Consider the following 57,671-nt stretch of genomic DNA (forward strand, 5'->3'; position numbering starts at 1 on the left):
TGGAAATCATATCGTCTCACGACGTATAGGGAACGACGTGCTATCGCTATTCCTTAAACCGCCTGCTCACGCAGCGCGCGCTGCTTGCGCGAGCGGCTCACGAAGAACCAGATGATCGCGAGCGGCACCAGCAGCGGCAGCAGCAGCGGCGAGATGGCGGCGGCCAGCGCGAACGCGCCCAGGGCCAGGCCGCCGAGCAGCAGGACGCCGACGCCGGCGAACACCACCGCCAGCACAAGGCCCACCACCACCATCACGAAGCCGGCGAACAGCAGGCCGCCGCCCGCGAACAGGGCGCCGAGCAGGGCGCCGGCCGGACCGTCGATGCGGTCGCCGTCGAGGTCGATCACGGTGCCGCTCCAGTACATGAACACGGCGGAGACCAGCAGCACGGCCAGCAGCAGGATGACCCAGGGGGCGGATTTTTTCATGGCTTTCCTCGTTGTGTAAGTTGTTTGGTACGGTGCCACTGTATTCCCGCGCCCCGTCGCGGGCGAGCGGGATGCGACAGGATGCGTTTTTTGCGGGCCTGACGGCGATCCGCGCCGACGAACGTCTGTATTGGACCCGGACCGGGCCTTGAATTGCGCGGCTGGCTGTCTATACTGACAGTCCGCCTTTTGTTGGGGGAAACCATGCCAACAAGCACGCTACAGCTGCGCACGCATCCGCCTGCGCCGGCGTGTGCGTCCTGCGGCCCCAAAGGCCCGCCGTCCGCGCCACCGACCATCCCGCCCATCATCATCAACCCGTTCACGCGCGGCGAAGCGCCACGGCCCGTGGTCGATCCACCGGGACGCCCGCTGCGCCCGCCCCCAGTTCCGCCCCGCCGGCCCGGCGTCTTCGCCTGACGCCACAGTTTTCCATTTGGGCGCACGCAGCCGCGCCCTTAGCTGCTAATATTTCTCTGGCGCACTTTTTAGTTCAAGGGAAATAATGGAAAACCGTCTTCGCCGCCTCGAAGAGGTCCAGTCGATGCTGCTCGAAATCGGGCAGATGACGACCAGCTGCAACGACATCACGGAATTCATCCGTCTCGTGCACCGCGAACTGGGGCGGATCATGTACGCGGCCAACTTCTACGTGGCGCTGTGGGACCGCGAGGACCGCACGGTGCGCTTCGTGTATTTCGTCGACGAGCAGGACGCCTCGCCGGATCCGGAACTGCGCATGAAGCTGGCCTCGCCCGAGGACAGGCCGACCGCCTGGGTGATCCTGAACCGGCGCACGCTGGTGATCACGCGCGACCAGTTCGACGCGCTGGCCAAGGAGGGCAAGCGCTGGGGCGAGGGCTCGGCGGCCGAGCACTGGATCGGCTGCCCGCTGCTCGACCAGCAGCACGAGGCGCTGGGCGCGATCGTCATCCAGAGCTATTCGCCCGACCATACCTACAGCGACGAGGACCAGGCCCTGTTCGAGGCGATCGCCAATCACGTCTCGTTCGCGCTGCAGGGCCTGCAGAGCATGGACCGGCTGGAACGTGCCGTGCACGAGCGCACCGAGCGGCTCGAGCGGCAGAACGCGGCGCTGAACACGGCGCTGCACCAGCTGCAGGAAGCGCAGTCGGAACTGGTGCGGCAGGAGAAGCTGGCCTCGCTGGGACGGCTGGTGGCGGGCGTGGCGCACGAGATCAACACGCCGCTGGGCATCTGCGTGACCGCGACCAGCCACCTGGTGCAGGAGCTGAAGCTGGCGCGCCAGGAGATGGACGCGGGCGAGATGACCGAGGACAGCCTGGCCGGATTCTTCGACGTGGTCGACCAGTCGCTGCGCATCATGACCACCAACACCCAGCGCGCGGCGGCGCTGGTGCGCAGCTTCAAGCAGGTGGCGGTGGACCAGTCCTCGGACGGCCTGCGCGCCTTCAATCTGAACACCTACCTGAACGAGGTGCTGCTGTCGCTGCAGCCGAAGTTGAAAGGGCAGCAGGTGAAGGTGGACCTGCAATGTCCGACGGACCTGGTGCTGGACAGCTTCCCGGGCGCGGTGTCGCAGGTCGTGACCAATATGGTGGTGAACTCGCTGGTGCACGGCTATGAGCGCGACCAGAAAGGCACGATCACGATCCAGGTGGTGCCGGACGGGGAGATGGTGGTGTTCGACTACGCGGATGACGGGGCGGGGATGGATGAGGACACGCTGTCCAAGCTGTTCGATCCCTTCTTCACCACCAAACGGGGGAGCGGCGGCAGCGGGCTGGGGGCGCACATCCTGTACAACCTCGCGACCGGGCCGCTGGGCGGGACGGTGCATGTGGAGAGCGAGCTGGGGAAGGGCTTGCGGTATCAGCTTCGATTCCCGCGCAGCCGGCGCGAGGAGAGGGGGGAAGCCTGACAGCCTGCTCGCAAACGTCGTCCCGGCGCAGGCCGGGACCCATGGACCGCCTGCGCCGTCGAATCCTGAACCGCCGCAGGCCCGCTAACTCAGCATGGGTCCCGGCCTTCGCCGGGACGACGGCTTTCTTGCTGATGGCTGGGGCTTCAGCTTGCGACGCCCAGCGCCTTCAGTATCGGCAGATCACGCTCGCTGAACGTCTCGGCCAGCTCGCCCAGCTGGGCGATGTTTTCTTCGGCCGATTCAAGCGGCCGGCCGTCCTTGCTGAGCCTCTGCCCCTGCGCCGCCAGCACCGTCCACACGAAGCGCGCCCATTCCTGCGGGCTGTTCTGCCCCTGCTGCCGCGCCAGCAGGAACAGCTGCTCGAAGCGGCCGACCGGGATGCCGCCGCCGGTCACCGGGCTGGCCAGCGATCCCACCACGTTCGCGCCGCGCGCCTTGGCGATCAAAGCCTCGTTGAGCTTCTCGCAGCGCGGTTTCGCCGCCGCCGTCACCTGCTCGTCCTGCACCGTGACGAGGTCGCGTTTGCCCGCCAGGACCATCAGGGCCTGCACCAGCAGCGGAAACACCACCCCCGCATCCCTGACAGCCGCCTCGATCTGGCCGATGGAGCGCGGCTGGTGGCCGGCCAGGAAGTCGAGGATCGGCTGGTAGACCTGCGGCGCCAGCCCGGCCGCCTTGACGCTGCCGGTGGCCTGCAGGACGACCCGGTCGCGCGGCGTCACCAGCATCACCCTGTGCCGGCGTAGCGCCTCGGCCTGGTCGAACGCGGACAGGGTGCGCTTGCCCTTGACCCAGTAGTCGCGGCGGAAGGTCTGGCCGGTCATGAAGTCGCGCGTCGTCTCGCGCAGGGCCGTACTCGGGATCTCGTTCAGGAATTGCTGCTGCGCCGGCGTCAGGTCGATCGACTCGACGTGGTCGAGGTACTTGGCCGGGCAGGCATATTCCAGCTTGGCCGGCGCCAGCCATTTGGCCATGCGCGAGAACGACATCGGGTGCCAGTCGCGGTTGAAGTATTCGTGCGCCAGGTAGCTGCGCTCGTGGCTCTTCATATTGGCCAGGTTCTTCGCCACCTGCGGCATCTGGCGCGCATAGACCGGATCGGTCGCCATCAGGCGGTCGGCGAAGTCGAGCGCGTTGTCGATGCGCGCCGCGACGCCATGGCCGGGCGCGTCCATCACTTCGCTGTACTCGGACAGCAGGTCGCGCATCGGCACCATGGCGGCCCATCCGGGCTGGGTGTTGTAGCTGACGTAGAGGACGCCGCCGACCTTCAGCTTGCGGCGCACGAAATCGACGATGATGGTGCGGTTGGCGTCGGAGATCCAGCTCCAGATGCCGTGCATCGAGATGTAATCGAAGTCGGGCAGGTCGGGGCGCTTGCAGAATTCCTCGAAGGCTTCGTCGGACAGATCTGCTCCGGCGCCCGAAGCGGCGGCCAGCTCCTGCGCGAACGCGGCCTGTGACGGGTTGAAGTCATTGCCGTACCAGCGCGTGGTCGAAGCCGCCGCGTGCATATTGATGCTCACGCCCTGGCCGAAGCCCAGCTCGCAGGCGGTGCCGTTCTGCGGCAGCGCCAGTCCGGCGTTGAGGAAGGCCAGCTGGACGAACAGCGGGTTCAGTTCCGAGTAGTAGCCGTAGATGTAGGGGATGTCGGCCATGTAGCCAGCGGTCCAGTCGGTCATCGGGCATCCAGTCTGAAAATGGGATGCGCTATGTTACATGGACGGGCTGGGGATATTGAAAAAAAATGGGGTCAGGTCGTCCAAAGAATCAAGATTGCGAAACAGGACTTAGCGGGCGGGAATTTTGATTCTTTGGACGACCTGACCCCAATGTCTCAGTCCGGCCAGCTCTGGTTGATCGCCACCGCCTTGTCCATGTTCTTGATCAGCAGGTCGACGTAGTGCGGGTCGAGCTGGTGGCCGGCTTGTTCGCGCATGTATTCGGTGACCTGCTCGATCGGCCAGGCGGCCTTGTAGCAGCGCTTGTGCGACAGTGCGTCGAACACGTCGGCCACCGCCACCATGCGCGCGTACGGGTGGATCTGCTCGCCCTTCAGCCCCTGCGGGTAACCAGTACCGTCGTAGCGTTCGTGGTGCTGGTGCGCGATCACCGCGGCAGCCTTCAGGATCGGCCGCTGCGAGCCTGCCAGCAGCGAGCGCCCGACCTCCGGGTGCTGCTTCATGATCTCCCACTCTTCCGGTGTCAGCTTGCCCGGCTTGAGCAGCACCGCATCCGGCGTCGAGATCTTGCCGATGTCGTGCATCGGCGCCGCATGCATCACCACGCTGATCTCGTCGTCCGACATCCCGGCCGCTTCGCCCATCACCTGGCATACCTGCGCCATGCGGCGCACGTGGTTGCCCGCTTCGTGCGAGCGCGATTCGACCACGTCGCCCAGCCGCAGGATCATCTCGGCCTGGGTGTCGGTGATCTCCTTGTTGAGCAGGATGTTGTCGAAGGCGATCGCCACGCCCGAGCAGAACACTTCGAGCAGCTGGGCGTCGATCTCGGAGATCTCCTCGACGCCGCGCAGCACCAGCAGCGAGGCCTTGCCGCTGCTGTTGGGGAAGTAGCCGACGTAGGTGTCGCCGAACAGCTTGGAGATGCGGTTGGCGCGCGCTTCGTCCAGCTGCGCCAGCAGTTCCGGGCAGATGATGTCGCCGCCGATGTCGCCGATCCGGGCCAGCACTTCGTACTGGCTTTCGCCCGTGATCAGGCTGGCGCCGGCGACGCGCAGCAGCATGCTCTTTTCGAGCCGCAGCAGCGCCACCACCTGCTGCAGCAGGCCGCTGGCGAAGTCCTTCAGGTTGCGCTGCCTGAAGATGTGGCCCGACGCTTCGATCACCCGCTCCAGCCCTTCGCGGTAGCTGTGCTGGATGCGGCGCGCTTCCTCGACCTTCATGATGTCGCGGTAGGCGCGCAGCGCGGCGAAGGTGGTGGTGAACAGCTTGGTGCGGTCGAGCTCCGTCTTTTCCTTGTAGTCGTTGATGTCGTAATCGACGATGACCTTTTCTTCCGGCGCCTGGCCAGGCTGGCCGGTGCGCAGCACGATGCGGGTGAACTGGTTATCGAGGTCCTGGCGCATCCAGCGCGCCACTTCGAGGCCACTGTCCTCGCGCTCCATCACCACGTCCAGGAAGACCAGCGCGATGTCCTTTTCGCGCGCCAGCACCAGCTTCGCTTCCTCGCCGCTGTAGGCGTGCACGAAGGAGAGGGCGCGGCCGTCCAGCCGGAAGCGCGACAGCGTCAGCTTGGTGATGTCGTGGATGTCCGGCTCGTCATCGACAAGCAAAACTTTCCAGGGCGCCAGCTTCGGCGAGGCAGAAGACAGAAAGGGCATAACGCGTTCCGATTAGCGATGGTGGCAAATATTGGGACATGCGTAGCTGCAAGCGACTTCATGGCTTGTCACTTGATTGTAGTATGAGCAGGAAATATTAACAACGGGAAAGATTGTTGCTTTTTTGCAGTTTGTAACCGCGTGGTACGTGACAAGTTGACTTGCAGTTATCGGATCGTTTTTTCATTCATAGTGCTTTTGGCAACGTTCGCAGAAAAAGCTGCGCCGCTGGTGGCGGCCGAGCTTGGCTTTGCGGATTTCCGGCACGGTTGACCTCCCTTGAACCATTCTGGGCGGGGAGGGTATACACGACCTGAACGGGGACTAACATAGCGATACAAAGCAATGACAAAGGGCAGGGGCGTGAGCCGTGAAAGCGGCGTATATTGAAGAATGCAAGAAACCAACTGAAAGGACCGAACATGAAGACCCCGATTCGACAGATGGCCTTCGCAGGCCTGTGCCTGTTGAGTGCCACCAGCGCCTTCGCGGCGGAGGTGACGGTGCATTATGTTCAGCCGGATAAATTCGCCGACATGCCTTTCGAGCCCTGGGAGCGCGAGGATGTGATGAAGCAGCTGACCGAACATTTCGCCAAGCTCGGCCAGAGGTTGCCTTCCGACCAGACCCTCACCATCGACGTGCTCGATATCGACCTGGCGGGACGCGTCATCCCCAACACCCGCAGCGGGCGCGACCTGCGCATCATGAAAGGCGAGGCGGACTGGCCGCACATGCGCCTGCGGTATTCGCTGCAGCAGGGCGGCAATGTGGTTGCGAGCGGCGATGCCGATATCTCGGACATGGCCTACATGATGCACCTGAACCGCTACTCGGATGGCGATCCGCTGCGCTTTGAAAAGCAGATGCTCGACGAGTGGTTCGAGAAGACTTTCCTAGGCAAGCGGCGCTAATGTTCGCCCGTCGTTCCCTTGCACGAAAAAAAGCCCGGCATTCGCATGCCGGGCTGTGAAGGCGGGGACCAAGCCCGCTCGCTCCCTTAGGGGGTAACACGCAGGCGCCGCGCGGGATTCAGTTGGACTTCGGCGCGACCTTCGCCGCCACTTGCGGCGTGTTCGGTTCCTTGATCGTATAGTCGGACGGCACCGTGAACAGGGCGGCGGCCGGCTCTTCGCGTTTCAGGTTCTCCAGTCGATAGATATTGTCGCCGGTGCGCGGATCGCTGTGCTTGGAGTACAGCGTGATCTGCAGCTCGGGCGACCACCAGCTCTCGTCCGACACCGTGATCGGGTTGCGGTTGCCGATCTCGCCGGCCGGGATCTCGTAGCTGCGCAGCTTGCCCTGGGCCTTGACGCCGCCCATGTCGCGGGTGCCCAGGTCCTTGCTGGTGCTCTTGCCGGACCACTTGAAGTCACCGGCGACGTTGGCCAGCATCGGCTCCAGGCTGGACAGCGCGCGGATCCGGTCGTCGGTCATTTCCCTGGTGACGATGCGCACGTTTTCCTGCACGCGCTGCATCGCTTCGCCATTGTCGCGCTCGACGCGCTTGACGATGATTTCACGGCCGTCGCCGTCCTTGCGCATCTGCTCGGCTTGGGCACGGGCGGCCTCGGCGGCAGCGCGGCCGGCCCGCGCGGCGGCCCGTCCGGCTTCCGCGGCGGCCCGGCCGGCTTCGGCCCCGGCACGCGCGGCCTCGGCCGCAATGCGCGCCGGGTCGACACTCTTCAGCTTGAGCGCGGTCTTGTCTTGCGGGCGCAGCGACCAGGCCACGTTGGCCACCGGGTCGGTGATCATGATGCTGCTCACCTCGCCCTTGCGGTCGCGGCGCTCGACGCGCAGGCGGCCTTCGCTGTCGCGGTAGCTCATCGTGGTGGTGGTGTTGACGATCTGGTTGCCGTCGGGCAGAACCTGCTGGCGCTCGACCACTTCCTGCGCGCTGTACGGCGCGTTCTTGACCGCGCGGCCATGGATGCGCAGCATGCTGGTGGTGTTGACGGTCATCTTGCCGTCGGCCGTACGCAGCTGGGCCGGACCTTGCACGATCACCTCGCGTTGCGGCTTGGCCTGGTCGTCTTCGGCTGCGAGGGCCGGGCCCAGGGTGCACGCCAGCAAGGCGGCAAGCATCAGTTTGTTGGTGTTCATAGTGTCCTCGTGTTGCGGTTAATCGACTGAAGTCAGGCGGACGGCCAGCGGCGCGCCGTCGGAGCCGACCAGCATTTCGGCCTTGATCTGGTCGCCGGCGTTTTCCGGCGTGATGCTGACGCCCACGCCCATTCCGGCCAGCATGGTGCGCGGCACCTCGGCTTCGATCATGCGCGGCGCCGGTTCCGCTTCGATCCGTTCCGCCGTGTCGAGCGCGATGAAGACGCCGCCGCCATCGCGGCTGACCAGCGGCGCCGAAACGCTGCCACTGTGCAGCTGCGGGCCGTGTCCGGACAGCCCGAACACCAGCACCACCAGGGCGACGCTGGCGAAACTGCCGGCCAGGCTCCATTGCGGCGTGGCGAACCGCTCCCACCAGCGCGGCTTGCGCGGGAACTGCGCGGCGAAGGCTTGCAACAGGTCCTTTTCCACGTAGCGCGGCGTGTTCAGTTGCGCCATCTCCTGGCGCAGGCTGGCCAGCGGACCGGCCAGGATCGAATCGTTGGTTTGCTCATCCATTTGTTTCTCCTTCACGCGGCGCTCGCCGCCGGACGCCAGGCCGCCAGCCGCTTGGCCAGCGCGGCCCGTCCCCGCGACAGGCGCGAGCGCACGGTGCCGATGTCCACCTGGCAGACCGAAGCGATCTCCTGGTAGGACAGGTCTTGAATCTCGTACAAGATCACCACGTCGCGGTAATGCGGCGCCAGTTGCGACAGCGCGCGCCGCACCTCCTCGGCCGCTTCGTTGTCCAGCAGGCGGGCCAGCGGTTCCGGCTCGTCGCTGGCCAGCTCGGGGCCGCCCTCGTCCTCGTCGTCGCCGCCGTCCGCCAGCCGGCGCTCCCGGGCCGGCGCATGGCGCAGGGCCAGCATGCGCGCTACGCCGAACAGGAAGTGCTGCAGCTGGCCACGCAGCGGGTCGAACTGCAGCTTGCCGGTCAGCAGGCCCATGAAGGCTTCCTGCACGATGTCGGCGGCCGTGTCCGATGAGCCGCAGCGCAGCAGGGCGTAGCGGTACAGCGGGCCCTGGTGGCGCCGGTACAGGGCGTTGAACGCGGCGGCCAGGCCGGTTTTTGCCTGGCGCAGCAGTTCGCTGTCTGATGGGTCGGTGGCGGTCATGGTGGTGGTCTTTTCAAGTATTCCACCGGGGGAGGGGGAAAGTTCCCGGAATCTTGATGATGAAATCTTATTTCATATTTTAGTTATTTATGAAATAAAATTTTATCGACGGAGCGAGGGCTCCCATGGGGCCTCGCCTTCGCAAGGACGACGTTGCTGAGCGCTGGTGGGGGCCGGTCAGACCCAGTTGACGCGGTCGAACTTGGTGCGGAAGTCGTCGGGCATGGCGACGACTTCGCTGGTCTTGTAGTTGAAGAAGACGAAACCGGACTTGGCCATCGCGATGAGGGTGCGGTCCTGCGGGCGGGTGACGCGAAAGATGATGTCGCCGCCGTATTTGTTGAAGTCCATGACGCCGACTTCGAACAGCAGCTGGTCGCGCGCGTGCGCCTCGGCCCGGTAGGTGGTGGCGAGGTCGGTGACGATGATGCCGTTGCCGTCGCGCTCGGTCTCGGAAACGCCGAACTCGAACAGGAAGCGCGCCCGCGCCTCGGAGATCATGGAGATCATCGAGTCATTGCCGAGGTGGTTGCCGGCATTGACGTCGGTGACGCGGACCGTCAGCGGCGTCGAGTAGTACCACTGGTCTTCGGGGAAGTGCAGTTGTAAGCGTGCCATGGCAGGCATTCTAACCCGGCCGCCGGACCGGGACGCCGGAACCCGGCCGGCGTCCGATTGAGGCGGCTCAGCGCGTCAGGCGGTAGATCAGGATAGCCGTGCGGATCGCGGCGCGCTGCACCGAGGCCAGCTCCAGCCGCTCGCTGGGCGAATGCGCGCCGGAGCCGCTCGCGCCCAGGCCGTCCAGGCTGTCGATGTAGGGCGCGATGAACTGGATGTCACCGGCGCCGCGGGCCTCGGCCGGCACCGCGCCGACTTCGCCCAGGCCGGCGTCAACGCTGGCTTGCGAGTAGGCGGCCAGCACGTTCAGGTTGCCCGGCGTGACCGCCATCGGCGGATAGGAGTCGCGGAAATTGATGGTCGCGCTGGCGCCGGGCAGGCTGTGCGCGACGATCTCGCGCATCTTGGCCTGGGCCCGGTCGCGCTGGGCGTAGTCGAGGTAGCGCAGGTCGCCTTTGACCGTGACGGTGTTGGCGATCACGTTGGTCTTGCCGGCGGCGGTGCCTTTCGAATTGGCGTCGTCGAAGGCGACTTCGGTCCCGCCCAGGATCACCCCCGGGTTGAAGGTCAGCCCTTGTTCCGGCACCTGCTGGCGGAAGGCGTCGAGGATGCGCGCCGCTTCGTACACGGCGCCGTAGCCCGCGCCCGGTCCGAACACGCCGGACGAGTGGCCTTGCTTGCCCTTGACTTCCAGCTCGAAGAAGGCGGTGGCGCGGCGGGCCACGGTGGCGCGCGGCTGGCCGTTGCGGTCGCCGACCATGCCTTCGAAACTGAGCGCGATATCGCTGCGCTTGGCCAGCTCGACCATCGGTCCGCGCGAGACCGCCTTGGGATTGCCGGCTTCCTCCTCGTCGCCGGTGAACATCACGGAGATCGTGGTGTTGTCGAGCGCGCCGACCTGCTTGAGCGCGCGCAGCGCTGCGATGATGGCGACGTCGCCGGCCTTCATGTCCGACACGCCCTGGCCGCGCACGCCGTCGCCGTCCAGTTGCCACAGCGGCGCCGTGCTGTCCGGCTCGAACACCGTGTCCATGTGGCCGAGCAGCAGGATGCGCTTGCCTTGGGTGCCGGTGCGGGTCGCGACCAGATGGCCGGCGCGGCCCATTTCCGGCGGCATGTCGACCCAGGTGGTCTTGAAGCCGAGCTCGTCGAACTGCTGGCGGAACAAGGCCCCGACGTCGCGCACGCCTTTCAGGTTGAGCGTTCCGCTGTTGATCCTGGCGGCGCGTTCGAGCAGGGCGATGGCTTCGCCGTCGTGGGCTTTGACCGCGGCGACGATCTGTTGTTCCACAGGCGACAGCTCGCCCGCTTGCGATGTTGCGCAAATCGCGGCGGCGGCGAGTGCGAGGCCAAGTGTGAAGCGCATGTGACATCCCCCTGTTGAGCAAGGAGTCAAATGTACTACCTCGTGGCAACTTAGCAAAGAGGGGAATTGGCGGTACTTACAATGGATTCACGGACGCGGCGGCAATTCGGGCGGCCGGCGGCGCGTCTTCCTGACCATGCCTTGCGGGTCGATCAGCACCACGAATTCGCTGTAGCGGCCGCCATCGGCGGGCACCTGGTACATCCATGCCTGGTAGCCGCTGTCGAAGCTCACGGCGGCATCTGTCTTGCCGAGCGTGGCCAGCAGCTGGGCCTTGGTGGACTGGCCGGGCACGACCTGTGCGCTGCGGTCGGGCGCCACCACGGTGCCTTCCAGCGCGGTCCGGGTGGCGCAGCCGGCCAGCATGGCCAGCGCGAGGAACAGGGCGGCTTTCATGGCGTATCGCTCATGTAGTCGAACTCGACCAGGGTATCGTCGGGCCAGCCCGGGTCCCAAATCGGCACGTAATAAGTGCGGTCCAGCAGCACCTGGCAATCGCAGTAGCGCAGCCTGCTGCCGGTCTGCTCGCCGCCCGCGTACAGCATCTTGAACGGCATCACTTCGGTGCGCTCGCCGGCGTGCAGCGTGACCGAGAACACGGGGCGCTCGGCAAAGAACAGGTAGTGGCCGTCGGCGTTGTTGCAGACCTGGTCGGTGCTGGTGAGGGCGTCCGACAGCCAGCCGAACATTGGCGAGCTGTTCGAAATGAGGCCGGCGTCCATCCCGACCCGGCATTCGAGGCGCAGGTCGCCCAGGCGGCGCATGCCGGCCGGAACGCCGGGCGACAGCACTTGTGCGCGCCAGGTCATGCTGGTGGTCTTGCGATTGGCGATCACGGCCGCGTCCTCGCGCAGCGCCTGCTCGTTATTCGGGAGCACGAAAGTATTGTCCGGCGCGACCGGCACCGGGACCGTGATGTGGTCGCCCACCACGCGCATGGTGATGCCGCGCATGTCCACCGTCGGCAGGCGCGGCAGGAGCTGGAAACGCAGCGTGGCCCGGGGCGCCAGCGCATGGTCGCGCTCGAAGCGTTGCATGCCCGCGATCATCTTCCGATACGACTTGTCGACCGGGTCGCGGGTGCTGCGCACGGTCACGGTCTGGGGCGCCGCCGCCGGAGTGGCGTCCTGGCCGAAGGCTGGCGCGGCCAGCAGCAGGAGGAGCAGGCATGCGGGCAGCCTGTTCATGATTTACCAGTAGCGCACGCGCCCGGTATCGACGTGGACGAAATTGGAGTCCGGGTAGTAGCCGACGCCGCCGGCGCGCATCGCCATCGCGGTCTTGTGCAGGCTGGCCAGGTTCTGGCCCGGCATGCGGATGTCGATCGCCTTGCCTTCCATGTGCAGGCTGTGTTTCGCCACGCCTTCGGTATTGGCGTGCAACATCGCATTCGTTTCTGACGAGCGATAGCCGGAAATCACGTGCAGCACGTTCTGCGACCCGAACTGGGCGCTGATCTTGTTCAGCAGGAACAGCAGTTGCGGATCGATGGCTTCGACCTTGTTGTTGCGATAGTCACGCAGCAATTTGTTGATGTCCTGCAGCGCATCCGGCACGAACAAGCCTTCGGCCCAGAAAGTGGTCTTGAGGCTTTCGCCGGTGTGGATGTTGTAGAGGCGCAGCGAGCGCTCGGTGGGGGAGGCGGTGGCCGCTGCCGCCGCCGCGACGTCGGCCGAGCGCGCCAGTGCGGGCAGGCCGAGGGTGGAAGCAAGGACGGCGGAAGTTTTCAAGAAAGAACGTCGTTGATTCATAGTAATTCCTTGGATGAATTCGACTGCCTCCATCATACCTTCGCGAAGCAAATTCTGCAGGCAGTGTTTTGGTTTTCGCCCGTCACTACGGGCGAAACGCCGAGTTCGCTGAACGTTTTTTTGTCGCTTGAAACGGACGAATTTGCTGTATCGGACCTGCGCCCAGCCGCGTTTGCGGCGCATGTCGGGGCTGTTTGATCCAGGTCGAAAAAGCGGGCGCGCCGCTTGCGATGATGAGTCGTCCTTTGCCGGGCCTGCATCGTCGCTGGCCCCGGGCACTGAGCGAGGTGCGCCATGTTTCGCAAGCTATTTTCCAGGGCTGTCGCGGCATCGCAGTGGTGGCGGGCGCGCGCGGTCGCCACCGCGGCGCTGGCGCCGCCGGTGGCGCTGCCCGGCGTCGGCGCGGCGGGCCTGTACCTTGTGGCCGTGCTGGTGCTGCCGGCATTCTGCTTCCTGTACGGGCTGGACGCGTTTCCGCTGCGCGACAACAACGAAGGCCTGTACGCCGAGATCGCGCGCGAAATGCTGGACGGCGGCAGCTATGTGGTGCCGCACCTGAACGGCGTGCCCTACATCGAAAAGCCGCCGCTGCTGTACTGGCTGTGCGCGCTGTCGATGCACCTGCTGGGGCCGACACCGGCGGCGGCGCGGCTGGTATCGGCCGGCGCCATGCTGCTGCTGTCGCTCGGCCTGTTCCAGTTCTGCCGCCTGCACGGCAACTTCCGCGCCGGCGTGTTCGCCGCGGCGGGCATGGCCAGCGCGCTGCCGGTGGCGGTGGTGTCGCACGTGGTCCTGTTCGACCCGCTGCTGACGGCGCTGCTGGGCGGCAGCCTGCTGTGCTACCTGCACAGCTACCTCACGCGCAGCCGCCGCGCCTGGCTCGCCGCGGCGGTGTTCCTCGGCCTGGCGATCATGGAGAAGGGCGGGGTGGCGCTGGTGCTGGCCGGCGGCACGGTCGGCACCTTCCTGCTGCTGATGCGCGACGGCGGCGGCTGGCGCCGACTGTTCGACCGCACTGCCGTGCTGGTGCTGCTGGCGGTCGCCGGAACCTGGCATGTGCTCGCATCCGGCATGCAGCCCGGTTTCGCGCACTTCTATTTCATCAACGAGCACGTGCTGCGCTTCCTCGGCCAGCGCCTGCCGGACGACTACCACCACGGGCCGCTGTGGTTCTACCTGCCGCGCCTGCTGCTGATGCTGGCGCCGTGGACGCCCTTCCTCTTGCTCCTGCTGCCACGCCGTGGCGCGCGGGCGCAGGCGCCGCCCGCCATCGTGCGCTTCTGCCAGGCCGCGGTCGCGTTCCCGCTGCTGTTCTTTTCGCTGTGCGCAGCCAAGGCGGATTACTACCTGATGGTCGCCCTGCCGGGCTTGCTGCTGTGGCTGGGTATCGAGCTGTCGCAGCGGCTGGCCGCGCCGGACCGGCTGCTTGCCTGGTGCTGGGCCGTGTCGCTGGGATTGGCGGCGCTGGCCATGTTCGCCGCGCCGGCGGCGATGGGCGGCGACATCACGCCGCCGCTGCTGCTCGTGCTGCTGGCGGCGGTGGGCGCGCTGGCGCTCGGCGGACACAGCCTGTTCCTGCGGCTGCGCAGCGTGGCCGCGCGCGAGCTCGCGCTGTTGGGTGTGGCCGTGCTCGCGGGCGCGGCGCTGGTGCCGCTGTTCCATGCCGCGGACGCCCGCAGTGCGCGCGACAGCAGCGTGTACGTGGCGCGCATCCTCGGCGCGAACCCGGTGCCGGACGGCGCCGTGTTCATCTACCGCGACTTCGAGGACATGTTCTCGACCTTGCCGTTTTACCTCGGGCGCACGGTGCCCATCATCGACAGCGCCAGCCGTGACCTGCAGTTCGGCTGCCGGCGCGACAGTGGCAGCGCGTGCATCTCGGCGGCGCAGTTCCTGCAGGCGCGTGCGCGCGGGCCGGTGGCGGTGGTGCTGCAGGCCTCACGGGCGCCGGAGTTCCTGGCGATGGCCGGGCCGGGGCGCTGGCGGGCGGAGTGGGTGGGAGGGAAGATGGTGCTGTTTGGCGGGCCGTAGGCCGGATCAGCCTGCGAGGGCAAGCCAAATCAAAAAAAACGAACGTCGTTCCCGCGGAGGCGGGAAGTCCCGCCTTTGCGTTGTGCCCCTGTTTGCGTTCACCGCGCTGCACGCAAAATGGGGTTCCCGCTTCTGCGGGAATGACGTTCTCGTCTCTCCGATAGCCATGTCGAAACGCAGCTTGCTCAGCCTCCTTGCTTCGCCTTCTGCTCCCGCTGCGCCTTGCTGTACGCCCGGAACGCCTCGATCTGCTCCGCGCGGCGCAGGATCTTCGCGTGCGGATCCAGCGTGTAGGTCGCCCCCGGCGGCAACTCGATGCTGCCCTTGCCGCCGTCCATCGCCACCCGCACGATCTGCTCCGCCGTCCCGGCGAGCGCCGCCCCGGTGCGCGGCGCGGCCAGCCCGACCCGCACCTCGACCGGCATCGGGAACGGCTTGCCGTTCGCCGTCTTCCATGCGAGCTCAAGCCGGTCGCCATTGCGCGTGGCCAGCAGTTCCGGCAGCGCGGCCTGGTACAGGTACTGGTCGAAGAACCAGCCGAGGTCTCGGCCGGTGGCCTGCTTCACGTTCGCGATGAACTCGACCGTGCTGCCGTAGCGCGGCGCAAAATTGCCCGGGCGCGGCTGGTCGGTACCGTACACCTCCATGCGGATCGCGCGGAAGAAGGCCTCGTCGCCGATCAGGTTACGCAGCGTGTGCAGCACCAGCGAGCCCTTCATGTAGATATCCTGGCCGGGACCGCCGCGCTTCTCGTCGTACACGTCTTCCTCGGTGCGTTCCTTGCCCGACACGATCGCCGCCTTGTCCTGGATCCGTGTGCGCTGCTGCAGCAGGCTGGCGAAATATTCCATGTCGCCGCGCAGGTACTGCATGTACAGCGGCTGCATATACGTGCCGAAGGCCTCGTGCAGCCACATATCGTCCCAGTTCTGGTTGGTCAGCTGGTTGCCGAACCACTCATGCGCGAACTCGTGCTGCAGCAAATCGTCGTAGCCGTATTCCGTCTTCGCGTACTTGTTGCCGTAGGCATTGATGGTCTGGTGCTCCATGCCCTTGTGCGGCGTCTCCACCACGCCCATCTTCTCGTCGCCGAAGGGATAGGGACCGATCGTGCTCTCGAAGAAGTCGAGGATCAGCGGGAATTCCTTGAACAGTTCCTGCGCCTCCTTCTCGTGCTCGGGCAGGTAGAACATGCTCAACGGGATGCGGTTGCCGAAGCGGCTCGCATACTCGGCCGACAGCTGCTTGTACGGTCCCACGTTCACCGAGATGCCGTAGGTGCTCGGGTTCTTGGCGCGCCAGTGCCAGGTGCGCCAGCCATTGGCCTCGTCCATGCCGAGCGGCACGCCGTTGCCGGCCGCGACCAGCGGCGCCGGCACCGTGAAATGTTCCTCGACCACTTTCGCCTTGCCCATCGGATGATCGATGCACGGCCAGAACAGGTCGCAGCCTTCGCCCTCGACCGCGCTCGCCACCCACGGCTGGCCGTCCGGCGTGGTCGACCACACGAAGCCGCCGTCCCACGGCGCCCGCTTGGCGACATGCGGCTGGCCGTGGTAGACCACCCGCACTTTCACCTGCGCGCCGGCCGCCAGCGGATGCGGCAACTGCACCGCGAGCCGGCCTTCGGGGTTGCTGTATGCACTCGCCGCCAGCCGCTCGCCATCCACCTCGACCGCGTCGATCGGCAAGTTGCGGTCCAGGTCCAGCACCACGCGCTGCACGGCCTCGCGCGCGGTCAGGGTCAGCAGTGCGTCGCCGGCGATGCTGCGGCTGGACGGATCGATCTTCAGCTTCAGGTCGGCTTTCTCGAACACGACCGCCAGCTGCTCGGGCGGCCGCGGCAGGCCCGATTCGACGGTGGTGGCGGTGAGCGGGGCTTGCTGGGTCGCGCAGGCCGACAGCAGCAGGCTGGCGCAGGCAATCAGTGTCTTCTTCATTGTTGTATTGACGAGCTCACGTTCGAGAAAGGTTGTTGAAGGCCGGAAATTTATCACACTGGTAAAGACCAGCGGCAGCGGCGTGCGTGCGACAATCCCGGCCCGATTCGGGAATACTCGCCGCAGGAGGACGATATGGACGACGTGAAGCTGGACCTGGCGCGCACCGCGCTCGTGATGATCGACCTGCAGCATGGCATCGTGCCGCGCCCGTGGGCGCCGTACACGGGCGAACAGGTGGTAGGCAACTGCGTGCTGCTGTCACAGGAGATGCGCAACCGCGGCGCGATGGTGGTCTACGTGCACGTGTTGCTGAACGAATTGTTGGTGCGCCAGGTCGACGTGCCGGCCAGCGCGCCCGGCGTCGCGCCACCGCCGCCGCAAGCGTCGCAGCTGGTGCCGGAAGCCGGTGTCGAAGCCACGGACGTGGTGGTGGTCAAGCGTTCCTGGGGCGCCTTCTACGGCACCGAGCTCGACCAGTTGCTGCGCCGGCGCGGCATCAAGACCATCCTGATGGCCGGCATCGCCACCAATATGGGCGTCGAATCGACCGCCCGCGCGGCCTTCGACCACGGTTACGACCTGGTGTTCGCCGAAGACGCGATGACCAGTTTCAGCGCCGAGGCCCACCGGTTTGCCTGCGAAAACATGTTCCGCCGCATGGGCCGGGTGCGCACCACGACGCACCTGCTGCAGGCGCTGCGCGCGGGCACGGGTGAGGCTTGAGTCCTCGATAACGTCGTTCCCCGCAGGCGGGAACGACGTCTCGTGAGAGCCAGGCGGTAACTCTTACGGCACCAGCGGCGGCCGCTCACCGGCCGCCCGCACCTGCGCCGCGATTTCGTACGAGCGCAGCCGCGCTGGGTGGTCGAAGATCTGCGACGCGATCATCAGCTCGTCCGCGCCGGTGCGCTCGATGAAGGCGGCGATCTGCGCCGATACCGTGTCATACGAACCGATCGCCGAGCATGACAGCACCTGATCGAGCATCGCCCGTTCGGCCGGCCCCAGCGCTTCGAGATAGCCCGCCACCGGCGGCTGCAGCCGCGTCGGACGGCCGCTGCGCAGATTGACGAAGGCCTGCTGCATCGAGGTCGCCAGCAGCCGGGCCTGCTCGTCGGTATCGGCCGCGAACACATTCAAGCCCAGCATGACGTATGGCTTGTCGAGCTGGGCCGACGGCCGGAAGGTGGCGCGGTAGATCTCGATCGCCTGCATCATCATCTGCGGCGCGAAGTGCGAGGCAAAGGCGAACGGCAAGCCCAGCGCTGCGGCAAGTTGCGCGCCGAACAGGCTGGAGCCGAGGATCCACAGCGGCACCTTGAGCCCCGCGCCCGGCACCGCGCGCACCTGGCGCCGCGGCGAGTCGGCGAAATAATCCATCAGTTCCACCACGTCCTGCGGGAACTCGTCCGCATCGGACGACAGATTGCGCCGCAGCGCGCGCGCCGTCACGTGGTCGGAGCCGGGCGCGCGGCCCAGGCCGAGGTCGATGCGGCCGGGGAACAGCGATTCGAGCGTGCCGAACTGCTCCGCGATCACCAGCGGTGAATGGTTCGGCAGCATGATGCCGCCAGCCCCCACCCGGATGCGTTCCGTGCCGCCGGCCACGTGCGCCATCAGCACCGCGGTGGCCGCGCTGGCGATGCCCGGCATGCCATGGTGTTCGGCCAGCCAGAAGCGCTGGTAGCCCAGGCGTTCGCCGTATTGGGCCAGGTTGAGGGAGCGTTGGAAGGATTGCGCCGCATCGCCGCCTTCGGTGATCGGTGCCAGGTCGAGTATCGAGAACGGAATCATGGCGGGCATCATACGCCGTTCCGTTTCCAGGCGTGCGCACCCGTAAAGATTGACCCGTCAGTACGGCCTGCCTATTATTTCCCGACATTAATTCTGCGGACCGACCATGGCTTCCATCCATTTCACCCGCCGCGCCAGCCTGCTGGCCGCGCTCAGCGCCGCCCTCCTGGCCGGCTGCACCCAGATGCCGGCCGCGCAGCAGGCGCCCGTGGTGCCGGCCACCGCCAGCCAGCACGAGCTCGATACCGCGCGCTTCGCCCAGCTCGATGCCGCGATCGACGCCGCCATCGGCGAGCACAAGCTGCCCGGCGCCGTGCTCCACCTGGAGCGCAACGGCGTGGTCTACGAAAAGGGCTATGGCCTGCAAAGCTACGAGCCGGGTGCCGCCGGCGTCACGCCCGACACCGTGTTCGACGCCGCCTCGCTGACCAAGGTGATCGCCACCGCGCCCTCGGTGCTGGTGCTGGCGGAGCAGGGCAAGATCGACCTCGACGCCCGCCTGGTCCAGTATTTTCCCGAATGCGCCAGCGGCGGCAAGCAGGCGATCACCATCCGCCACTTGCTGACCCACACCTCCGGCCTGCCTTCGGGCCTGCCGCCGACGCCGGCCTGGCACGGCTCGGCCGCGGCCCACGCGCTGGCCTGCTCGCTGCCGGTGACCAATCCCCCCGGCACCTTGTTCCGCTATTCGGACGTCAACTACGTGCTGCTCGGCCAGCTGGTCGAGAAGGTGTCCGGCACCACGCTCGACCAGTTCGCGCAGCAACATATCTACACGCCGCTGAAGATGGTCGACAGCGGCTTCCAGCCGCTCAAGCGCTTCCAGCCCGGGCAGATCGCCCCGACCCACAAGTCGCCGGAAGACCCCAACCAGCGCGCCCCGCACGGCGACGTCGCCTCCGGCCAGCTGCTGCAGGGCGTGGTGCACGATCCGACCGCGCGCCGGATGGATGGCGTGGCCGGCTCGGCCGGACTGTTCACCACCGCGCGCGACCTGGCGCGCTATGCCCGCATGCTGCTGAACGGCGGCCAGCTCGACGGCGTGCGCATCCTCAGCCCCAACAGCGTGCGCCTGATGACCACGCCGCAGTCGCCGGCCGGCATCGAAGCCGTCCGCGGCATGGGCATGGACATCAATTCGCCCTACGCGGTGCGCCCCCGCGGCACGGTGTTCCCGGTGGGCAGCTTCGGCCACACGGGTTTTACCGGCTGCATCTTGTGGATCGATCCCAACTCGCACACTTTCTATGTGTTCCTGTCGAACCGGGTGTACCCTGACGACAAGAGCAATGTGCTGCCGCTGTACACCCAGCTCGGCACGCTCGCGGCGCAGGCGGCGCTCGGTTTCGATTACGCCACTGTCCAGCCCATCGCCATGGCGCGCTGAGCAGCTTTTGCGCGCGCTGGTCCATTCGGTTTTCCGGGTGGCTACCGCGCGCTGTTTTTACGTCGACCGCTTTACACTCGGCCCTCCCTCGCTTGTATCAGCCGATATTGTTGAGGTATTGCCCCCCAACTCACAGGAGATCGACATGAAAATGAATAAGCTGTTGAAAGCATTGCTCGGCGCTTCTGTCGCCGCCGCGATGTTCACCTCGGTGAATGTCCAGGCACAGTCGAGCAGCACGTCCGGCCAGACCGCCGCCGACCAGAGCACCAGCACCACGACCGAGCAGACCACGCCCAAGAAGCACCACAAGAAGAAAGCCAAGAAGCACCACAAGGCCTCGTCCTCGACCGGCAGCAGCCAGATGGGCACCAGCGGATCGAGCACCGGCGCCACCACCGGCAACGAGAGCGGTACCAGTGGCATGAGCGGCAGCAGCAGGACCAGCGGCTCGATGGACACCGGCACCAGCGGCACCAGCGGTAGCAGCGGCTCGATGGGGACGACGTCCGGCACCTCGGGCATGTCCGGCATGACGATGTCGCCCGCCACGCGGGCCACGCCCGCCACCCCCGCCACCCCGACGACTCCGGCCACCCCGGCCACTCCGGCTACCCCGCCCACCCCGACTACCCCGACCACGCCTCCCTCCAACAGCGGCAATCGCGGATATTAAATTCGCTAGTGCCTGAAGTAACAAAAACACCAGCTGCGGCTGGTGTTTTTTTATGCAATCCGCATAGGGAAAGCTACATTGTCAATGTAGTGTGCCGTTTTGTAACGGTTCGGTGCCGGCGCGCGAGAAACAGGGCGCGTGGTATCCCGAGCACGCCGTGTACCGGGTCGCGTTCCGGGTCGAGGATCCGGCCGGCGCGCTGGCGGGCCGCGCCTGGCGCGGCACCGCGGTGATCGATGCGAAATGGGAAGCGCCGGGCGCGCGCTTCGTGCGCACGCTGGCGTCGCTGCTGCGGCGCGAAGCCGGGTTCTGAGGAATCAGTTCTCGCGCAGGAAGGAGACCAGGTGCGGATTGACCGCGTCCGGATCCTCCACCACGGTCATGTGGCCAAGGCCCGTCAGCGACACGAAGCGCGCCTGTGGGATCGCTTGCTGCACCAGGGCGTGCTCCGCGTAGGGCACCGTGGTATCGCGCTCGCCCCACACCAGTTCGACCGGAATCTTCGCGCGGCCGACCGCCTCGAAGTCGGGGATCGAGGACTGCGTGGTGGTGTTGCGGATGGTCGACAGGATCGCGCGGCCGAAGCCGTCGTAGCGCATCTGCGGCTCGAAGCGCGCGCTCCAGCCGGGCAGCTTTTCCGGGTGCGGGAAGTCTTCGGTCTGGCTGCTCGCGAGGTCCGGCAGGAACCACGAGCGGGCCAGCCACTCGCCCACGCCCGGCCAGGCCATCACGCCGATGTCGCGCGGCTGGTTGAACGGCGCCACCAGCACCAGCCGTTGCACCCGCTCCGGATGCGCCGCGGCGAAATGGCCGACCACCGCGCCGCCCATCGACAGGCCGACCAGGCGGGCCTTCTGCAGGTGCAGCGCGTCCATCAGCTCGCCCAGCTCGCCGGCGAACAGGTCGCGGTCGTAGCGCACGTCCGGACGGTCGCTCCAGCCGCGGCCATACAGGTCGAAGCTGATCGCGCGGAAACCGGCGCCGGCCAGCGCGCTACGGGTGGCGTCGAAGGCGTAGTCGGGCACCGAGAAGCCGTGCACCAGCACCACCGGCGCACCGTCGGCCGGGCCGGCCACGCGGTAATGCACCATGCCGTGCGACAGGCGCACGAACTGGCCGGGCGCCTGCTTGCGCGCGGCGTCGTCGAGGGTCAGCGATTCGCGGTTGCGCGCGTAGGGCACCGCGACCAGGATGGCGGCGACCGCGGCCAGCGCGGCGATCAGGAAGGTGCGCAGGCGGCGCGGGCGGGCAGTGTCCATGGGCATGCGGGAAGTGGCAGTTCCCGCATTTGACACTTGCTAATAAGTAATGTCAACGAGTACGGAGCAAGCGCCTCAGGCGGCGCGGGCCGGCGCGTCCGGGACCAGCACCTTGCCGAAGTAGCCGTACTGCAGGCTGGAGGCGATGCGGCGGCCGACGGCCTGGAATTCCTGCGCCACGGCCGGCTCGAACAGCGCGTCGGTCTTGGCGAAGAACAGGTCGAGCCAGCGCCGGAAATGGTCGGGCTCGATGCCGATCAGCGCCATGTGCGTGCCGAAGACATTGCCCGAGAAGTTGTGCGTGCCCAGCATCACTGTCGACCAGAAATCCACCATCCGCGCCAGGTGCGCGTCCCAGCGCTCGCCGATGGCGCCGTTGAACACGGGGCCGAGCACGGCGTCGGCGCGCACGTCGTCGTAGAACTGGTGGACCAGGGCCTGGATCGAGTCGCGCTCGAGGGGAAGGGTGGGCATGGCGGGCTTTCGGGACGGTCTGACCTCATGATGCTACCGCAGGCCTCCGCTAAAAGCAATAAACAAAATGCATGTTATCATTGATGGGTTTGCTTTTTGTGTGATCCGATGATGAGGAATACTTTCGGCAGTTTCCGATGGCGCGCGGCGCAGCGCTTCCGCGCGCAGTGCCGCGGCCAGTGCAATACCGGCGCGGTCACCGGCCGCAGCGGGCCGATCAGCGCACGCGAGCAGGCCGCGTTGCTGGACATGGCGCGCGACGCGATCATCGTGCGCGACATCGCCGGCGCCATCCAGTTCTGGAACAAGGGCGCCGAACGCATCTATGGCTGGGCCGCGCACGAGGTGCTCGGGCGCGACATCGACGAGCTGCTGTACCCGGCGGCCGGCGCCTCGTGGCCCCCGGCCGCGGCGGCGCTGGCGCGCGGCGAATGGAGCGGCGAGCTGGTGCAGCGCAACCGCGCCGGCGCGCTGCTCAATATCGAGGCCCACATCAGCGTGGTGCGTGACGATGAACGGCGGCCCAAGGCCATCCTGTCGATCAATACCGACGTCACCGAGCGCAAGGCCAGCGTCGAGCGGATCCGCACGCTGGCCCTGTACGACACGCTGACCGGGCTGCCCAACCGCACCCTGTTCGCCGATCGCCTGAACCAGGCGCTGGCCGCGGCCGGGCGCGGCGGACAGGGCCTGGCCGTGCTGTTCATCGACCTGAACCGCTTCAAGGAGATCAACGACACCCAGGGCCATGGCATGGGCGACGCCGTGCTGGTGCAGGTCGCGCAGCGTTTTGCCGCCGCCCTGCGCGGGCAGGAGACGCTGGCGCGGCTGGCGGGCGACGAGTTCGTCGTGATCGCGCAGCCGGCCGACCAGCAATCGGCCGAGGCCATTGCGGCGCGGCTCGAACGCGCGCTGGCCGAGCCGGTGGCGGCGCGCAACCACACCTTCTCGGTCGGCCTGTCGATTGGGATCGCGCTGTACCCGCAGCATGGGGCCAACGGCGACGACCTGCTGCGCTGCGCCGACATCGCGATGTACCGCGCCAAGGCGCTGGGCGGCGGCCACCTGTTCTACCAGGCGGCGATGAGCGAGGGCATGGCCGAGCGCATGGAACTGGCCAAGGACCTGACCCGCGCGTTCGGCGCCGGCGAGCTGCAGCTGCATTACCAGCCGCAGGTGTGCCTGCAGACCGGCGCACTGGTCGGCGCCGAGGCGCTGCTGCGCTGGCATGATGCGGAGCGCGGCTGGGTCAGTCCGGCCAGCTTCATCCCGATCGCGGAATCGCGCGGCATGATCGCGGCGCTCGGCGGATGGGTGCTGCGCGCGGCCTGCCGCCAGCTGCGCGAATGGCGCGATGGCGGGCTGTCCTTCCCGGGTCGCCTGTCGATCAACCTGGCGGCCCAGCAGCTCGGCCAGGCCGGCATCGCCGACAGCATCCAGCAGATCGCGGCCGCCGCCGGCCTCGATCCGGGCTGCCTGGAGCTGGAGCTGACCGAGAGCGGCGTGATGGACAACGTCGAGCGCGCGATCGCCACTTTGGCGACCCTGAAGCAGGCCGGCTTCTCGATCGCGATCGACGATTTCGGCACCGGCTATTCCTCGCTGGCCTACCTGAAGCGCCTGCCCGCGGACAAGCTCAAGATCGACATCTCCTTCGTGCGCGAGATGCTGACCGACCGCCACGACTACACCATCGTCAACACCATCATCGGCATGGCGCGCAACCTCGGGCTGAAGGTGATCGCGGAAGGGGTGGAGCAGGGCCCGCAGGCGCAGCTGCTGAGCGCCCTCGGCTGCGACGAGGCGCAGGGCTACCACTACGGGCGGCCGGTGCCGCCGGCGGAATTCGCGCAGGCCTGGCTGGCGCCGGACCCGGCTACCGTATAAACCGTTTAGCCCGTTTCTTCAGCCGAGCCAGTAGTCGACCGGCGCCATCGGCGGCGGCACGTCGCCGTCGCCCAGGGCGGTGCGCAGGTCGATCTCGATGGTGCGGCACAGCGCGTCCAACGGCAGGTCGTGGTCGGAGCTGCCGAACGGTTCCTCGATCTCGTCGCCCAGCGCATCCAGGCCGAAGATGGTGTAGGCCACGATCACCACCACCAGCGGCGTCAGGTAGCCGATCGTGTCGACCAGGCCGAAGGGCAGCAGGAAGCAGTACAGGTAGGCCGTGCGGTGCAGCAGCAGGGTGTACGAGAACGGGATCGGCGTGGTCTTGATGCGCTCGCAGGCGGTGACGGCGGCCGTCATGTGCGACAGGGTGGCGTCCAGCGCCGGCGTCAGCAGCGGATCGAGCCGGCCTTCGCGCGTGGCGCGCGCCAGGTCGGCGCCCATTTCCAGCATCAGCGCGTAGGTGAGGTTGGTCGCGCCGCGCACGCGCTGCCATTCCTCCGCGCTGACCCAGGCCGCGATCTCGGCCGGATCGCCCTCGCCGCGCAAGCGCTGCCGGAGCGCGTGCGCGAAGCCGATCGCGCGCCGCACCATGGCGCCGCGCAGGTCGCCGGGAGCGCGCGCGTACGGCGTATCCGGATCGATCAGGGTCAGGCACTGGCGCGCCAGGTTGCGCGACTGGAGCACCAGTTCGCCCCACTGCTTGCGGCCTTCCCAGTAGCGGTCGTAGGCGGCGTTATTGCGAAAACCGAGGAAGATCGCCAGCGGCAAACCCATCAGCGTGAACGGGATCGCCGTCAACGTGATCTTGTGGTGCAGCAGCTCGCCGCCGGTCCAGCTGACCAGCGCCGCGAGCAGGGTGGTGACCAGCAGGCTGTTGCGGATCGACGGCAGCACCGAGCCGCGCACGATCAAAAACAGCTGCAGCCCGGATGGCCGGTCGCGGACGATCATGGCGCGCTCCGCGCACGCAGCCGGCCCGGGGCCTGTCTTGAATCCATTTGCTTTTCTCCGTTGGCGATACCGAAGTCTAGCGCTTCGGCGCTACTTCCACAGGGCAATCGCGATAGTTCTCGTATGCAATATCTGTTGCCGTTTCACAACGCTGCAATGAGAAATGTGCGCTTGTCGGATGCGCTCGGTATGATCGGATATGCATAACGCTAGGCAATATTTTCCATATTTGCCTGATATATAAGAATGTTAATGCCGATTTTTCTCGCGATTCACGAACAATCATTCGGCAACGGAGACTAGTGGTACCAATATGAATATCCAAAATTTACGCATCGGCACCCGGCTTGGCATGGCGTTCGGCGCCGTGCTGGTCCTGACTTTCGTCCTGATGGCGCTGGCCCTGGTCCGCCTGCAACACGTGCGCGACGCCGGGACCCAGATGGACGTGGCGAAGCGGAAGAACGAGCTGGCTGCGCTGTGGCTGGCCGGGAACCAGGTTAACGACGCGCTGACCGAAGCGCGCCTGCGCGCCGCCACCCTCGACGACGCCCATGCCATCGACACCGCCATGACTACGCGCGGCGCGCTGAACAACAAAGCCAGGGACGAGCTGGCGGCGCTGCTCGCGCGCGACGATGCGAAGACCTTGCTGGCGTCCGTCGACGAGCGGCGCGCGGCCTATCGCGACGTGCGCCAGAAGCTGTTCGACGCGCGCGACGCCGGCCAGGACATGGACCAGCTCAAGGCCGAGATCAGCAGCAAGCTGCGCCCGGCGATGGCGGCCTACGACGACGGCGTGGTCAAGATGGCCGCGCTGCAGTCGCGCATCTTCGATGAAACCAAGGCCGGCATGGAAAACACGGTCGCCGCCACCGCCAAGCTGCTGGTCGCCGTCGGCAGCGCCGCGCTGGTGCTGGGCGCCTTGCTGGCCTGGTCGCTGACCCGCTCGATCACCGCGCCGCTGCGTGCGGCGGTGGAAGTGGCGCGCACCGTGGCCGAGGGCGACCTCACGCGCCGCATCGAAGTGCGCAGCAAGGACGAAACCGGCCAGCTGATGGCGGCGCTGCAGGCGATGACGGCGAACCTGAACCGCATCGTGGCGGGCGTACGCGCCGGCAGCGAAACCATCTCCACCGGGTCGGCCGAGATCGCGGCCGGCAACCAGGACCTGTCCTCGCGCACCGAGCAGCAGGCCAGCTCGCTGGAAGAGACGGCGTCGTCGATGGAAGAGCTGACCGGCACCGTGCAGCACAATGCAGAGAATGCGCGCGTGGGCAACCAGCTGGCGGCGTCGGCCTCCCAGACCGCGCAGCGCGGCGGCGAGGTGGTGTCGCAGGTGGTGGCGACCATGGACCAGATCAACGCGTCCTCGCGCAAGATCGTGGACATCATCAGTGTCATCGACGGCATCGCCTTCCAGACCAATATCCTTGCGCTGAACGCCGCGGTGGAAGCGGCGCGCGCCGGCGAGCAGGGACGCGGTTTCGCGGTGGTGGCGAGCGAGGTGCGCAGCCTGGCGCAGCGCAGCGCGGCGGCGGCCAAGGAGATCAAGCAGTTGATCGACGATTCGGTGGCCACGGTGGACGCGGGCAGCCGCTTGGTGAACGAAGCCGGCATGACGATGGCCGACGTGGTCGACAGCGTCAAGCGCGTGACCGACATCATGTCCGAGATCGCATCGGCCTCGCGCGAGCAGAGCGACGGCATCGAGCAGGTCAACCAGGCGATCAGCCAGATGGACACGGTGACCCAGCAGAACGCGGCGCTGGTGGAGGAGGCGGCTGCCGCCGCGGCCTCGATGCAGGACCAGGCGGCGAGTTTGGCGGAGGCGGTCAGTATCTTCAGGCTGGATGGGCGGGCGGTGGCAAGCCTGGCGGCTCCCGCGCGAGTGAAGGCACCGCTTCGTGTACGCCCCGCGCTGGCGGGCGCTGGCGCCGAGTTCTAGCCACTAACCCCAAAACCGTCGTCCCGGCGCAGGCCGGGACCCATGCTGAGCGTCCTGTCACGCGGCCCTATGGGTCCCGGCCTGCGCCGGGACGACGTGGTTAAGGCGTGGACAAAGGATCGCGATCCAGGCGCGCAAACGCATCGAGCAGCGCCGTCTTGTACACCACCCCCAGCAGCACCGGATCATCCTTGCCCTGCACCGCCGGCAGCCTTTCGCCGTGGTGCGCCAGGAACTGCTGGAACGCCTCCTGCAGCGGCATCTCCGGCGTCAGCACCGGCAGCAGGCCGCGCTGCACGAAATCCGCCGCGGTCTTGCCCGCCTGCCCGGCCCCGTCCAGCAGGCCCGCCGTCAAATCACGCAGCCCCACCACGCCCTGGTAGCGCTGCTGCCCGTCCACGATGTAGATGTACTTGACCGGATGCGCGCGGAACATCTCGGCCATCTGCTCCAGCGATGCCTCGAGCGGCAGCACCGTCTCGGCCGGCTTGATCAGCTCGCGCATCTGGGTGCCGCGCAGGCGCAGGCGCTCCTGCTCCTCGCGCTGGCGGCGCAGCGTGATCTCGTACATCGGCAGGCCGCCGGCGCCGCGCGCGACGAAGTAGGCCAGCACGCAGGCCAGCATCAGCGGCAGCATCACCTGGTAGCTGAGCGTCATCTCGAAAATCATCAGGATCGCCATCAGCGGTGCGCCGGTGGCGGCGGCCAGGAAGGCGGCCATGCCGACGATCGCGTAGGCCGCCGGGCTTGAGACCAGCGCCGGCGCCAGCTCGTGCGCGCCCAGCCCGAACAGGTAGCCCAGCGCCGCGCCGACGAACAGCGTGGGCGTGAAGATGCCGCCCACGGCGCCCGAGCCTGCGGTCAGCAGCGTGGCGAGCACCTTGAACACGAGGATCGCCAGCACGGCCGTCCACACCCACGGCGTGTGCAGCAGCGAGTTGACCACGCTGTAGCCATTGCCCCAGACCTGCGGCACCCACACCGAGATGATGCCTACGCCCAGCCCGCCCAGCGCGAGACGCAGCGGCAGCGGCAACGAACTTTTGGCGAAGCGCCGCCGCGCCGCCGCCAGCAGCGCCATGAACTGCGGCGCGGCGAGGCCGGCCAGGACGCCGAGCGCCACGAACAGCGGCACTTCGAGCATGCCGATGTCGGGAAAGGCCGGCATCTCGTAGGTCGGCTTATAACCCGGCAGGCGCCGCATCGTGATGTTGGCCACCACCGAGGCGATCATCATCGGCCCCACGCTTTCCATCAGCAGCGGCCCGAGCACGATCTCGCCGACGAAGAAGGCGGCGGCGATCGGCGCGTTGTAGGCCGAGGTGATGCCGGCCGCCGCGCCGCAGGCCACCAGCAGGCGCAGGCGCTCGCGGTCGAAGTTCACCACGCGCCCGAGCAGCGAGGCGCCCAGCGCGGCCAGCTGCACCATCGAGCCTTCGCGCCCGATCGAGCCGCCCGAGGCGATGGTGCACAGCGACGAGGCGCTCCGCAACAGCGTCTGCGGCACCGAGATCTCGCCCGAGCCGCCGGCGATGGCGTCCATGTAGTCGGGCGCGCTGCGGTCGCGGTAGCGGCGCGCCAGCAGCAGGAAGCCGCCGGCCGCCAGCCCGCCCGCGCACGGCAGGATCACGCGCAGGTACCAGGGCAGCTGCGCGGCCATCTCGACGAAGGAGCCGCTGTGGCCGACAAGCAGCCACTGCATGCCGGCCAGTCCTTCGCGGAAGGCGATGGTGGCGAGCGCGCCGACCAGGCCGGCCAGCGCGGCCCACAGCAGCATCGCGTGCGCGGGCGGCACGCGCTGCACCAGGGTGGTCAGTTTCGGGAACGCCATCCAGCCGGTCTTCTAGCGCACCCCGACCATGCCGCGCACTGACGCGACCAGCTTGGCCGGGTCGTAGCCGTAGCCGTCCTTGAACACCACCTGCACGTTCTCGACGTCGGCGATGCGGCGCGACGGGTCGCCCTTCACGACCACCAGGTCGGCTTCCTTGCCTGCTTCGATGGTGCCGATGCGGTCCAGCCGGCTCAGGAAGCGCGCGCCGTTGGCGGTGCCGATGCGGATCGCCTCGACCGGCGTGAACCCGGCTTCAACCAGTAGTTGAAGCTCGCGCTGGTCGCCGAAGCCGGGCAGCACGCCGCCGTTGCCGGTCGGGTCGGGGCCGGCCAGCAGCAGGCCGCCGGCGCGCACGAAGGCCAGTTCGAACGCCATCTCCTTCTTCAGCGCCGCCTCCAGCTTGGCCGCGCGCTCGGGCGCACCGGCGGCGGCCGCGCGCGCCGCGAGGTGGCTGCGCAGCGATTCGGCCGACATCATCGACTGCTGCTGGCGCGACAGCAGCGGACGGGTGGCGACAAAGGATTCGAACACCGGCAGGGGCGAGGTCAGCGCGACCTTGTGGGCGACCAGGTCGCGGATCAGTTCCTGCACCTGCGGGCTGGACACCTCCAGCTTCTCCCACGACGCCGCGATCGCGGCGGAGGAGGGGCACTGGTCCTGCTTGCGGCCGGGGACGAATTCGGAATCGGTGAACACCGGTCCGTGTTCGAGATTGTCGATGCCGAGCGCCGCCGCCTGCCGGTAATCGACCGAGCACAGGTGCCCGGTCAGCTTGCGCCCGTGCTTGTGCGCCTCGTCGATTGCCGCGGCCAGCACCGCTTGCGGGATGTTCATGTAGGCCTTGAACGAGGTCGCGCCTTCGCCCGACCAGAAGGCGACGGTGCGGCGCGCGTGGTCGGCTTCCTCCAGCGAGGTCATTTGCGGAAACACGCTGCCGCGGCCTTCGAGATAGGGGCCGGTGACGTCGATATGCGGGCCGGGCATCTCCAGCGCATCGATCTTGTTGCGGATGTTCAGGTCGGTGTAGGGCTCGATGCTGCCGGTGGTGCGCATGGTGGTCACGCCCGCCGCCAGGTACAGGCGCGGCGCGCTGAAGGCCAGCTCGGTGACCAGGAAGCCCGGCGGCGGCAGGTGGCCTTCCTCGTCCTGGTGCAGCGACGCGGTGTACATCAGGTGGTTGTGCATGCCGACCAGGCCCGGCATCACGCTGTGGCCTTCGAGCGCGACCACGTGGGCGCCGGCCGGCGGCGCGACCCTGGCGTCGGTCACCGCTTCGATGCGGCCATTGCGCAAGATGACGGTGCGCTCTTCCTGGGCCGGACCGCCGGTGCCGTCGATCACGCGCACGTGGGTCAGCGCGATCAGCGGCTGGTCGTACTTGAGGAATTTGCGCACTTCCGCCGATGGCGCCGGCGCTTGCGCCTGTGCCTGGAGCGCGCCACAGATGGCCAGCGCCATCACCACCACTTTGCCGCGAATGCGAGCCATGCCCGGTCTCCCTGTTGTCGAGAGCGTCATGCTGGCATGGAATATCCGGCAAGGCAACCGTGCCGGCGCCAGATCAGCGCGGGTTGGCGAACACCTGGGTCCAGTAGGCGGTGCCGGTCTTGCGCTTGGGGTTGAGGGCGTAGCCGGTGCCCATCTCGCTGAAGGGGCCCATGACGTTGGCGCAGTGGCCGGGGCTGTCCAGCCAGCCTTGCACCGCTTCCTCCGGCGTGCGGGTGCCGGAGGCGATGTTTTCGCCGACCCGGCGCCAGCTGTAGCCGGCCTTGCTGACGCGGTCGCCGACCACCGTGCCGTCCGAGCCGCGGTGCTCGAAATAACGGTGCAGCGCCATGTCCTTGCTGTGCTCCAGCGCGGCCGCGGCCAGCATCGGGTTCCAGCGCAGCGGCGGGGCCGGATCGAAATGCTCGCTGCCGCACATCTGGCCGGCGGCGCGCGCGGCGTTGACGAGTTCGAGGATGCGCTGGCCGGCATCCTCTTGCCCGCTGAAGCGCACCGGCGGCAGGGGCCGCGCCAGCACCAGCTGCCATTCGTCGCCGTTGCGCTGCGCGCCGACGGCGCTGAAGCCGCGGTCCAGCAGCACGGCACAGTAGCGCTGTTCGATCTGGGCGAAGGCGCTATCGGCATCGGCCGGCCCGGTCACGCTGATGGCCTGGGCGCGCTCGACCGGATAGCCGCTGTCTTCCAGGCTCTGTTCGAGGAAGGTGCCGGTGCTGATGCGGATGCGGGAGAGGGCGCGTTCGGGCTGCAACGGCGCGGCCGCCCGCTTGGGCCGGCCCTGGCAGATGCCGGGCGCGGCGCGATAGGCGTTCACCAGGCGCACCAGGTTGCCGGCGTCCACGGCCGGCTGGGCGTGCAGCGCCGTCGCCGGCAAGCCCGTCATCAGGGCGGCGGCAAGGTGGTGCAGCTTCAATCGCGGCAGTCGTAAATACATGGGCGGCGGATCATACCGGAATTGTTTTTCTAGAACAATCACGCGCCCGGGCGGTCATCCACTAGCGACAGGAGGACCATGTCTTCCCACTGGCCATTGATGCGCAGGTAGGAGCGCGCATAGCCCTCGCGTTCGAAGCCGAGGCGCGCCAGCAAGCCGGCGCTGCGTTCGTTGCGCGGCATGTGGGCGGCCATGATGCGGTGCAGGCGCAACTGGTCGAACACGTAATTGATGCCGGCGCCGGCGACCTCGGCCATCAAGCCCGAGCCTTCATGCGCGTGGTCGACCGAAAAGCCGAGGTGGCAGGCCTGGAACGGGCCGCGCACGATATTCGTGAACGAGCACAGCGCGACCAGCTGGCCGCTGGCGCGGTCGAGGGCGGCCAGGTGCAGGGCGCTGCCGGCTTCCGCTTCCGCCTCGACCTGTGCGATGCGGCTGGCCACGGCTTGCTCGGTGTAATACTCGGCGCCGCGCGCGGGCTCGGATGGCGCCAGGTGGTCGCGGTTGCGCAGGCGATAGTCGAGCAGGAGCGCGGTGTGGTCCGTGGCCAGCGCGCTGATGCGGGTGCGTGGCGTGTCGATGGTGATGGGTGCATTCATGCGGCAGATTATGCGGCAGATGTCCTGCGATAACCAAGTCGTGGCCCCCGGCACATTGTGCTGCAGCTAACCGACCGGGTGGCTTTGCGCTGGCATCCTAGTGCCGTGGTTATCAACCTTAGAAACGGAGCGCTTTATGGGTAAGTATTTCTTGGCGTGGATCCTCGGTGTCCCGGCCATTGTGCTGGTGCTGATTTATCTCTTCTTCCATTGATCCACAACCGGGGTCAGGTCGTCCAATCAATCAAAATTTCCCTAGCCTTCCTTGGGCGACCTGGCCCTTTGTGAATGTTCTGCAATTCTGATTCTTTGGACGACCTGACCCCGGGTTTAATGCGGTGCGTGGCTCGACATAGGGCGCATGCACACCTGCTTCGCCGTGGCGGAGCAGCGGCAGCACCACCGTGAAGCGGCTGCCCAGGCTGCGCCCGGCGCTGCTGGCCGTGATGTGGCCGTGGTGCAGTGCGACGATGCTCTTCACCAGCGCCAGGCCCAGACCGAGCCCGCCTTCGCCGCGGTCGGGCGTGCGTTCGGCCTGGGTGAACAGTTCGAACACGTGCGGCAGCAGGGCCTGGTCGTCGGGGTGAAACAGGCCGATCCAGGCCTCGCCCTCGGCCACGCTCTCCGGCACCCCGGTGTATTCGAACCAGCGGCGGTTGAAGTAGTCGTGGTAGCCGTCCGGGCGGGTCGACCAGACGATCTGCGGCAGGGCGTCGGTGATGGTGCGGAATTTCGCCTCGCTGTCGCGCAGCGCACGTTCGGCCTGCTTGCGTTCGGTGATGTCGCGGTAAAACACGGCCAGGCTGTCGCCGAAGGGGAAGGCGCGCGCCTCGATCCACATGTCGCCGCTGTTGTGCTGGTAGACCTGCTCGACGCTGACCGGCACGCATTCGCGCATCGCGCGGCGGTAGGCGTCGGCCAGCGGCAGGTCCTCCGATCCCGGCCAGACTTCCCAGTGGCTGCGCCCGAGGATGTCGGCGCGCGTGCGGCCGTCCAGGCGCAGGGCTTCGTCGTTGATGCGGGTGACGCGGAAATCGCGGTCAAGCAGGACGAAGCCTTCGTCGATCGCTTGCAAAATCAGCTCGCCTTCGCCGGTGGCGCCGCCGAGGATGGCGTCGCTCGCCAGGCCGGCATCGTGATGCCGCACCAGCGCCAGGTAGCGGACAGCATCGCCCTTGGTGATGCACTTGAGCGCGACCTCGCAGCGGACCAGCGCGCCGCTGTACGCGATGAAATTTTTACTGAACACCAGTTCCCTGTGCTCGCCCCGGAGCAGCGCGGCGCCGGCCGCCTCGTCACGGCCGCGGTCCTGCCACGCAGTGAGATCGCCGATGCGCCGGTCGGTCAATCCGCCGGCGGCGTGGCCTAGCAGTTCGCTAAACAGGCGATTCGCCGCCACGATGCTTCCGTCCTGTGCATACAGCAGGGCAGCGCAGGGGAGAAATTCCACGAAGCGCGTTGGCTGCGAGAACGTAAAATTGTCTTGCATGAAATTTGCAATGCGCGGCTGCTCCATGCGACGGTCTTGTTTAGGAATAAGGGTGGCAGGCTCGTGTTTCTGGCGTCCGCGGCGCACGCGCGTGGCGCCGCCCGGCCCTTCGAGCCTGACCCATCATACTTGAATCGCCTGATGGCCCTCGCCAGCCAGACGGCGCCCCTGCCGGCGCGCCCGCATGCCGCAGGGAGCCCGCAGTGGGCGCACTCCCGGCACCCAAAACCTGCCGCGGCCGCCCATTCGTTTCCGCCCGTCATCTGCCAATTGGTCAAAAAAAGCGCTTGCAGAATGAGCGCCGTCGCGTTGACGTATTCTCACCACAATCGTGTTTACTAAACTCTCACTAAACTGCGCAAGAATCACGAAAGTTTATTGAGTTCCAAATATCAACTTTGTATAACTTCTCCAAGTAGGAGCGCGTACCACGGGTGCTGTGAACCTGCTGCCGCGACACAAAAATAGCCCGTCCTTGGGCACAACCAGGAGACTTACATGAAGTTCAGAACCGATCTCGCTTCACGGCAACACCGCTGCCGCGTAACGCCCATCGCCATGGCCGTGGGCGTCGCCCTGCTGGCCATGAGCAATGCCCAGGCCCAGACCTCCGACACCCAGACCGCCCAGCCGGCCGACCAGGCCAACGCCAACTCGGCGCAGACGGTGGTCGTGACCGGCTACCGCTACTCGATCCAGAAGAGCCTCGACCAGAAGCGCGAAGCCAACGCGATCGTCGACGTGGTGACCGCCGAAGACATCGGCAAATTCCCGGACAAGAACGTGGCCGACGCGCTGCAACGCGTGCCGGGCGTGATCATCAACCGCGACGGCGGCGAGGGCAAGAACGTCAGCGTGCGCGGCCTGTCGTCGGAACTGACCCTGACCGAACTGAACGGCAACTATGTCGCCACCGCCGAATCGAACGGCGACCCGACCCGCTCGTTCAACTACACTCTGATGCCGTCGAACATGCTGTCCAGCGCCGAGCTGTTCAAGACGCCGGAAGCGCGCATCGACGAGGGCGGCATCGGCGGCACCGTGATCCTGCACACCCGCCGTCCGCTGGACGTCAAGTCGGGCAGCGGCTTCGTCAACGTCGAAGGCACCTGGGCCGATACCACCAAGAAGGGCGACGGCCAGTTCGCCGGCCAGTACGCCTGGCATGACGACAAGAACGTGTTCGGCGTGCTGGTCGGCTATACCCAGCAGAAGCGCACCACCCGCACCATGGGCGCGAGCACTGAAAACTGGCAGTGGTATGCGGACAGCTACAAGACCCACCCGGCGACCGACGTCAACGGCCAGCCCTCGGGCCTGACCTCGCGCTGGTGGGGCCAGTCTGGTTTCTACGACCAGAACGGGCACTACTACACCAACTTCATGATGCCGACTTCGGTCAACCTGAACGTGAAGGAAGAAGAGCGCGAGCGCAAGGGCGGCCAGCTGACCCTGCAGTTCAAGCCGATGCGCAACCTGAACCTGACGGCCGACTACTTCCGCTTCGACCTGTCGCAGAACTCGCAGACCAACATCCTGAAGATCCCGGAGTGGAACCTGGCCCGTTATTCTGGTGACGGCAACTGGCCGGGCGGCCGCATGCTGGACGCGCTGACCTTCGACCCGAGCCACACCATCGTCACCGGCGCCCAGTACAGCGCACACCCGGGCAAGACCTATTATTGCAGCGGCGACCAGGCCAAGGCCGGCGGCCTGACCAACACCGGCGGCTTCGGTCCGGACGATTGCACCATCCCGACCCCGCAGATCACCGGCAGCTACAACATCGAGAAGGCCAAGTCGCAAGTCTTCGACATCAACGCCGACTGGCATGGCGATTCGCTGGACGCCACCTTCAAGGCCGGCCGCACCTGGGCTGGCGGTGGCCCGTCGCTGCAGTTCACCATGCCGATCAAGCCGCGCGTCCAGAACGCCGACGGCAGCTGGACGCTGGGTAACTACGCCAGCGCCTGGAGCACCAGCGGCACGCCGACCATGACCTTCTCGCCCCAGCTGATGGCCAACCTGATGAAGGGCATCGGCGAGATCGACCTCGGCTCGACCTCCTCGTCGTGGACCACCAACAGCAACCAGCAGAAGTATGCGCAGGGCGACTTCACCTGGCATACCGACACCAACTGGCTCGATTCGGTCCAGTTCGGCGCCAAGTACCGCGACGGCGGCATCCACCGCAACACCGGCAACAACTACTGGGTCTGCAAGGGCGCCGATCCGACCAACTACGACAAGCGCTTCCAGGCCGGCTGCGACCCGACCGCCAACAAGTTCCAGCCGCAGTTCCTGTATGGCCAGTCGCTCAGCAACCTGGCAGGTGGCATCAAGGCCAGCGCTTACCCGGCGATCAACTACCCGGCCTACATCAACTACCTGAACCAGACCTACGGCGCGCAGCAGACCCGCAACGAGCCTAACTTCGTCTACAACGTCGACGAGAAGATTTCGGCGGCCTACGTGCAGGCGAACATCAAGACCGAGCGCCTGCGCGGCAACGTCGGCCTGCGTTTCGTGCGTACCAAGCAGCATGCGGACTCGACCGACCAGGTCGATTACTACAACGACTACTTCTACAACGGCGCCAACGGCGCCCCCGCGCCTTGCCAGGCCGGCGGCGCTCCGGCGGCCGGCGCACCGGCGGGCTCGGGCTGCGTCAGCGGCTTCACCACGCTGCCGGACAGCACCGCGCACACCCAGTCGTTTGCCGTCAGCTCGCTGGACCGCACCTACAACGACGTGCTGCCGAGCTTCAACCTAGCGTATGACCTGACCCCGGACCTGCTGCTGCGTGCCGCCGCGTCCAAAGTCATCTCGCGTCCGAGCTACGGCGACATCGCGGCCCCGGGCAACCTGTCGTACTACAGCCAGGAATACGTCAACGACCGCCGCCTGATCGGTGGTGGCGACCAGCAGGGCTGGTTCGGCGCAGGCAGCAACAAGAGCCTGGAGCCGTACAAGGCCAAGCAGTTCGACCTCGGCCTGGAGTGGTACTTCAAGCGCGGCTCGGTGCTCGGCGCCGACCTGTTCCGCAAGAACGTGAGCAACTTCTCGGTGCCGGTGGTGCGTGATGTGACCATGAGCGTGGCGGGCCAGCAGGTGACGGTGCAGAACTACTCGACCAGCGCCGGCGGCCGCGACGGCGTGTCGCAGGGCGTCGAGCTGTACGCGCAGCATTCGCTGGACAATGGCCTCGGCTTCCAGTTCAACTACACGTACAACAAGACCAACCAGGCAGCGATCTCGCTGGCCGACGGCACCAAGATCGGCACCTCGCCGCTGGTGGGCAGCGCCCGCAACCAGGCCAACCTCACGGTGTTCTACGAGACCGAGAAGTTCCTGGCGCGCGCTTCCTACAACCGCCGCGGCGAAGTGGTGGATGGCCTGGTCAACGGCTTGAACGTGTATGAAGATCCGTACAGCCAGGTCGACGTCAACCTTGCGTACAACTTCACCAAGCAGCTGAGCCTGACCGCTTCGGTGCTGAACCTGACCCGCCAGGAAACCCGTTCGCACCTCGGCAACGATACCAAGGACCGCTTCTACTCCAATGGGTATGCCGGCCGTGTCGTGTACGGTGGCCTGAACTACAAGTTCTAATCCTCCCTGTCCCTCCCCGCCGCCGGGGTGGGGAGGTGTCTTCAACGGCTTTGCCCGCCCTCCTGGCAAAGCCGTCTTTTCTTTGGACGGCGCAATGGACAAGCACAAGCGGATCAGCAATATCACCGTCATCGGAGGCGGCAGCGCGGGCTGGATGGCCGCCGCGGCCCTTGCAACCTACCTCGGCAAGGGCGCCACGATCCGCCTGGTCGAGTCCGAGGAAATCGGCATCGTCGGCGTCGGCGAGGCCAGCGTCCCCCACATCAGGCAATTCAACGGACAAATGCTCGGCATCGACGAAGCCGAGTTCGTCAAACGCACGCAGGGCACGATCAAGCTCGGCGTCCAATTCAATCACTGGGGCCGCATCGGCGACTCCTACCTGCACGGCTTCGGCGCCATCGGGCGCTCGCTCGGGCCGCTGCCTTTCCACCAGTTCTGGCTCAAGCTGCGCCTCGCGGGGCGCGCGGGGCCGATCGGCGACTATTCACCGCAGACCATGATGGCGCCACGCGGCAAATTCGCGCCCGGCGACCGCAATGCGGGGCCGGATTCGCCGCTGGGCGACATCGCCTACGCCTACCACTTCGATGCCGGCCTGTACGCGCGCTACCTGCGCGAGCTGGCCGAGGCGCGCGGCGTGCAGCGCATCGAAGGCAAGGTCGTCAGCGTGCAGCAGCGCGCCGACGACGGTTTCATCGAATCGGTGACCATGGAATCGGGCCAGGTGGTCGGCGGCGAACTGTTCGTCGACTGCTCGGGCTTCCGCGGCCTGCTGATCGAGCAGACCCTGGAAACCGGCTACGTCGACTGGTCGCACTGGCTGCCGTGCGACCGCGCGATGGCCGTGGCCAGCGAGAAGCTGGAAACCATCACCCCGTACACGCGCTCCACCGCGTTGGCGGCCGGCTGGCAGTGGCGGGTGCCGCTGCAGCACCGCACCGGCAATGGCTACGTCTATTCGAGCAAGTACTGCAGCGACGACGAGGCGGTGGCGACCGTGCTCGCCAATATCGACGGCAAGGCGCTGGGCGAGCCGCGCCCGCTGCGCTTCGTCACCGGCATGCGCAAGAAATTCTGGAACAAGAACGTGGTGGCGCTCGGCCTCGCCAGCGGCTTCCTCGAACCGCTGGAATCGACCAGCATCTACCTGGCGCAGTCGGGCATTACGCGCCTGCTGAGCCTGTTCCCGAAGCAGGATTTCAATCCGCTGCTGGCCGAGCGCTTCAACCGCGAATCCGCCTTCGAGTACGAGCGCATCCGCGACTTCCTGATCCTGCACTACAACGCCACCGAACGTAACGACACGCCGTTCTGGGACTATTGCCGCACCATGGACATTCCGGACACCCTGCGCGAGGCGATCGACCTGTTCCGCAGCGACGGCCGCTACTTCCGCAATGGCGAAGACTTCTTCGCCTTGCCGAGCTGGGTGCAGGTGATGCTGGGCCAGCGCATCGTGCCGCAAAGCTACCACCCGATCGTGGACGAACTTCCGGAAGGGCGCCTGCTCGATTATGTCGAGGGCACGCGCCAGATGCTGGAACATGCGGTGGCTTCGATGCCGACGCATGCGGAATGGATCGACCGCTACTGGAAGGCGCCCGCGCCATGACGGGCCGCCCCTTCGCGCGGCTGTTCCTGGGACTGGTCCTGGCCGCAGCCGCAGCGTCGGCCGTGGCGGGCGACGTCGTCATCGACAGGGGCTGGACCTTCCGCCTCCTGCCCGGCAACGCCCAGCAGGCCGCCCATCCGGAAGCGGCCGCCTGGCACCCGGCCACAGTGCCGGGCACGGTGCATACCGACCTGTTCGCCGGCAAGCTGATCCCCGATCCCTACGTCGGCGCGCCGGAAGCGGGCCTGCAATGGATCGGCCTGGGCGACTGGGAGTACAGCACGCGCTTCGATGCGCCGCCGGCCGCGCTGAAGGACGCGCGCAACGACCTGGTGTTCGAAGGACTCGATACCCTGGCCGAAGTCTGGCTCAATGGCGCCAAGGTGCTGGACGCCGACAACGCCTTCCGCACCTGGCGCGTGCCGGTGCAGGGCAAGCTGCGCGCCAAGGGCAATGAATTGCGCATCGTGCTGCGCTCGCCGATCGCCAAGCTGCTGCCCCAGGTGCAGGCGATGCCGCACAAGCTGCTCGGCAACTACCCCTCGCCCTACGGCGACGAGCCGAAGGACGCGATGACCGCCAACTTCGTGCGCAAGCCCGGCTACCACTACGGCTGGGACTGGGGCCCGCGCTACGTCACTGCCGGCATCTGGAAGCCGGTTGTGCTGCAAAGCTGGGACCAGGTGCGCATCGACAAGCTGCAGTTGCGCCAGGACCACGTCGACGCGGCGCGCGCCGACATCGCCGCCGCCGTGACGGCCGATGCCGTGCGCGACGGCGCCTACGAGCTGCGCCTGTGGCAGACCGCCCCGGACGGCAAGCGCACGCTGGCGGCGCAGCAGCGCGTGCAATGGCATGCCGGCGCCAACCGCGCCGAATTGCCGGTGCACGTGGACCGCCCGCAACGCTGGTTCCCGAACGGCTACGGCGCCCAGCCGCTGTACCGCTACGAGCTCGAGGTCGCCGACGGCAAGGCCGCCATCGCCGGCGCCAGCGCGCGCACGGGCCTGCGCAGCATCGAGCTGCGCCGCGATCCCGACGACAAGGGGCGCAGCTTCTATTTTGCCGTCAACGGCATCCCGGTGTTCGCCAAGGGCGCGAACAGCATCCCCTTCGACATGTTCCAGCCGCGCGTCACCAAGGCGCAGCTGCGCCGGGTGCTGCAGTCGGCGCGCGACGCGAACATGAATTTCCTGCGCAGCTGGGGCGGCGGCTATTACGAGAGCGACGATTTCTTCGACCTCGCCGACGAGCTGGGCCTCTTGGTGTGGCAGGACTTCATGTTCGGCGGCGGCATGCCGCCCGCCTACGACGACGCCTTCCGCGCCAATGTGGTGGCCGAGGCGCGCGACAATGTGCGGCGCCTGCGCAACCATCCCAGCCTGGCGCTGTGGTGCGGCAACAATGAGGAAGAGATCGCCTGGAAGTACTGGGGCGCCGGCAAGGAGCTGACCGCGGCCGATCCGGCCTTCGCGGCCAAGGTGTGGAACGGCTACAAGCAGCTGTTCGGCGCCGACCTGCGCAAGGTGGTGGCGGAAGAGGGCGGCGGCATCGCCTACTGGGCCAGCTCGCCCAGCGACGACCTGGCCGAGGTCGCCAACACGCCGGCCAGCGGCGACATGCACTACTGGGAAGTGTGGGGCAATCCGGCATACCCGCCGGTGAAATACCTGGAGATCACGCCGCGCTTCATGTCCGAGTACGGTTTGCAGGCCTGGCCATCCCAGCGCACCATCGACGCCTTCGCCAAGCGCGAGGACCAGGGCCTGGCCACGCCGGTCATCGAGGCGCACCAGAAATTCCTGGCCGGCAAGGGCAACGAGCGGTTGATGAAGTACGTGGACTACGAGTTTGGCGCCACGACGAATTTTGCCGATTTCGTCTACCTGAGCCAGGCCGCGCAGGCCGAAGGCATCGAACTGGCCGCGCTGCACCACCGCGCCAGCCGGCCATACACGATGGGTTCGCTGTACTGGCAGCTCAACGACGTGTGGCCGGGCGCCTCGTGGTCCAGTGTCGACTGGTTCGGGCGCTGGAAGGCGCTGCAGTTCCACGCGCGCCGCTTCTACGCGCCGGTCGCGGTGGCCGCCCTGCGCGGGGCCGACGGCAAGACCACGGTCAGCCTGCTCAACGACCGCACCAGGCCCCTGCGCGGCGAGCTGCGCCTGCGCGTGATCGGCCTGGACGGCAAGGTCCTGCGCGATGAGAAGAAGCCGGTCGAGCTGGCGCCACTGTCGTCGACCGCGGCGGCGACCTATGCCGACGCCGACCTTCTAGGCAATGCCGATCCCGCGTCCACCGTCGCCGTGTTCGAGTTGCGGCTGGCGGGCGAGCCGGCCTCGCGCGGCGTGGTGTATTTCAAGGCCGCCAAGGACATGCCGTGGCGCGACCCCGGCCTGCGCGCCCAGTGGCGGCGTGACGGTAGCGGCTACGCGCTGGAGCTGCATGCGGACAAGCTGGCGCGCGCCGTCTGGATCGACTTCGGCGATGTGGATGCCGAGGTCTCCGACAACGCCATGACCCTGCTGCCGGGCGAAAGCGTGACCCTGCACGTCACGACGAAAGCGAGCCTGGAAACGTTGCAGAAATCGCTGAGCCTGCGTTCACTGGCGGACGTCCTGTTTACTAAAACGCGCTAAAAAAGGCCCTGTTTTACTAAGTTTGATTGACGCTCAAATATGGCTGGGATAAAACTTAGCCATTGAGCGGACAAGGGGAAAATCAGCCCCGACGGACGCCGGAAAAAACGCATCACAAGCGTTTATTAAAACCGAATACTGGAGACATTTCATGCACTTGATTTCGCCTCGTCGCAGAGGGGCGCAGCCATGAGCGACGTCACGCTGCGCGACATCGCGGAAGTCACCGGCCTCTCGATCGGCACGGTGTCGCGGGCGCTGAAGAACCAGGCCGGCATGACCGAGGCGACCCGCTGCAAGGTGCGCGATGCCGCCCTGCGCCTCGGCTACGACTTCGCCCAGCTGAAGAAAGGCCGCATCCGCCGCATCGCCTTCCTGCTGCACAGCCAGCACAACACGCTCGCGTCGAGCCCGTTCTACTCGCCAGTGCTGCACGGGGCGGAAGAAGCCTGCCGGCGCGAGGGCGTGGCCCTGTCCTTCATCGCGGTCGGCCCGGCCGAGCCGGTGCTGGGCCAGATCCGCCTGCACCAGCCCGATGCGATCGTCTGCGCCGGCTTCTTCGAGCCGGAAGTGCTGGCGGCCCTGCAGACGGTCGGCAAGCCGATCGTGCTGGTGGACATGCAGCGGCGTGGCTTCACCTCGATCAATCCGGACAATATGCGCGGCGGCTACCTGGCTACCCAGCACCTGCTGCGCTGCGGCCGCAAGCGCATCGCCATGCTGTCCGGCTCGATGGCCCACTACAGCATCCAGCAGCGCAACCGCGGCTTCCGCCAGGCCCTGTTCGATGCCAAGGTCCATGCCGATCCGGACCTGGAAGTCATCGTGCCGTCGATGGGCGAAGGCGACGAAGGCGTGGCGGAAGCCATGCGCACCCTGCTGTCGCTGCCGCGGCGCGCCGATGCGGTGTTCTGCTACAACGACAGCACCGCGCTGGCGGCCATGAAGTACTGCCTGAACGAGGGCATGAAGATCCCGTATGACATCGCCATTGTCGGCTTCGACGACATTGGCGCCGCCGCCGCCGCCATCCCGCCGCTCAGCACCATCCGCGTGGACAAGGAAGCGCTCGGCCGCGCCGGCGTCGAGTTGCTGCTCCAGGCCTCCGAAGAAAACCAAGCCCAGATAACCCTGCCAGTCGAAATGATCGTGCGCGAAAGCAGCTGCGACGACTAGTGCCCTAACCCTGAAATCATCAATGTCCAACTTCCCGAATTTCCGCAGCCCGGCCGTGCTGCTCGACCACGCGCGCCACACCATGCGTTTCTACCACCCGCGCGCGATCGATCCCGCCGGCGGCCTGTTCCACTATTTCAAGGACGACGGCACCGTCTACGACAAGACCCATCGCCACCTGGTCAGCAGCACGCGCTACGTGTTCACCTATGCGATGGCCTACCGTCATTTCCAGGAGCCGGCCTACCTGGACGGGCTGAAGCAAGCCCTGCGCTTCCTGCGCGAGGCGCACCGCGCGCCCGACGGCGACGGCTACGCCTGGATGCTGGACGGCGGCAAGGTCGAGGACGGCACCCAGCACGCCTACGGCCAGGCCTTCGTGCTGCTGGCCTATGCCCACGCCACGATGGCCGGGCTGGAAGAGGCGCGCCCGTGGATCGCCGAGACCTTCGAGCTGATGGAGCGCCATTTCTGGGATGCCGAGGCCGGCCTGTACGCCGATGAAGCCAGCCAGGACTGGAGCGTGCTGTCGGGCTATCGCGGCCAGAACGCGAACATGCATTCCTGCGAGGCGCTGCAGGCTGCGTATCAGGCCACCGGCGAGAAACGCTACCTGGAGCGCGCCTATACCATCGCCCAGAACATCACCCAGCGCCAGGCAGCCCGTTGCGGCGGCCTGATCTGGGAGCACTACGACGCCCAGTGGCAGCCCGACTGGAAATTCAATATCGACGATCCGGAAAACCTGTTCCGCCCGTGGGGCTACCAGCCGGGCCACTTCACCGAGTGGGCCAAGCTGCTGGTCCAGCTGGAAGCGCGCGGCGCGGTGCTGGACAAGGACCTGGGCTGGCTGCTGCCGACCGCCGAGCGCCTGTTCACGGTGGCGCTGGAAAAGGGCTGGGACGAGATGCACGGCGGCGTGTGTTATTCGCTGGCGCCGAACCTGTCCGTGTGCGATCCGCACAAGTATTTCTGGGTGCAGGCCGAGAGCGCGGCTGCTGCCGCCATGCTGGCCGAGCGCACCGGCAAGCAGGAGTACTGGGACTGGTACCAGCGCCTGTGGGAATACAGCTGGACCCACATGGTCGACCACAAATACGGCGCCTGGTACCGCATCCTCGACCGCGAGAACCGCAAGCTCTCCGACGAGAAGAGCCCGGCCGGCAAGGTCGACTATCACACGATGGGCGCCTGCTACGACATCGTGAGCGTGCTGGGACGGGACGGCCATGCATGACGCGCCCCTGATGCTGTGCGCCGGCGAGGCGCTGACCGACCTGATCCACCAGGGCGAGGAACATTGGGTGAGCCGCGTCGGCGGCTCGGTATGGAACGTGGCGCGCGCGCTGGCCGCGCTGGGCGAACGCACCGCCTTCGCCGGCGCCATCAGCCAGGACCGCTTCGGCGACGCCTTGTGGGCGGCCAGCGAAGCGGTCGGCCTGGACTTGCGCCTGCTGCAGCGGGTCGACCGTTCGCCGCTGCTGGCCGTGGTGGAGCAGGGCGAGCCGCCGCGCTACTTCTTCATCGGCGTCGACAGCGCCGACCTGCACTTCGACCCGGCGGCGCTGCCGGAAGGCTGGTCGAGCGCGCTGCGCTGGGCCCACTTCGGCGGCATCAGCCTGGCGCGCGAGCCGCTGGCCTCCAAGCTGGTCGCGCTGGCCGGGCAGCTCAAGGCCCAGGGCGTGTCGATCAGCTACGACCCGAATTTCCGCAACCTGATGGGCGAGAGCTATGCGCCGGTCCTGCAGCGCATGGCCGCGCTGGCCGACGTGATCAAGGTCTCCGATGACGACCTGCGCGGCCTGTTCCCCGGCGTCCCGCTGGAGGAAGCGCTGCAGCGCCTGCGCGCGGCCAGCCCGAATGCCTACTGCCTGCTGACGCGCGGCGGGCACGGCGTGTCCAGCCTGTTCCACGGCACGCAGCAAGCCGACGCCAAGGCGCCGCGCGTGACCGTGGTCGACACGGTCGGCGCCGGCGACGCCGCCGTGGCCGGCCTGCTGCACAGCCTGGCGCGTCATCCGCAGCGCCCCCTGCAATCGCACCTGCACGCCGCGCTGGCTGCCGGTTCGGCCGCCTGCATGCAAGCAGGCGCTACCCCGCCGCCGCAAGCGGCCATGAATGAATTATTCGAACAGCTTCAAGGAGACGCATCATGACGAGCCGTACCCGTTTCGCCCCGCTGCAGCGGGCCCTGTGCATCATGATGCTGGCCGTGGTGCCGGCGTTGTCGCAAGCCGCCTGGCAAACGCCCGCGCTTGCGCTCAAGCCGGTCACCGAGGCCGAATCGGCCGCGCTGGCCCAGCGTGTGAAGGAAGAAATGCGCCACGCCTGGCAGGGCTACAAGCAGTACGCCTGGGGCCACGACGCCCTCAACCCGCTCAGCAAGAAGCCGCGCGACTGGTACGAGCACTCGCTGCTGATGACGCCCGTCGATGCGCTGGACACGCTGGTGATCATGGGCCTGAAGGATGAAGCCGACGAGGCGCGCGAACTGATCGCGGCCAAGCTGGACTTCGACCAGGACATGTACGTCCAAAACTTCGAGATCACCATCCGCCTGCTCGGCGGCCTGCAGTCGGCCTACCAGCTGACCGGCGACCAGCGCCTGCTGGACAAGGCACAGGACCTGGCCAAGCGCCTGATGCCGGTGTTCGATTCCCCCACCGGCCTGCCTTACACCCACGTCAACCTCCACACCGGCAAGGTGCGCGGCAACGTCAGCAACCCGGCCGAAACCGGCACCCTGGTGCTCGAATTCGGCATGCTGAGCCGCCTGACCGGCAACCCGGTCTACTTCGAGAAGTCCAAGCGCGCGCTGGTCGAGACCTACCGCCGCGCCTCGCCGCTCGGCCTGGTGGGCTCGGCGATCAACGTCGAAACCGGCAAGTGGGAGAACACCGACGCCCACATCGGCGGCGGCATCGACTCCTACTACGAGTACCTGTACAAGTGCTATCGCCTGTTCGGCGACAACGAGTGCAAGGCGATGTGGGACCACAGCATCGACGGCATCAACAAGGCGCTGGCCGACAAGCGCAACGGCGGCCTGTGGTACGGCCACGCCGACATGAACACCGGCCGCCGCATCAAGACCCAGTATGGCGCGCTGGACGCCTTCATGCCGGCCCTGCTGGCGCTGGGCGGCGACCTGCCGCGCGCCAAGGCGCTGCAGGAATCGGGCCTGCGCATGTGGCGCCTGAACGGCCTGGAGCCGGAAGCGCTGGACTACGCCAAGATGAAGGTGCTGTCGCCGGGCTACGCGCTGCGTCCGGAGATCATCGAATCGGCCTACTACCTGAACCACTACACCGGCAACCCGCGCTACCGTGCGATGGGCCGCGAGTTCTTCGAGGACTTCGTGCGCTACTGCCGCACCGACACCGGCTACGCCGCTGTGAAGGACGTGCGCACCAAGGAGAAGGAAGATTCGGAGGAGAGCTTCGTGTTCGCCGAGACCTTCAAGTACTACTACCTGCTGTTCGCGCCGAAGGAAGCGCTGGATTTCAACGCCGTCACCTTCAACACCGAAGCCCACCCGCTGCGCCTGCCGGCGCCAAGCGCGCACTGAAAGGATAGCCACCCATGACCGCGTTCTCCACTTCGCGCATCCTGTGCACGCTGCTGGCGGCGATCGTGCTGCCGGTGTCGGCGGCGGCGCCGGGCGACATGCCCGTCAACACCTTCATCGGCACCCAGGACGAAGGCAATACCTTCCCCGGCGCGTCGGCCCCGTTCGGCATGATCCAGGTCGGCCCCACCGGCGAGCATTACGCCGGCTGGCGCTACAGCGATGCGCGCATCCGCGGCTTCGGGCATTCCTATCTCTCGGGCGCCGGCTGCTGGGAGCAGGGCGGCCAGCTGCAGGTGCTGCCGGTGACCGGCCGCATCGGACCGGGCGGCGATTTCGACACCGCCAAGCCGGAAAGCTTCGACTACAAGCGCTATGCCGCGGCCTACACCCATGAGGGCGAGGTCGGCCAGGCCGGCTACTACAAGGTGCGCCTGACCAGCTACGGCGGCATCACGGCCGAAGCGACGGCCCTGAGCCGCGCCGCCGCCGAGCGCTACACCTTCGCGCCCGGCACCGCCAGCGGCAACGTGCTGCTCAACCTGGGCCAGGCCAACGAGCGCCATTCGGTGGTCGGCAGCGAGGTGCGCGTAGTCGACGACCACAGCGTCGAGGGCAAGATCACCACCAGGAGCTTCTGCGGCGGCGCCCAGTACAGCACCTGGTTCCGCATCGTGTTCGACCAGCCCTTCACCGCCCACGGCATCTGGGACGACCGCGGCGGCTTCCCCGGCGCGAACGGCCCGAGCCAGCAGGGCGACAGCCGCCCGCATGGCGTCTGGCTGACCTTCGATCTCAAGCGCGGCGCCGCGGTCACCGCGATCAGCGCGATCTCGCACGTGGATGCCGAGGGCGCACTGAACAACCTCAAGGCGGACGGCATGGCCGGCGGCCGGCCGGTCACCTTCGACGCCATGCGCGCCAAGGCGCAGGCGGACTGGAAGCGCGAACTGGGCAGCGTGCGCATCGACGGCGGCAGCAATGACGACCGCACCGTGTTCTACACTGCGCTGTACCACGCGCTGCTGCAGCCGACCACCGGCAGCGACGCCGACGGCCGCTACCGCGGCTACGACAACGCGATCCACAAGGCCAAGGACTGGATCTACTACGAGTTCTTCTCGCTGTGGGACACCTACCGCGCCCAGAACCAGATGCTGGCGCTGCTGCGCCCGCAACGCGCGCGCGACATCGCCAACTCGGTGCTGAAGATCCGCGAGCAGGGCGGCTGGCTGCCGCGCTGGGGCTATGCCAATTTCGAGACCAATGTGATGACCGGCGATCCGGTCACGCCGTTCCTGGTCGACCTGTGGCGCTACGGCGCGCTCAAAGGACGCGAGGCCGAGGCTTACTCCGCGCTGCGCCAGAACGCGTTCGGCGTGCCGCCGGAGCAGATCCGCGCGCAGGGCCGCTCCGGCAATCCGAGCTACCTGAGCCAGGGCTTCGTGCAGTATGACCGCGCCTTCGTCTCGAAAGGCATGGACACCGACCCGCACCACGGCGCTTCGGCGACGCTGGAGTATTCGCTGGCCGACGGCGCACTGGCTGTGATGGCGCGCGCACTGGGCCACACCGCCGACGCCAACCTGCTGGACCAGCGCGCCCTCAACTGGCGCAAGCTGTGGGACGCCAGCGTGGTCGATGCTCCGACCGGGCTGCACGGCTTCCCGCGTCCGCGCCTGCTGGACGGCAGCTGGTTCAGCGACGTGAACGGCAGCTACGATCCGCGCGGCGAGCGCGGCTTCCACGAGGGCACCGCCTGGCAGTACCAGTGGCTGGTGCGCCAGGACATCCCCGGCCTGGCCGCCGCGATGGGCGGCCCCGCGCAGGCGCTGCACCGCCTCGACCTATTCTTCGACTTCGACGCCCTGGCGGCCGATCCGCAGGCGGTGCGCAAGTCGTGGGTGGTGGGTCCGTACAGCTATTACAGCCAGTTCCGCTACAATCCGAACAACGAGCCCGACCTGCACGCGCCATGGGTCTACACCTTGATGGGCCAGCCGTGGAAGACCACCACCGTGCTGCGCGCCGCGGAGACGCTGTTCGGCAATGGGCCGAGCGGCGTGACCGGCAACGACGACCTGGGCACGATGTCGGCCTGGTACCTGTTCAGCGCCCTGGGCCTGTACCCGGACGCGCCGGGCAGCGGCCGCTTCCTGCTGCACGCGCCGCGCTTCGCCCACGCCGAGATCGACCTGGCGAACGGGCGCACGCTGCGCATCGACGCGCCGGAAGCCAAGCCGGGCGAGCGCCGCTTCGTGCAGTCGGTGAGCTGGGATGGCCGTCCGCTGTCGCGCGTCTGGCTGGACTGGGAGCAGTTGCAGTCCGCCGGCAAGCTGGAATACCGCCTCACGACGCAGGCGGATCCGGCAGGCTGGGGCACGCATGCGCGTGACCTGCCGCACGCGCCGGCCGGCATCGCCCCGTAAGAGGGCGGCCGCAGTGGCTGAAATACACACAATATCTGGAGACACCATGGAACACATTTCGCAGCCCCTGCGGGTGCAGCAATCGCAGCAGCAGACCGGCACCACCGGCCCGCTGATCATCATCACCATCCTGTTCTTCATGTGGGGGCTGCTGACCGCGCTGAACGACGTCCTGATCCCGCACCTGAAGGCGCTGTACACGCTGAACTACGTGCAGGCGATGCTGGTGCAGTTCTGCTTCTTCGGCGCCTACTTCCTGGTGTCGCTGCCGGCCGGTATGCTGATCAAGAAGATCGGCTACCAGAACGGCGCCGTCACGGGCCTGGTCATCGCCGCCGGCGGCTGCGCGCTGTTCTACCCGGCGTCGAACAGCGGCTACACACTGTTCCTGGTCGGCTTCTTCGTGCTGGCGGCCGGCATCACCATCCTGCAGGTGGCGGCCAACCCTTACGTCACCGTGCTGGGTGACCCGCGCACGGCATCGAGCCGGCTGTCGCTGACCCAGGCCTTCAACTCGGTCGGCACCACCATCGCGCCGGCACTGGGCGGCTTCCTGATCCTGTCGGCCGCCGCGCACGCTGCCGGCCCGGCCGCCGCCGTGCAGAAGCCTTACCTGGCGCTGGCCGGCGCGCTGCTGCTGCTGGCGGTGCTGTTCGCTTTTGCCCGCCTGCCGAAGATCGAGCACGCGGACGACGTCGACGTGCACCTCGACAGCGCCACCCGCAGCTCGGTGCTGTCCCATCCGCACCTGCTGATGGGGACGATCGGCATCTTCCTGTACGTCGGCGGCGAAGTCAGTATCGGCAGCTTCCTGATCAACTTCTTCGGTGAGCCGAACATCGCGGCGCTGGCGCCGGCCGATGCGGCCCACTACGTCAGCTACTACTGGGGCGGCGCCATGATCGGCCGCTTCATCGGCTTCTTCATCATGCGCCACGTCAGCCCGGGCAAGGCGCTGGCCTTCAATGCGGCGGTGTCGATCGGGCTGGTGCTGGTCGCGATCTTCGGCCACGGCCAGGCCGCGATGTGGGCGATCATCGCCGTCGGCCTGTGCAACTCGATCATGTTCCCGACCATCTTCAGCATGGCGCTGTACCGCCTCGGCAAGTTCACCGGCCAGGCCTCGGGCATCCTGTGCATGGCCATCGTCGGCGGCGCCGTGGTGCCCTTCATCCAGGGCGCGCTTGCAGATTCCATCGGCCTGCAGTGGTCGTTCTTCGTGCCTGTGGTCTGCTACGTCTTCATCCTGTATTTCGGCCTGCGCTTCCGCGCCCTGTACCAGAAGACCGCGCATTGATGAAAAAGGCGGCGTGGGCTGGCCTCCTGCTGGCGCTGGCCGCGCTGCCGGCCAGCGCCGCGCTGCGCACCGTCGGTGCGGTCGTGCAGGCACGGAGCACCGGCGACGGGCTGGACTTGCGCCTGTCCAGCGGCGCATCGGTGCACATCGGCTTCGCCACCCCGGACGTGGTGCGCGTGCGGATGAGCCCCACCGGCAAGTTCACGCCGGACGCTTCCTACGCAATCGTTGGCACACCGCCCCGCGCCCGGGCCGTGTCGACGCACAAGGGCGGCGCGGTCGAACTGCGCTCCGACACCGGCACCCGCGTGGTGATCCGCAAGTCGCCCGAGCTGGCGATCTCGGTGTACGACCGCGGCGGCCAGCTGGTCGTTGCCGACGATGCGGCGCGTCCGATGGCCTTCAATCCGCAGGACGGCGCGATCGAAACCTCGATGCACCGGGATGACTTCGAGCTGTACTACGGCTTCGGCGAAAAGACGCTGCCGATCTCGCGCCACCAGCAAAGCATGGTGATGTGGAATTCCGACGTGGCCGACTATCCTGCCGGCCACGATCCTTCCTACCAGTCGATCCCTTTCTTCATCGCCCTGCATGAGGGGAAGAGCTACGGCCTGTTCTTCAACAATACCTGGCGCAGCTGGTTCGACATGGGCAAGACCGACACGTCGCGCTACAGCTTCGGCGCCAACGGGGGCGAGCTGGATTACTACGTGTTCACCGGCGGCGCCGAGCGCACGCCCGCCAGCGTGGTGCGCGACTACACGGCGCTGACCGGGCGCGGCGCCTTGCCGCCGCTGTGGGCGCTGGGCTACCAGCAATCGCGCTGGTCCTACATGACGCAGGAGAAGGTGCTGGACGTCGCGGCCGAGTTCCGCAAGCGCCAGATCCCGGCCGATGTCATCTACCTCGACATCGACCACATGGACGGCTTCCGCGTGTTCACCTGGAACCCGAAGACCTTCCCGGAACCGAAGAAGATGCTGGACCAGCTGCACGGCGATGGCTTCCACGCCGTCACCATCGTCGACCCGGGCGTCAAGCTGGACGACAAGTACGCGATCTACCGCAGCGGCCGCGAGCAGGGCATCTACGTGCGCAACGCCGACGACAGCGAGCTGCACGCCAAGGTGTGGCCCGGCATCTGCGCCTTCCCGGACTTCACCCTGCCGGCTGCCCGCGCGTGGTTCGGCAGTCTCTACCAGGCACCGCTGGACGTCGGCGTGGACGGCTTCTGGAACGACATGGACGAGCCGGGCGTGTTCTCGCCGGATGATTTCACGGGGCCTGAAATCAGCGTCGGCCCGCAGCGCACCTTCCCGCGCGATGCGAAGCACGCGGGCGACGGCATGCCGGGCACGCATGCGCAATACCACAATGTCTATGGCATGCAGATGGCGCGCGCCAGCTTCGAGGGCTTGCGCCAGCTGCGTCCGGAACAGCGCCCGCTGGTGCTGACACGCGCCGGTTTCGCCGGCATCCAGCGCTACGCGGCGGTCTGGACCGGCGACAACTCGCCGACCTGGACCCACCTGGCGCTGACCATCCCGATGCTGACCAACCTTTCGGTGTCGGGCGTGCCCTTCGTCGGCGCCGACGTCGGCGGCTTCATGGGCAGCCCGAGCGCGGAGCTGTACACGCGCTGGCTGCAGGCGGCGGCGCTGACTCCTTACTTCCGCACGCACTCCAACGACGTTTCGGCGCCACGCGAGCCCTGGGCATTCGGCGCCGGCTTCGAAAAGATCAACCGCGCCTCGATCGAGTTGCGCTACCAGCTGCTGCCTTACCTGTACACGCTGTTCGCGGACAACGAGCGTTCCGGCCTGCCGCCGATGCGGCCTTTGTGGTTCGCCTATCCGGCCGACACCCAGGCCAGCCTGGTCGACGACCAGTACCTGGCCGGCGGCGACCTGATGGTGGCGCCGGTGGTCCACGAGGGCAAGACCAGCCGGCTCGTGTATTTCCCGAAGGGCGATGCGTGGATCGACTGGTGGGATGGCACGCGGCATGAGGGCGGCAGCTACGCCAATATGGAGGCGCCGCTGGATCGCCTGCTGCTGTTCGTCCGTGCCGGCGCCACCGTGCCCACGTCCGCGGTGGTGCAGCACACCAGTGACATGAAGAACGCCCCGCTGACACTGGCGGTGGCCGTCGGCGCCAAGGGCGGCAGCCACGTGTTCCAGGATGCCGGCGACGGCTACGGCTACCATGACGGCGCTTCGCGCATCATCGATGTGGTCCAGGACGAACACGGCGTGCGGCTCGAAATCCCGCCGAACAGCGGCTACCAGCGCGTGGGCGCGATCGAATTCGTCGGCCTGAAGGCCGCGCCTGCGGCGGTGCGCATCGATGGCAAGGAGGTGCGCGATGCGCATTTCGACGCGTCGACGCATCGCCTGCGCGTCGTCCTGCCTGATGAGAACGTGAAGCAGCTTGTCCTGACGCCATGAGGCAGCCGATAATGAGGGATGTCATCCTCATTTTCGGAGCAGTAACATGGTTTCCCTGCAAGATCAGCTGTTGAAGGCGGGCCTGATCGACAAGAAAAAGGCCAAGGTCGCCAACCAGGAAAAGAGTAAGCAGCAGAAGGTCGAGCGCCGCACCGGCGTGCAAAGCGTGGACGTGTCGCGCCAGGCGGTGCTCGACGCCCAGCGCCAACGGGCCGAACGGGCGCGCGAACTGAATGCGCAGCGCGACGCGGCCGCGGCGCAGAAGGCGGTCGCGGCCCAGATCGCGCAGATGATCCAGCAGAACCGCCAGTCCAAGGGCAACAACGCGGACACGGCTTACAACTTCACCTTCGGCAGCAGTATCGAGCGCATATACGTGTCGGCGCAGGTGCGCGACCACCTGGCGGCCGGGCGGCTGGTGATCGTCGAGAAGGACGGCGGTTTCGAGCTGGTGCCGCGCGTGATCGCCGACAAGATCGCCGAGCGCGCGCCGGAGCGCGTGGTGCGGATCAGCAAGGCCAGCACCGAGGTCGACGCCGACGATCCTTACGCCGACTTCAAGATTCCGGACGACTTCAGCTGGTAACTTTTTGCCGGCGCCGTGGCCTGGTCAGGATTTCTTGACGAATTCCGTCTTCAGGCTCATCGCGCCGAAACCGTCGATCTTGCAGTCGATGTCGTGGTCGCTGTCGACCAGGCGGATGTTCTTGACCTTGGTGCCCTGCTTGACCACGCCGCCACCGCCCTTGAGCTTGAGGTCCTTGATCACGGTGACGGTGTCGCCGTCCTGCAGGACATTGCCGGCGGAATCGCGGTAGACGCGGGCCGCTTCGGGCGCCGCTTCGGCGGCCTGCACCGGCCACTCATGGGCGCACTCGGGGCAGACGTAGTTGCCCATGCCGTCCTCGTAGGTCAGCTGGGAAGCGCATTGGGGGCAGGGTGGGAAGGTGGACATGGTGGACTCCGCGGGATGAATGAATGCCAGCCCTTGCGGGCCGGGCGCATATTATAGCCTTCGTCCCCGCTGGGCCCGGCCGTCCCGCATCGTGTTCCCAGCCGAGTTCGGCGATTCACCTTGCGCCTGCTGCGCGTCACGCGGTCGCCAATGGGTGTAGATTAAGCGGATGCTTGCAGTGGTTCGCCTTTCCAGCCGCAGGCATGAGGAGCAAGAATTCCATGAATTCCCTGTCCGACAACACATTTCGCGGATTGCCCCTGACCCCGGAGCAGGTCAGGGAAGTCGAGCATTACATCCATACGCGCATCCGTTCCGGCCTGCCGTGGGACACGCCGGAGCTGGCAACGATGCTGGAGGATATGCTCCACCCGCCCGAAACGCTGCCAGACGACGCGACCGGACTGCTGGCCAGCATTGCCTCAGAGAGCGCGGTGGCGGCCAATGAAGAGTCGGACCGGACCGACCTGCTCAAGTCGGAACGTGACAGCAACCACTGAGTGGGCTCAATGCAAGGTGCGCTGCTTGTGCGCATACATCCGGGCGTCGGCAGCCTGGATGTAATCGTGCAGGGTCATCCCATTGGTGGGATCGCACTGCACAATTCCGATACTGAGCGACACCTTGAAGCCGCGTCCATTCGCCAGATTAAACGCGTGCAGCTTGCGCTTGATTCGTTCGACGACTATCTCCGGTTTCTCATCGCCCAGCGTAAACGCCGCGAACTCGTCGCCTCCCAGCCGAGCCACGACATCGACATTGCGAAACGACGCGCGCAAGATCGCGGCCGTGTCGCAAATCAGCTGATCGCCCGCCTTATGGCCAATCGTGTCGTTAATGCGCTTGAGTCCGTCGATGTCGACGAAAATCACGGCGCTGACGGCGTGCTGGCGCTGCGCTACCTTGAACGCTTGCTCGGCCTCGACAAAAAAGCCCCGGCGGTTGCGCAGACCGGTCATGCCGTCCGTCAGAGACAGCTCGCGGATCTCGTGTTCGACGTCGTCGCGACGTGCAAGCTCCGCGGCATGGGCGTGCGCGCTGTCCGTCATCTGTTCCGATTGCTGCGACACTTGCTGCTCCAGCGATACGCGCGCATGGAGCTTGCCCAGGGCCGCGGCCGCAAGTTCCGCCACCGTGGTGAGCAGCCGCTGCCGCACCTTGATGTTGAGCGGGTGGCTGTCGCGGTCCCATTTCACCAGTAGTATCGTCATCGGCTGGCGTGGCGGTACGCCGGCCGCCAATATCGTTTCGGCGCGCGCCTGGGCCGCTTGCCAGCCGGCGCCATTGCCGGCGCCCTTCAGGTGGCTCAGGCCGGCCAGATACAGCGGGTTGCCGGCGTCGGACCATTGCGCGTGCCCGTCATGGTCAAAACTGTGGACGTATTCCGTGTCGTTGGCGTGGACAACCAGCAGTGCATGGTCCATGTGCATGAGGTTGACCAAGGCCTTGCCCACCAGTTCGAGGGCGACAAATGAATCGTTGGTCTGGAGCAGCTCACACGATAGCGTCAGGAGTGAGTGCGTCCGGGCCAGTTCGTTCGCCAAATCGTGTTTGTTCATCGCTGTTGCTTCTTGAGTGTGGCCGGCGGCCGCGTTGAGCGCGTGCAAGATGAAGCGGACGCCTCGGGAGACGAGCTACGATGATGCGCTCCGGCTCCTTGCAACGCAAGCGGGTCCGGACGTAGCGGCTTGGCGTGAGTCGCACATAGGGTGGACAATCCGCTGATACGCTAGTATGGTCGTAAGACGATGTTTCCCGTCGCCGGGCTGTGGAAAGGACGGTGTGCTGATGCGCGAACGCCAGATGGGATTTGATGAAGAGACGGCAAAGGCGGTTGCGCGCGGCTTGAATATCCTCGCGGTTCGCGGTGCGAGCGTGGCGAAGCGCTACATGGAATTCAAGCATGTGCCGGCCGACGTCATTGCTCGCGTTGTTGCTGATCCGGCGCGCCGGCGCCGGATCAGCGCCGAGCAATCCGTGTCGGAGGCGATCACGCCGTCCAAGCCAACGCCAACGGAAGATGAATAAGATTCGCGTAGACGCCCGCCGCTCGCTGCGTGTTTAGTGCCCGGGGTCAGCTTCCCGCGCGTACCAATTCATCACCGGGTGAACGGTGATGCCGTGGATCAGAATGGATGCCGCCACCGCCACCAGCGTTAATGCCACGAACTGCTGTGCCAGCGCTCCGGACAAGCCGTGGTTCAACGCAAACATCAGGTAGTAGATCGAGCCGATGCCCCGGATACCGAACCAGCCCATCACCACGCAACGGCGGGACGGGAGCGCGCTACCCGTCATGCCAAGGAACACCGATAATGGGCGCACGGCAAAGAGACACATTGCCGTGAACCACCACAGCTCCGAAAATATCGTGATGTATCCCAGCATGGCACCGGTCAGGATGACCAGCACCAGTTCCGCCAGTTTTTCGAGTTGCTCATTGAACCCTTGTACCTCGCGTTTCATCGCGGCGCTCGCGTGATGGTGATGCACGGGTGCCGGACTTGCGGGCGGAGTGGCGGCCGCCAAATGCATGGGCTGCTCCTGGATTCGTCGCAATGCCAAGCCGGCGGTAAACACCGCGAGAAACCCGGATGTCAGGCAGAGCTGCGCGAGTCCATACGCGACCGCGACCGTACCGAGCGCGAGGAATTCGTTCAGGCCCAGCGCCTCCTGGTGCCGATTGCGCAAGAACACGACCAGCGTACCCAGCACGGCTCCCACCATCGCTCCGATCAGCATGCCGCCGATGGTTGACCACAGCAAGTCGACGGCCCACCAGTGCCATGCCCTGGCGCCGAGATCGTGCCACCCCATCAAACCCAGGCCGAGGAGAACAAAGGGAAACGCGGAGCCATCGTTGAGCGCGCCTTCGCCTGCCAGGTTGAAGCGCGCGGGGTTGGGCGCGTGACCGGATTCGGGCTGGACACCCGAGGCCAACACGGGATCGGTCGGGGCCAATATTGCGCCCAGCAATACCGCGGTGCCAAGCGGCAGGCGCAAGCCGTACACGGCCAATGCCGTTATCAGTCCGACCGTGATGGCCATCGATACAAAGGCCAGCCGTAACGGTGCGACCCAGCGCCGGTCCAGCAGGGGCACCTCAAGCTTCAGGCCGACGGCGAATAGCGATATCAGCAGCGCCGCTTCGGCACTTAGCTCAAGCATGCCGGCGTTGTGCCAAGGATCGGGGAGGAGGAAGCCTAGCCCTGCCGGCCCGAGGACGAAGCCAAGCGCCAGGTAGATCATCGCGCCACTGAGCGGTAGCCGGGTCAGCAGCGTTCCGATCAGCATCATCGCGATCAAGGTGAGGCCGGCAAACAGCATCCAATATGACATCGACATGAGGAGCCTTCGGGTGGCGATCCACTCCGGCAGGGGGAGCGCAGGGACCTACCCAGCCGGGCGCAGGGGCTTGCCAGCTGGCATTAGGATGGCGGCCGGTGCAAGCCCGGCCAGCGCGCGGCGTAATTGAGCGCATCAGCCAGCACATCGTAGCGGTAAGGGCCATAGATGTAGCGGCCGGCCTGGCAGACAATGCCGTGTTCGGTCATCTGCTCGCGCTCTTGTTCCGTCGGGACGGGAAAGTGCGGCCAGCACAGCGGCGCGGTGGCTGCGATGGGCAAACCCGGCCTGGCGTGCTCGAGCCGGGCATAGTTGAGCGCATCCTCAATCCTGTCGTAACTGTACTGCCGAAAATGATAGGCGCGACCGTCAAACGGAATGCCGGCCCATGGCTCGCTGGTTGCCGGGTCTTCGCTCGGTGGCAAGCTTGACATGAAATGTTCCCCAAGAATCGCCGCGCGAGTGGCGCGATGTGGACGGACCAATAGAACTTGTGAATGATCCTCCGCTTAATCCAGCGTCGACGCAAGCGAACTTTCGCGGCCTTCACAAAGACACGGCCCACAAAGCGAAACGCCAACCGCAAGGGCTGGCGCTATTACTTGGAAACTTTGGTGGCCCGGGGCGGAATCGAACCACCGACACAAGGATTTTCAATCCTCTGCTCTACCAACTGAGCTACCAGGCCAAGACCCGGCATTATAACGGGCAATCGCGCCGCCTCCAAGTTCCGCGGCGTGCCGGGCCTCAGTCCGGGGTGTCGCCGTCGCGCAGGCGCAAGCGGTCCTGTTCGAAGGAGCGCGCCAGCTCTTCGCGCGCGGCCTGGGTGATCGAAATCATCTTGCTTTCGTCCTGGTAGAAGGGCTGGATGGCCTCCAGCGTCTCCAGGTTGTGCTTGCGGAATTTGCGGCGCGCGCGCTCCGCCTTGTCGTGCGCGACGCCCATCTGCTCCAGCGCGTGCTGGCCGATCAGCATGGCCGACTCGAAGGTCTCGCGCTCGATCAGCTCGATGCCGCGTGCGCGCAGCTCGTACACGTGGGACAGGTTGCGCGCCCGCGCGACGATCTTGAGGTGCGGGAAGTACTGCTGGGCCAGATCGGTCAGCTTGAGGCTGGCTTCCATGTCGTCGATGGCGTTGATCAGCACGCTCGCCTTGCCGGCGCCGGCGGCTTGCAGCAGGTCGAGCCGCGTGGCGTCGCCGTAGAACACGCGAAAGCCGAAGCGGCGCAGGGACTCGATC

49 protein-coding genes and 1 tRNA gene (1 of these 50 running past the window's edge) are annotated in these 57,671 nt (G+C 66.7%); 23 read left to right on the forward strand and 27 right to left on the reverse strand.

All coding sequences use genetic code 11. The features are described 5' to 3' along the window. Positions 1-53: 53 nt before the first annotated feature. Complete coding sequence (locus tag NX778_RS23255; protein WP_258814196.1) at positions 54-431, reverse strand: hypothetical protein; 378 nt, start codon at positions 429-431, stop codon at positions 54-56. A gap of 505 nt (positions 432-936) precedes the next feature. Here NX778_RS23255 and NX778_RS23260 point away from each other — a divergent pair. After that, positions 937-2,334 (forward strand): GAF domain-containing sensor histidine kinase, encoded by a 1,398-nt coding sequence (locus NX778_RS23260; RefSeq protein ID WP_258814197.1) that lies wholly within the window; start codon positions 937-939, stop codon positions 2,332-2,334. Between the two features lie 146 nt (positions 2,335-2,480). Here NX778_RS23260 and NX778_RS23265 read toward each other — a convergent pair whose 3' ends face one another. After that, positions 2,481-4,019, reverse strand: a complete 1,539-nt coding sequence (locus tag NX778_RS23265; protein WP_258814198.1) for a class I SAM-dependent methyltransferase — start codon at positions 4,017-4,019, stop codon at positions 2,481-2,483. A gap of 155 nt (positions 4,020-4,174) precedes the next feature. Beyond that, the gene (locus tag NX778_RS23270) at positions 4,175-5,680 is read right to left on the reverse strand and encodes an HD domain-containing phosphohydrolase (protein ID WP_258814199.1); all 1,506 of its coding nucleotides are present in this window, start codon (positions 5,678-5,680) and stop codon (positions 4,175-4,177) included. 422 nt (positions 5,681-6,102) lie between these two features. Between NX778_RS23270 and NX778_RS23275 the strand changes: the two genes are divergently transcribed. Further along, entirely contained in the window at positions 6,103-6,594 is a 492-nt protein-coding gene (locus NX778_RS23275) for a DUF3016 domain-containing protein (protein WP_258814200.1), read from the forward strand. A 118-nt stretch (positions 6,595-6,712) separates the two neighbouring features. Here NX778_RS23275 and NX778_RS23280 read toward each other — a convergent pair whose 3' ends face one another. The 8 genes from NX778_RS23280 to mepK form a co-directional block, all read right to left on the reverse strand. After that, positions 6,713-7,783: a hypothetical protein gene (locus NX778_RS23280; RefSeq protein ID WP_258814201.1), complete on the reverse strand. Its 1,071-nt coding sequence runs from the start codon at positions 7,781-7,783 to the stop codon at positions 6,713-6,715. An 18-nt stretch (positions 7,784-7,801) separates the two neighbouring features. Beyond that, positions 7,802-8,302: a hypothetical protein gene (locus NX778_RS23285; protein WP_258814202.1), complete on the reverse strand. Its 501-nt coding sequence runs from the start codon at positions 8,300-8,302 to the stop codon at positions 7,802-7,804. Positions 8,303-8,313: 11 nt separating this feature from the next. Then, a complete protein-coding gene (locus NX778_RS23290; RefSeq protein ID WP_258814203.1) occupies positions 8,314-8,898 on the reverse strand; it encodes an RNA polymerase sigma factor in 585 nt (194 codons plus the stop codon). A gap of 177 nt (positions 8,899-9,075) precedes the next feature. Further along, entirely contained in the window at positions 9,076-9,516 is a 441-nt protein-coding gene (locus NX778_RS23295) for a thioesterase family protein (protein WP_258814204.1), read from the reverse strand. 67 nt (positions 9,517-9,583) lie between these two features. Further along, positions 9,584-10,882, reverse strand: a complete 1,299-nt coding sequence (locus NX778_RS23300; RefSeq protein WP_258814205.1) for a M20/M25/M40 family metallo-hydrolase — start codon at positions 10,880-10,882, stop codon at positions 9,584-9,586. An 87-nt stretch (positions 10,883-10,969) separates the two neighbouring features. Next, a complete protein-coding gene (locus tag NX778_RS23305) occupies positions 10,970-11,278 on the reverse strand; it encodes a hypothetical protein (RefSeq protein WP_258814206.1) in 309 nt (102 codons plus the stop codon). Continuing rightward, on the reverse strand, positions 11,275-12,069 hold the full coding sequence (locus tag NX778_RS23310) for a hypothetical protein (RefSeq protein WP_258814207.1): 795 nt from the start codon (positions 12,067-12,069) through the stop codon (positions 11,275-11,277). Before NX778_RS23310 ends, NX778_RS23305 begins: the two co-directional genes overlap by 4 nt. A gap of 3 nt (positions 12,070-12,072) precedes the next feature. Beyond that, positions 12,073-12,612: a peptidoglycan L,D-endopeptidase MepK gene (gene mepK / locus NX778_RS23315; protein ID WP_258814208.1), complete on the reverse strand. Its 540-nt coding sequence runs from the start codon at positions 12,610-12,612 to the stop codon at positions 12,073-12,075. Between the two features lie 30 nt (positions 12,613-12,642). Here mepK and NX778_RS23320 point away from each other — a divergent pair, with 30 nt between their 5' ends. After that, complete coding sequence (locus tag NX778_RS23320; RefSeq protein WP_258814209.1) at positions 12,643-12,831, forward strand: hypothetical protein; 189 nt, start codon at positions 12,643-12,645, stop codon at positions 12,829-12,831. Between the two features lie 96 nt (positions 12,832-12,927). After that, entirely contained in the window at positions 12,928-14,664 is a 1,737-nt protein-coding gene (locus tag NX778_RS23325; RefSeq protein WP_258814210.1) for an ArnT family glycosyltransferase, read from the forward strand. 185 nt (positions 14,665-14,849) lie between these two features. Here the strand turns inward: NX778_RS23325 and NX778_RS23330 are convergent, their stop codons facing one another. Further along, on the reverse strand, positions 14,850-16,604 hold the full coding sequence (locus NX778_RS23330; RefSeq protein WP_258814211.1) for a M1 family metallopeptidase: 1,755 nt from the start codon (positions 16,602-16,604) through the stop codon (positions 14,850-14,852). 135 nt (positions 16,605-16,739) lie between these two features. On the opposite strand from NX778_RS23330, the gene NX778_RS23335 reads away from it, so the two are divergent. Further along, a complete protein-coding gene (locus NX778_RS23335) occupies positions 16,740-17,330 on the forward strand; it encodes an isochorismatase family protein (RefSeq protein ID WP_258814212.1) in 591 nt (196 codons plus the stop codon). Between the two features lie 63 nt (positions 17,331-17,393). Here the strand turns inward: NX778_RS23335 and NX778_RS23340 are convergent, their stop codons facing one another. Continuing rightward, complete coding sequence (locus NX778_RS23340; RefSeq protein ID WP_258814276.1) at positions 17,394-18,401, reverse strand: LLM class flavin-dependent oxidoreductase; 1,008 nt, start codon at positions 18,399-18,401, stop codon at positions 17,394-17,396. 106 nt (positions 18,402-18,507) lie between these two features. Between NX778_RS23340 and NX778_RS23345 the strand changes: the two genes are divergently transcribed. The 3 genes from NX778_RS23345 (at position 18,508) to NX778_RS23355 (ending at position 20,777) form a co-directional block, all read left to right on the forward strand. Next, a complete protein-coding gene (locus NX778_RS23345) occupies positions 18,508-19,788 on the forward strand; it encodes a serine hydrolase domain-containing protein (RefSeq protein WP_258814213.1) in 1,281 nt (426 codons plus the stop codon). 145 nt (positions 19,789-19,933) lie between these two features. Continuing rightward, positions 19,934-20,464, forward strand: coding sequence for a hypothetical protein (locus tag NX778_RS23350; protein WP_258814214.1), 531 nt, complete (start codon positions 19,934-19,936; stop codon positions 20,462-20,464). 91 nt (positions 20,465-20,555) lie between these two features. Then, positions 20,556-20,777 carry a hypothetical protein gene (locus tag NX778_RS23355; RefSeq protein WP_258814215.1) on the forward strand — a complete coding sequence of 74 codons (222 nt, stop codon included), beginning with the start codon at positions 20,556-20,558 and terminating at the stop codon, positions 20,775-20,777. Positions 20,778-20,781: 4 nt separating this feature from the next. Here NX778_RS23355 and NX778_RS23360 read toward each other — a convergent pair whose 3' ends face one another. Together NX778_RS23360 and NX778_RS23365 are read right to left on the reverse strand one after the other, a co-directional pair. Continuing rightward, on the reverse strand, positions 20,782-21,723 hold the full coding sequence (locus NX778_RS23360) for an alpha/beta fold hydrolase (RefSeq protein WP_258814216.1): 942 nt from the start codon (positions 21,721-21,723) through the stop codon (positions 20,782-20,784). 75 nt (positions 21,724-21,798) lie between these two features. Further along, entirely contained in the window at positions 21,799-22,197 is a 399-nt protein-coding gene (locus tag NX778_RS23365; RefSeq protein WP_258814217.1) for a group III truncated hemoglobin, read from the reverse strand. 111 nt (positions 22,198-22,308) lie between these two features. Between NX778_RS23365 and NX778_RS23370 the strand changes: the two genes are divergently transcribed. Next, positions 22,309-24,084, forward strand: a complete 1,776-nt coding sequence (locus tag NX778_RS23370; protein WP_258814218.1) for a putative bifunctional diguanylate cyclase/phosphodiesterase — start codon at positions 22,309-22,311, stop codon at positions 24,082-24,084. A gap of 18 nt (positions 24,085-24,102) precedes the next feature. Here the strand turns inward: NX778_RS23370 and NX778_RS23375 are convergent, their stop codons facing one another. Further along, positions 24,103-25,038, reverse strand: coding sequence for a bestrophin family protein (locus NX778_RS23375; RefSeq protein ID WP_258814219.1), 936 nt, complete (start codon positions 25,036-25,038; stop codon positions 24,103-24,105). Positions 25,039-25,351: 313 nt separating this feature from the next. On the opposite strand from NX778_RS23375, the gene NX778_RS23380 reads away from it, so the two are divergent. Further along, positions 25,352-26,986, forward strand: coding sequence for a methyl-accepting chemotaxis protein (locus NX778_RS23380; protein ID WP_258814220.1), 1,635 nt, complete (start codon positions 25,352-25,354; stop codon positions 26,984-26,986). Positions 26,987-27,086: 100 nt separating this feature from the next. Here NX778_RS23380 and NX778_RS23385 read toward each other — a convergent pair whose 3' ends face one another. The 5 genes from NX778_RS23385 to NX778_RS24625 all read right to left on the reverse strand — a co-directional run bounded on the left by NX778_RS23385 (position 27,087) and on the right by NX778_RS24625 (position 33,345). Further along, positions 27,087-28,817: a ClcB-like voltage-gated chloride channel protein gene (locus tag NX778_RS23385; protein WP_258814221.1), complete on the reverse strand. Its 1,731-nt coding sequence runs from the start codon at positions 28,815-28,817 to the stop codon at positions 27,087-27,089. 12 nt (positions 28,818-28,829) lie between these two features. Then, on the reverse strand, positions 28,830-30,308 hold the full coding sequence (locus NX778_RS23390; RefSeq protein ID WP_258814222.1) for an amidohydrolase family protein: 1,479 nt from the start codon (positions 30,306-30,308) through the stop codon (positions 28,830-28,832). A gap of 73 nt (positions 30,309-30,381) precedes the next feature. Then, complete coding sequence (locus NX778_RS23395; protein WP_258814223.1) at positions 30,382-31,257, reverse strand: CAP domain-containing protein; 876 nt, start codon at positions 31,255-31,257, stop codon at positions 30,382-30,384. 38 nt (positions 31,258-31,295) lie between these two features. After that, the gene (locus tag NX778_RS23400) at positions 31,296-31,856 is read right to left on the reverse strand and encodes a GNAT family N-acetyltransferase (protein ID WP_258814224.1); all 561 of its coding nucleotides are present in this window, start codon (positions 31,854-31,856) and stop codon (positions 31,296-31,298) included. 244 nt (positions 31,857-32,100) lie between these two features. Continuing rightward, a complete protein-coding gene (locus NX778_RS24625; protein WP_307728167.1) occupies positions 32,101-33,345 on the reverse strand; it encodes a PAS domain S-box protein in 1,245 nt (414 codons plus the stop codon). A gap of 498 nt (positions 33,346-33,843) precedes the next feature. Between NX778_RS24625 and NX778_RS23415 the strand changes: the two genes are divergently transcribed. From NX778_RS23415 to NX778_RS23465, 11 genes are all read left to right on the forward strand, one after another. After that, positions 33,844-36,957, forward strand: a complete 3,114-nt coding sequence (locus NX778_RS23415) for a TonB-dependent receptor (RefSeq protein ID WP_258814225.1) — start codon at positions 33,844-33,846, stop codon at positions 36,955-36,957. A gap of 94 nt (positions 36,958-37,051) precedes the next feature. Further along, positions 37,052-38,572, forward strand: a complete 1,521-nt coding sequence (locus tag NX778_RS23420; RefSeq protein ID WP_258814226.1) for a tryptophan halogenase family protein — start codon at positions 37,052-37,054, stop codon at positions 38,570-38,572. Beyond that, complete coding sequence (locus NX778_RS23425; RefSeq protein ID WP_258814227.1) at positions 38,536-41,211, forward strand: beta-mannosidase; 2,676 nt, start codon at positions 38,536-38,538, stop codon at positions 41,209-41,211. The genes NX778_RS23420 and NX778_RS23425 overlap by 37 nt, the downstream gene beginning before the upstream one ends. Positions 41,212-41,400: 189 nt before the next feature. Beyond that, complete coding sequence (locus NX778_RS23430; RefSeq protein ID WP_258814228.1) at positions 41,401-42,387, forward strand: LacI family DNA-binding transcriptional regulator; 987 nt, start codon at positions 41,401-41,403, stop codon at positions 42,385-42,387. Positions 42,388-42,409: 22 nt separating this feature from the next. Beyond that, positions 42,410-43,624: an AGE family epimerase/isomerase gene (locus NX778_RS23435; RefSeq protein ID WP_258814229.1), complete on the forward strand. Its 1,215-nt coding sequence runs from the start codon at positions 42,410-42,412 to the stop codon at positions 43,622-43,624. Further along, the gene (locus tag NX778_RS23440; RefSeq protein ID WP_258814230.1) at positions 43,617-44,543 is read left to right on the forward strand and encodes a carbohydrate kinase family protein; all 927 of its coding nucleotides are present in this window, start codon (positions 43,617-43,619) and stop codon (positions 44,541-44,543) included. The genes NX778_RS23435 and NX778_RS23440 overlap by 8 nt, the downstream gene beginning before the upstream one ends. Next, positions 44,540-45,955 (forward strand): glycoside hydrolase family 47 protein, encoded by a 1,416-nt coding sequence (locus NX778_RS23445; protein ID WP_258814231.1) that lies wholly within the window; start codon positions 44,540-44,542, stop codon positions 45,953-45,955. Before NX778_RS23440 ends, NX778_RS23445 begins: the two co-directional genes overlap by 4 nt. 14 nt (positions 45,956-45,969) lie before the next feature. After that, the gene (locus NX778_RS23450; RefSeq protein ID WP_258814232.1) at positions 45,970-48,384 is read left to right on the forward strand and encodes a GH92 family glycosyl hydrolase; all 2,415 of its coding nucleotides are present in this window, start codon (positions 45,970-45,972) and stop codon (positions 48,382-48,384) included. A 46-nt stretch (positions 48,385-48,430) separates the two neighbouring features. Next, positions 48,431-49,681 carry a sugar MFS transporter gene (locus NX778_RS23455; RefSeq protein WP_258814233.1) on the forward strand — a complete coding sequence of 417 codons (1,251 nt, stop codon included), beginning with the start codon at positions 48,431-48,433 and terminating at the stop codon, positions 49,679-49,681. After that, positions 49,681-52,131 carry a glycoside hydrolase family 31 protein gene (locus NX778_RS23460; RefSeq protein ID WP_258814234.1) on the forward strand — a complete coding sequence of 817 codons (2,451 nt, stop codon included), beginning with the start codon at positions 49,681-49,683 and terminating at the stop codon, positions 52,129-52,131. The genes NX778_RS23455 and NX778_RS23460 overlap by 1 nt, the downstream gene beginning before the upstream one ends. A gap of 46 nt (positions 52,132-52,177) precedes the next feature. Further along, complete coding sequence (locus NX778_RS23465; RefSeq protein ID WP_258814235.1) at positions 52,178-52,717, forward strand: DUF2058 domain-containing protein; 540 nt, start codon at positions 52,178-52,180, stop codon at positions 52,715-52,717. 24 nt (positions 52,718-52,741) lie between these two features. Here NX778_RS23465 and NX778_RS23470 read toward each other — a convergent pair whose 3' ends face one another. Beyond that, positions 52,742-53,086 (reverse strand): zinc ribbon domain-containing protein YjdM, encoded by a 345-nt coding sequence (locus NX778_RS23470; RefSeq protein WP_258814236.1) that lies wholly within the window; start codon positions 53,084-53,086, stop codon positions 52,742-52,744. 221 nt (positions 53,087-53,307) lie between these two features. Here NX778_RS23470 and NX778_RS23475 point away from each other — a divergent pair, with 221 nt between their 5' ends. Beyond that, a complete protein-coding gene (locus NX778_RS23475; protein ID WP_258814237.1) occupies positions 53,308-53,586 on the forward strand; it encodes a hypothetical protein in 279 nt (92 codons plus the stop codon). Positions 53,587-53,592: 6 nt separating this feature from the next. On the opposite strand, the gene NX778_RS23480 is transcribed toward NX778_RS23475, so the two are convergent. After that, positions 53,593-54,645: a GGDEF domain-containing protein gene (locus tag NX778_RS23480; protein WP_258814238.1), complete on the reverse strand. Its 1,053-nt coding sequence runs from the start codon at positions 54,643-54,645 to the stop codon at positions 53,593-53,595. Positions 54,646-54,874: 229 nt separating this feature from the next. Here NX778_RS23480 and NX778_RS23485 point away from each other — a divergent pair, with 229 nt between their 5' ends. Continuing rightward, positions 54,875-55,114, forward strand: a complete 240-nt coding sequence (locus NX778_RS23485) for a hypothetical protein (RefSeq protein WP_258814239.1) — start codon at positions 54,875-54,877, stop codon at positions 55,112-55,114. A 33-nt stretch (positions 55,115-55,147) separates the two neighbouring features. Here the strand turns inward: NX778_RS23485 and NX778_RS23490 are convergent, their stop codons facing one another. From NX778_RS23490 to kefC, 4 genes are all read right to left on the reverse strand, one after another. Further along, positions 55,148-56,431: a cation:proton antiporter gene (locus NX778_RS23490; protein WP_258814240.1), complete on the reverse strand. Its 1,284-nt coding sequence runs from the start codon at positions 56,429-56,431 to the stop codon at positions 55,148-55,150. An 83-nt stretch (positions 56,432-56,514) separates the two neighbouring features. Beyond that, positions 56,515-56,865, reverse strand: a complete 351-nt coding sequence (locus tag NX778_RS23495) for a hypothetical protein (protein ID WP_258814241.1) — start codon at positions 56,863-56,865, stop codon at positions 56,515-56,517. A 178-nt stretch (positions 56,866-57,043) separates the two neighbouring features. After that, a tRNA-Phe gene (locus NX778_RS23500) sits at positions 57,044-57,119 on the reverse strand. 59 nt (positions 57,120-57,178) lie between these two features. Further along, positions 57,179-57,671 carry the final stretch of a glutathione-regulated potassium-efflux system protein KefC gene (gene kefC, locus NX778_RS23505; protein WP_258814242.1) on the reverse strand. It continues 1,283 nt past the right edge of the window, so 493 of the gene's 1,776 nt are visible here — the last part of the coding sequence; its start codon lies beyond the right edge, outside the window — the gene reads right to left on this strand; its stop codon occupies positions 57,179-57,181.

The sequence above is a fragment of the Massilia terrae genome (assembly GCF_024753145.1).
GTDB lineage: Bacteria > Pseudomonadota > Gammaproteobacteria > Burkholderiales > Burkholderiaceae_D > Telluria > Telluria terrae.

Coding starts and splice junctions, on each gene's coding strand:
- NX778_RS23255 (WP_258814196.1), bottom strand. CDS start 431: ATGAAAAAATCCGCCCCCTGGGTCATCCTGCTGCTGGCCGTGCTGCTG.
- NX778_RS23260 (WP_258814197.1), top strand. CDS start 937: ATGGAAAACCGTCTTCGCCGCCTCGAAGAGGTCCAGTCGATGCTGCTC.
- NX778_RS23265 (WP_258814198.1), bottom strand. CDS start 4,019: ATGACCGACTGGACCGCTGGCTACATGGCCGACATCCCCTACATCTAC.
- NX778_RS23270 (WP_258814199.1), bottom strand. CDS start 5,680: ATGCCCTTTCTGTCTTCTGCCTCGCCGAAGCTGGCGCCCTGGAAAGTT.
- NX778_RS23275 (WP_258814200.1), top strand. CDS start 6,103: ATGAAGACCCCGATTCGACAGATGGCCTTCGCAGGCCTGTGCCTGTTG.
- NX778_RS23280 (WP_258814201.1), bottom strand. CDS start 7,783: ATGAACACCAACAAACTGATGCTTGCCGCCTTGCTGGCGTGCACCCTG.
- NX778_RS23285 (WP_258814202.1), bottom strand. CDS start 8,302: ATGGATGAGCAAACCAACGATTCGATCCTGGCCGGTCCGCTGGCCAGC.
- NX778_RS23290 (WP_258814203.1), bottom strand. CDS start 8,898: ATGACCGCCACCGACCCATCAGACAGCGAACTGCTGCGCCAGGCAAAA.
- NX778_RS23295 (WP_258814204.1), bottom strand. CDS start 9,516: ATGGCACGCTTACAACTGCACTTCCCCGAAGACCAGTGGTACTACTCG.
- NX778_RS23300 (WP_258814205.1), bottom strand. CDS start 10,882: ATGCGCTTCACACTTGGCCTCGCACTCGCCGCCGCCGCGATTTGCGCA.
- NX778_RS23305 (WP_258814206.1), bottom strand. CDS start 11,278: ATGAAAGCCGCCCTGTTCCTCGCGCTGGCCATGCTGGCCGGCTGCGCC.
- NX778_RS23310 (WP_258814207.1), bottom strand. CDS start 12,069: ATGAACAGGCTGCCCGCATGCCTGCTCCTCCTGCTGCTGGCCGCGCCA.
- NX778_RS23325 (WP_258814210.1), top strand. CDS start 12,928: ATGTTTCGCAAGCTATTTTCCAGGGCTGTCGCGGCATCGCAGTGGTGG.
- NX778_RS23330 (WP_258814211.1), bottom strand. CDS start 16,604: ATGAAGAAGACACTGATTGCCTGCGCCAGCCTGCTGCTGTCGGCCTGC.
- NX778_RS23335 (WP_258814212.1), top strand. CDS start 16,740: ATGGACGACGTGAAGCTGGACCTGGCGCGCACCGCGCTCGTGATGATC.
- NX778_RS23340 (WP_258814276.1), bottom strand. CDS start 18,401: ATGATTCCGTTCTCGATACTCGACCTGGCACCGATCACCGAAGGCGGC.
- NX778_RS23345 (WP_258814213.1), top strand. CDS start 18,508: ATGGCTTCCATCCATTTCACCCGCCGCGCCAGCCTGCTGGCCGCGCTC.
- NX778_RS23350 (WP_258814214.1), top strand. CDS start 19,934: ATGAAAATGAATAAGCTGTTGAAAGCATTGCTCGGCGCTTCTGTCGCC.
- NX778_RS23360 (WP_258814216.1), bottom strand. CDS start 21,723: ATGGACACTGCCCGCCCGCGCCGCCTGCGCACCTTCCTGATCGCCGCG.
- NX778_RS23365 (WP_258814217.1), bottom strand. CDS start 22,197: ATGCCCACCCTTCCCCTCGAGCGCGACTCGATCCAGGCCCTGGTCCAC.
- NX778_RS23370 (WP_258814218.1), top strand. CDS start 22,309: ATGAGGAATACTTTCGGCAGTTTCCGATGGCGCGCGGCGCAGCGCTTC.
- NX778_RS23375 (WP_258814219.1), bottom strand. CDS start 25,038: ATGATCGTCCGCGACCGGCCATCCGGGCTGCAGCTGTTTTTGATCGTG.
- NX778_RS23380 (WP_258814220.1), top strand. CDS start 25,352: ATGAATATCCAAAATTTACGCATCGGCACCCGGCTTGGCATGGCGTTC.
- NX778_RS23385 (WP_258814221.1), bottom strand. CDS start 28,817: ATGGCGTTCCCGAAACTGACCACCCTGGTGCAGCGCGTGCCGCCCGCG.
- NX778_RS23390 (WP_258814222.1), bottom strand. CDS start 30,308: ATGGCTCGCATTCGCGGCAAAGTGGTGGTGATGGCGCTGGCCATCTGT.
- NX778_RS23395 (WP_258814223.1), bottom strand. CDS start 31,257: ATGTATTTACGACTGCCGCGATTGAAGCTGCACCACCTTGCCGCCGCC.
- NX778_RS23400 (WP_258814224.1), bottom strand. CDS start 31,856: ATGAATGCACCCATCACCATCGACACGCCACGCACCCGCATCAGCGCG.
- NX778_RS24625 (WP_307728167.1), bottom strand. CDS start 33,345: ATGCAAGACAATTTTACGTTCTCGCAGCCAACGCGCTTCGTGGAATTT.
- NX778_RS23415 (WP_258814225.1), top strand. CDS start 33,844: ATGAAGTTCAGAACCGATCTCGCTTCACGGCAACACCGCTGCCGCGTA.
- NX778_RS23420 (WP_258814226.1), top strand. CDS start 37,052: ATGGACAAGCACAAGCGGATCAGCAATATCACCGTCATCGGAGGCGGC.
- NX778_RS23425 (WP_258814227.1), top strand. CDS start 38,536: ATGGATCGACCGCTACTGGAAGGCGCCCGCGCCATGACGGGCCGCCCC.
- NX778_RS23430 (WP_258814228.1), top strand. CDS start 41,401: ATGAGCGACGTCACGCTGCGCGACATCGCGGAAGTCACCGGCCTCTCG.
- NX778_RS23435 (WP_258814229.1), top strand. CDS start 42,410: ATGTCCAACTTCCCGAATTTCCGCAGCCCGGCCGTGCTGCTCGACCAC.
- NX778_RS23440 (WP_258814230.1), top strand. CDS start 43,617: ATGCATGACGCGCCCCTGATGCTGTGCGCCGGCGAGGCGCTGACCGAC.
- NX778_RS23445 (WP_258814231.1), top strand. CDS start 44,540: ATGACGAGCCGTACCCGTTTCGCCCCGCTGCAGCGGGCCCTGTGCATC.
- NX778_RS23450 (WP_258814232.1), top strand. CDS start 45,970: ATGACCGCGTTCTCCACTTCGCGCATCCTGTGCACGCTGCTGGCGGCG.
- NX778_RS23455 (WP_258814233.1), top strand. CDS start 48,431: ATGGAACACATTTCGCAGCCCCTGCGGGTGCAGCAATCGCAGCAGCAG.
- NX778_RS23460 (WP_258814234.1), top strand. CDS start 49,681: ATGAAAAAGGCGGCGTGGGCTGGCCTCCTGCTGGCGCTGGCCGCGCTG.
- NX778_RS23465 (WP_258814235.1), top strand. CDS start 52,178: ATGGTTTCCCTGCAAGATCAGCTGTTGAAGGCGGGCCTGATCGACAAG.
- NX778_RS23470 (WP_258814236.1), bottom strand. CDS start 53,086: ATGTCCACCTTCCCACCCTGCCCCCAATGCGCTTCCCAGCTGACCTAC.
- NX778_RS23475 (WP_258814237.1), top strand. CDS start 53,308: ATGAATTCCCTGTCCGACAACACATTTCGCGGATTGCCCCTGACCCCG.
- NX778_RS23480 (WP_258814238.1), bottom strand. CDS start 54,645: ATGAACAAACACGATTTGGCGAACGAACTGGCCCGGACGCACTCACTC.
- NX778_RS23485 (WP_258814239.1), top strand. CDS start 54,875: ATGCGCGAACGCCAGATGGGATTTGATGAAGAGACGGCAAAGGCGGTT.
- NX778_RS23490 (WP_258814240.1), bottom strand. CDS start 56,431: ATGTCGATGTCATATTGGATGCTGTTTGCCGGCCTCACCTTGATCGCG.
- NX778_RS23495 (WP_258814241.1), bottom strand. CDS start 56,865: ATGTCAAGCTTGCCACCGAGCGAAGACCCGGCAACCAGCGAGCCATGG.